General features: G+C 48.2%; 53 protein-coding genes (2 of these 53 only partly in view). 28 read left to right on the top strand and 25 right to left on the bottom strand.

The genetic code is table 11. From position 1 onward, the window contains the following. The 5 genes from atpG to glmS all read left to right on the top strand — a co-directional run. Window positions 1-626: the 3' portion of a F0F1 ATP synthase subunit gamma gene (atpG, locus tag AZF00_RS18625; RefSeq protein WP_062384759.1), read on the top strand. It extends 241 nt beyond the left edge of the window; the window shows 626 of its 867 coding nt (coding positions 242-867); the start codon falls outside the window, past its left edge; it ends in the stop codon at window positions 624-626. 57 nt (window positions 627-683) lie between these two features. Further along, complete coding sequence (gene atpD, locus AZF00_RS18620; protein WP_008253078.1) at window positions 684-2,081, top strand: F0F1 ATP synthase subunit beta; 1,398 nt, start codon at window positions 684-686, stop codon at window positions 2,079-2,081. A 38-nt stretch (window positions 2,082-2,119) separates the two neighbouring features. Then, entirely contained in the window at window positions 2,120-2,545 is a 426-nt protein-coding gene (locus AZF00_RS18615; RefSeq protein WP_008253077.1) for a F0F1 ATP synthase subunit epsilon, read from the top strand. A 123-nt stretch (window positions 2,546-2,668) separates the two neighbouring features. Continuing rightward, complete coding sequence (gene glmU, locus AZF00_RS18610) at window positions 2,669-4,051, top strand: bifunctional UDP-N-acetylglucosamine diphosphorylase/glucosamine-1-phosphate N-acetyltransferase GlmU (protein WP_062384755.1); 1,383 nt, start codon at window positions 2,669-2,671, stop codon at window positions 4,049-4,051. A 16-nt stretch (window positions 4,052-4,067) separates the two neighbouring features. Next, window positions 4,068-5,897, top strand: coding sequence for a glutamine--fructose-6-phosphate transaminase (isomerizing) (gene glmS / locus AZF00_RS18605; protein ID WP_062384750.1), 1,830 nt, complete (start codon window positions 4,068-4,070; stop codon window positions 5,895-5,897). Between the two features lie 91 nt (window positions 5,898-5,988). Here the strand turns inward: glmS and AZF00_RS18600 are convergent, their stop codons facing one another. After that, the gene (locus AZF00_RS18600) at window positions 5,989-6,567 is read right to left on the bottom strand and encodes a hypothetical protein (RefSeq protein ID WP_008253074.1); all 579 of its coding nucleotides are present in this window, start codon (window positions 6,565-6,567) and stop codon (window positions 5,989-5,991) included. 315 nt (window positions 6,568-6,882) lie between these two features. Here AZF00_RS18600 and AZF00_RS18595 point away from each other — a divergent pair, with 315 nt between their 5' ends. Continuing rightward, entirely contained in the window at window positions 6,883-8,547 is a 1,665-nt protein-coding gene (locus tag AZF00_RS18595) for an MFS transporter (protein ID WP_062384746.1), read from the top strand. 83 nt (window positions 8,548-8,630) lie between these two features. Here the strand turns inward: AZF00_RS18595 and AZF00_RS18590 are convergent, their stop codons facing one another. Beyond that, window positions 8,631-9,227 carry a hypothetical protein gene (locus AZF00_RS18590; protein ID WP_062384743.1) on the bottom strand — a complete coding sequence of 199 codons (597 nt, stop codon included), beginning with the start codon at window positions 9,225-9,227 and terminating at the stop codon, window positions 8,631-8,633. Between the two features lie 227 nt (window positions 9,228-9,454). On the opposite strand from AZF00_RS18590, the gene groES reads away from it, so the two are divergent. The 4 genes from groES (at window position 9,455) to AZF00_RS18570 (ending at window position 12,810) form a co-directional block, all read left to right on the top strand. Further along, window positions 9,455-9,769 (top strand): co-chaperone GroES, encoded by a 315-nt coding sequence (groES, locus tag AZF00_RS18585; RefSeq protein WP_008253064.1) that lies wholly within the window; start codon window positions 9,455-9,457, stop codon window positions 9,767-9,769. After that, a complete protein-coding gene (gene groL, locus AZF00_RS18580) occupies window positions 9,766-11,400 on the top strand; it encodes a chaperonin GroEL (RefSeq protein WP_062384740.1) in 1,635 nt (544 codons plus the stop codon). The genes groES and groL overlap by 4 nt, the downstream gene beginning before the upstream one ends. 152 nt (window positions 11,401-11,552) lie before the next feature. Continuing rightward, a complete protein-coding gene (locus AZF00_RS18575; protein ID WP_062384737.1) occupies window positions 11,553-12,455 on the top strand; it encodes a DMT family transporter in 903 nt (300 codons plus the stop codon). Window positions 12,456-12,555: 100 nt separating this feature from the next. Further along, window positions 12,556-12,810 carry a YkgJ family cysteine cluster protein gene (locus AZF00_RS18570; RefSeq protein ID WP_226968312.1) on the top strand — a complete coding sequence of 85 codons (255 nt, stop codon included), beginning with the start codon at window positions 12,556-12,558 and terminating at the stop codon, window positions 12,808-12,810. Between the two features lie 6 nt (window positions 12,811-12,816). Here AZF00_RS18570 and AZF00_RS18565 read toward each other — a convergent pair whose 3' ends face one another. The 4 genes from AZF00_RS18565 to AZF00_RS18550 all read right to left on the bottom strand — a co-directional run bounded on the left by AZF00_RS18565 (window position 12,817) and on the right by AZF00_RS18550 (window position 15,766). Then, a complete protein-coding gene (locus AZF00_RS18565; protein ID WP_062384732.1) occupies window positions 12,817-13,431 on the bottom strand; it encodes a TPM domain-containing protein in 615 nt (204 codons plus the stop codon). A gap of 55 nt (window positions 13,432-13,486) precedes the next feature. Further along, window positions 13,487-14,227 (bottom strand): TPM domain-containing protein, encoded by a 741-nt coding sequence (locus AZF00_RS18560; protein WP_062384728.1) that lies wholly within the window; start codon window positions 14,225-14,227, stop codon window positions 13,487-13,489. Continuing rightward, window positions 14,227-14,841 (bottom strand): LemA family protein, encoded by a 615-nt coding sequence (locus AZF00_RS18555; RefSeq protein ID WP_062384726.1) that lies wholly within the window; start codon window positions 14,839-14,841, stop codon window positions 14,227-14,229. The genes AZF00_RS18560 and AZF00_RS18555 overlap by 1 nt, the downstream gene beginning before the upstream one ends. 94 nt (window positions 14,842-14,935) lie before the next feature. After that, window positions 14,936-15,766, bottom strand: a complete 831-nt coding sequence (locus AZF00_RS18550; protein WP_062384724.1) for an ATP-grasp domain-containing protein — start codon at window positions 15,764-15,766, stop codon at window positions 14,936-14,938. Between the two features lie 784 nt (window positions 15,767-16,550). On the opposite strand from AZF00_RS18550, the gene AZF00_RS18545 reads away from it, so the two are divergent. The 5 genes from AZF00_RS18545 to AZF00_RS18520 all read left to right on the top strand — a co-directional run bounded on the left by AZF00_RS18545 (window position 16,551) and on the right by AZF00_RS18520 (window position 20,792). Beyond that, window positions 16,551-17,495: an SDH family Clp fold serine proteinase gene (locus AZF00_RS18545; protein ID WP_062384722.1), complete on the top strand. Its 945-nt coding sequence runs from the start codon at window positions 16,551-16,553 to the stop codon at window positions 17,493-17,495. Between the two features lie 87 nt (window positions 17,496-17,582). Beyond that, entirely contained in the window at window positions 17,583-18,296 is a 714-nt protein-coding gene (locus tag AZF00_RS18540) for a PDDEXK family nuclease (protein ID WP_156474881.1), read from the top strand. A 190-nt stretch (window positions 18,297-18,486) separates the two neighbouring features. After that, on the top strand, window positions 18,487-19,002 hold the full coding sequence (locus AZF00_RS18535) for a DUF6988 family protein (protein ID WP_197465695.1): 516 nt from the start codon (window positions 18,487-18,489) through the stop codon (window positions 19,000-19,002). Between the two features lie 301 nt (window positions 19,003-19,303). Further along, window positions 19,304-19,747, top strand: a complete 444-nt coding sequence (locus AZF00_RS18525) for a transposase (RefSeq protein ID WP_062384715.1) — start codon at window positions 19,304-19,306, stop codon at window positions 19,745-19,747. A 58-nt stretch (window positions 19,748-19,805) separates the two neighbouring features. After that, the gene (locus AZF00_RS18520) at window positions 19,806-20,792 is read left to right on the top strand and encodes a HupE/UreJ family protein (protein WP_062384712.1); all 987 of its coding nucleotides are present in this window, start codon (window positions 19,806-19,808) and stop codon (window positions 20,790-20,792) included. A 115-nt stretch (window positions 20,793-20,907) separates the two neighbouring features. Here AZF00_RS18520 and AZF00_RS18515 read toward each other — a convergent pair whose 3' ends face one another. The 6 genes from AZF00_RS18515 to AZF00_RS18490 all read right to left on the bottom strand — a co-directional run bounded on the left by AZF00_RS18515 (window position 20,908) and on the right by AZF00_RS18490 (window position 30,509). Then, the gene (locus tag AZF00_RS18515) at window positions 20,908-22,320 is read right to left on the bottom strand and encodes a DUF1254 domain-containing protein (RefSeq protein ID WP_082793699.1); all 1,413 of its coding nucleotides are present in this window, start codon (window positions 22,318-22,320) and stop codon (window positions 20,908-20,910) included. 60 nt (window positions 22,321-22,380) lie between these two features. After that, window positions 22,381-23,208: an SDR family NAD(P)-dependent oxidoreductase gene (locus tag AZF00_RS18510; protein ID WP_062384707.1), complete on the bottom strand. Its 828-nt coding sequence runs from the start codon at window positions 23,206-23,208 to the stop codon at window positions 22,381-22,383. Window positions 23,209-23,305: 97 nt separating this feature from the next. Then, window positions 23,306-24,766 carry a flavin-containing monooxygenase gene (locus AZF00_RS18505; protein ID WP_062384706.1) on the bottom strand — a complete coding sequence of 487 codons (1,461 nt, stop codon included), beginning with the start codon at window positions 24,764-24,766 and terminating at the stop codon, window positions 23,306-23,308. A 49-nt stretch (window positions 24,767-24,815) separates the two neighbouring features. After that, window positions 24,816-27,218, bottom strand: coding sequence for a TonB-dependent receptor (locus AZF00_RS18500; protein WP_197465694.1), 2,403 nt, complete (start codon window positions 27,216-27,218; stop codon window positions 24,816-24,818). A gap of 17 nt (window positions 27,219-27,235) precedes the next feature. Beyond that, window positions 27,236-28,387: an IS4 family transposase gene (locus AZF00_RS18495; RefSeq protein ID WP_062383042.1), complete on the bottom strand. Its 1,152-nt coding sequence runs from the start codon at window positions 28,385-28,387 to the stop codon at window positions 27,236-27,238. Window positions 28,388-28,472: 85 nt separating this feature from the next. Beyond that, window positions 28,473-30,509 (bottom strand): DUF3604 domain-containing protein, encoded by a 2,037-nt coding sequence (locus AZF00_RS18490; protein ID WP_062384700.1) that lies wholly within the window; start codon window positions 30,507-30,509, stop codon window positions 28,473-28,475. 196 nt (window positions 30,510-30,705) lie between these two features. On the opposite strand from AZF00_RS18490, the gene AZF00_RS18485 reads away from it, so the two are divergent. From AZF00_RS18485 to AZF00_RS18440, 9 genes are all read left to right on the top strand, one after another. Further along, complete coding sequence (locus AZF00_RS18485) at window positions 30,706-31,434, top strand: START domain-containing protein (RefSeq protein ID WP_062384697.1); 729 nt, start codon at window positions 30,706-30,708, stop codon at window positions 31,432-31,434. A 31-nt stretch (window positions 31,435-31,465) separates the two neighbouring features. Then, complete coding sequence (locus AZF00_RS18480) at window positions 31,466-32,974, top strand: MerR family transcriptional regulator (RefSeq protein ID WP_082793698.1); 1,509 nt, start codon at window positions 31,466-31,468, stop codon at window positions 32,972-32,974. Window positions 32,975-33,560: 586 nt separating this feature from the next. Next, the gene (locus tag AZF00_RS18475) at window positions 33,561-33,740 is read left to right on the top strand and encodes a sigma-70 family RNA polymerase sigma factor (protein WP_062384690.1); all 180 of its coding nucleotides are present in this window, start codon (window positions 33,561-33,563) and stop codon (window positions 33,738-33,740) included. 240 nt (window positions 33,741-33,980) lie between these two features. Beyond that, complete coding sequence (locus AZF00_RS18470; protein ID WP_062384687.1) at window positions 33,981-34,940, top strand: SMEK domain-containing protein; 960 nt, start codon at window positions 33,981-33,983, stop codon at window positions 34,938-34,940. Window positions 34,941-35,161: 221 nt separating this feature from the next. Beyond that, on the top strand, window positions 35,162-36,883 hold the full coding sequence (locus tag AZF00_RS18460; protein WP_062384681.1) for a DUF2326 domain-containing protein: 1,722 nt from the start codon (window positions 35,162-35,164) through the stop codon (window positions 36,881-36,883). A 118-nt stretch (window positions 36,884-37,001) separates the two neighbouring features. Then, the gene (locus AZF00_RS18455) at window positions 37,002-37,226 is read left to right on the top strand and encodes a hypothetical protein (protein ID WP_062384915.1); all 225 of its coding nucleotides are present in this window, start codon (window positions 37,002-37,004) and stop codon (window positions 37,224-37,226) included. A 34-nt stretch (window positions 37,227-37,260) separates the two neighbouring features. Beyond that, complete coding sequence (locus tag AZF00_RS18450; protein WP_062383594.1) at window positions 37,261-38,286, top strand: IS630 family transposase; 1,026 nt, start codon at window positions 37,261-37,263, stop codon at window positions 38,284-38,286. Window positions 38,287-38,356: 70 nt separating this feature from the next. Next, window positions 38,357-39,280, top strand: coding sequence for a glutathione S-transferase family protein (locus tag AZF00_RS18445; RefSeq protein WP_062384679.1), 924 nt, complete (start codon window positions 38,357-38,359; stop codon window positions 39,278-39,280). A gap of 23 nt (window positions 39,281-39,303) precedes the next feature. Beyond that, complete coding sequence (locus AZF00_RS18440; protein ID WP_062384676.1) at window positions 39,304-39,588, top strand: hypothetical protein; 285 nt, start codon at window positions 39,304-39,306, stop codon at window positions 39,586-39,588. Between the two features lie 55 nt (window positions 39,589-39,643). On the opposite strand, the gene dld is transcribed toward AZF00_RS18440, so the two are convergent. From dld to AZF00_RS18420, 4 genes are all read right to left on the bottom strand, one after another. Beyond that, entirely contained in the window at window positions 39,644-41,335 is a 1,692-nt protein-coding gene (gene dld / locus AZF00_RS18435) for a D-lactate dehydrogenase (protein ID WP_062384673.1), read from the bottom strand. A gap of 22 nt (window positions 41,336-41,357) precedes the next feature. Continuing rightward, window positions 41,358-41,756: a ribbon-helix-helix domain-containing protein gene (locus tag AZF00_RS18430; protein ID WP_008253021.1), complete on the bottom strand. Its 399-nt coding sequence runs from the start codon at window positions 41,754-41,756 to the stop codon at window positions 41,358-41,360. A gap of 27 nt (window positions 41,757-41,783) precedes the next feature. Further along, window positions 41,784-42,341, bottom strand: coding sequence for a DJ-1/PfpI family protein (locus AZF00_RS18425; protein ID WP_062384670.1), 558 nt, complete (start codon window positions 42,339-42,341; stop codon window positions 41,784-41,786). 231 nt (window positions 42,342-42,572) lie between these two features. Beyond that, on the bottom strand, window positions 42,573-45,029 hold the full coding sequence (locus AZF00_RS18420; RefSeq protein ID WP_062384667.1) for a TonB-dependent receptor: 2,457 nt from the start codon (window positions 45,027-45,029) through the stop codon (window positions 42,573-42,575). A 280-nt stretch (window positions 45,030-45,309) separates the two neighbouring features. Here AZF00_RS18420 and AZF00_RS18415 point away from each other — a divergent pair, with 280 nt between their 5' ends. Further along, window positions 45,310-46,344: an AraC family transcriptional regulator gene (locus AZF00_RS18415; protein WP_082793697.1), complete on the top strand. Its 1,035-nt coding sequence runs from the start codon at window positions 45,310-45,312 to the stop codon at window positions 46,342-46,344. Between the two features lie 8 nt (window positions 46,345-46,352). Here the strand turns inward: AZF00_RS18415 and AZF00_RS18410 are convergent, their stop codons facing one another. Both AZF00_RS18410 and AZF00_RS18405 read right to left on the bottom strand, forming a co-directional pair. Further along, window positions 46,353-47,996 carry a cholesterol oxidase gene (locus AZF00_RS18410; protein WP_062384659.1) on the bottom strand — a complete coding sequence of 548 codons (1,644 nt, stop codon included), beginning with the start codon at window positions 47,994-47,996 and terminating at the stop codon, window positions 46,353-46,355. Further along, the gene (locus AZF00_RS18405; RefSeq protein ID WP_062384656.1) at window positions 47,993-49,498 is read right to left on the bottom strand and encodes a flavin-containing monooxygenase; all 1,506 of its coding nucleotides are present in this window, start codon (window positions 49,496-49,498) and stop codon (window positions 47,993-47,995) included. The genes AZF00_RS18410 and AZF00_RS18405 overlap by 4 nt, the downstream gene beginning before the upstream one ends. A 163-nt stretch (window positions 49,499-49,661) precedes the next feature. Between AZF00_RS18405 and AZF00_RS19400 the strand changes: the two genes are divergently transcribed. Both AZF00_RS19400 and AZF00_RS19395 read left to right on the top strand, forming a co-directional pair. Further along, the gene (locus AZF00_RS19400) at window positions 49,662-49,820 is read left to right on the top strand and encodes a hypothetical protein (RefSeq protein ID WP_156474880.1); all 159 of its coding nucleotides are present in this window, start codon (window positions 49,662-49,664) and stop codon (window positions 49,818-49,820) included. Further along, window positions 49,817-50,014 (top strand): hypothetical protein, encoded by a 198-nt coding sequence (locus tag AZF00_RS19395; RefSeq protein WP_156474879.1) that lies wholly within the window; start codon window positions 49,817-49,819, stop codon window positions 50,012-50,014. Before AZF00_RS19400 ends, AZF00_RS19395 begins: the two co-directional genes overlap by 4 nt. Window positions 50,015-50,275: 261 nt before the next feature. Here AZF00_RS19395 and AZF00_RS18400 read toward each other — a convergent pair whose 3' ends face one another. The 3 genes from AZF00_RS18400 to AZF00_RS18390 form a co-directional block, all read right to left on the bottom strand. Beyond that, window positions 50,276-51,043: a DUF2959 domain-containing protein gene (locus tag AZF00_RS18400; RefSeq protein WP_231856171.1), complete on the bottom strand. Its 768-nt coding sequence runs from the start codon at window positions 51,041-51,043 to the stop codon at window positions 50,276-50,278. Beyond that, complete coding sequence (locus tag AZF00_RS18395) at window positions 51,000-52,136, bottom strand: CNNM domain-containing protein (protein WP_082793696.1); 1,137 nt, start codon at window positions 52,134-52,136, stop codon at window positions 51,000-51,002. The genes AZF00_RS18400 and AZF00_RS18395 overlap by 44 nt, the downstream gene beginning before the upstream one ends. A 95-nt stretch (window positions 52,137-52,231) precedes the next feature. Continuing rightward, a complete protein-coding gene (locus AZF00_RS18390) occupies window positions 52,232-53,074 on the bottom strand; it encodes a DMT family transporter (protein ID WP_062384653.1) in 843 nt (280 codons plus the stop codon). 253 nt (window positions 53,075-53,327) lie between these two features. Between AZF00_RS18390 and AZF00_RS18385 the strand changes: the two genes are divergently transcribed. After that, the gene (locus tag AZF00_RS18385; RefSeq protein WP_062384651.1) at window positions 53,328-54,164 is read left to right on the top strand and encodes a peroxiredoxin family protein; all 837 of its coding nucleotides are present in this window, start codon (window positions 53,328-53,330) and stop codon (window positions 54,162-54,164) included. A 25-nt stretch (window positions 54,165-54,189) separates the two neighbouring features. Here AZF00_RS18385 and mtgA read toward each other — a convergent pair whose 3' ends face one another. From mtgA to AZF00_RS18365, 4 genes are all read right to left on the bottom strand, one after another. Then, a complete protein-coding gene (gene mtgA, locus AZF00_RS18380; protein ID WP_062384648.1) occupies window positions 54,190-54,885 on the bottom strand; it encodes a monofunctional biosynthetic peptidoglycan transglycosylase in 696 nt (231 codons plus the stop codon). A gap of 613 nt (window positions 54,886-55,498) precedes the next feature. After that, window positions 55,499-56,224: a spermidine synthase family protein gene (locus tag AZF00_RS18375; RefSeq protein ID WP_062384645.1), complete on the bottom strand. Its 726-nt coding sequence runs from the start codon at window positions 56,222-56,224 to the stop codon at window positions 55,499-55,501. A gap of 100 nt (window positions 56,225-56,324) precedes the next feature. After that, window positions 56,325-56,870: a DUF2179 domain-containing protein gene (locus AZF00_RS18370; protein ID WP_062384642.1), complete on the bottom strand. Its 546-nt coding sequence runs from the start codon at window positions 56,868-56,870 to the stop codon at window positions 56,325-56,327. 169 nt (window positions 56,871-57,039) lie between these two features. Continuing rightward, window positions 57,040-57,671: the final stretch of a putative bifunctional diguanylate cyclase/phosphodiesterase gene (locus AZF00_RS18365; protein WP_062384639.1), read on the bottom strand. Its footprint extends 1,414 nt past the window's final position; only the last 632 of its 2,046 coding nucleotides appear in the window; the start codon falls outside the window, past its right edge — the gene reads right to left on this strand; the stop codon is at window positions 57,040-57,042.

The following is a 57,671-nucleotide window of genomic DNA, read 5'->3' as shown; positions in this document are numbered from 1 at the left end:
TTTCTACAGACCGTGGCCTGTGTGGCGGCTTGAACACCAATGTGTTCAAGAAAGCGATCAAGGCAATGAAAGGCTGGTCTGACAAGAACGTAGAAATTGATTTGTGCTTAATCGGCAGCAAGGCTGGAGCATTTTTCAAGAGCTACGGTGGCAATGTTGTTGCCGCTGCAAAAGACATGGGCGAAGCGCCCAGCGTTGCTGATTTGATTGGCAGTGTAAAAGTTATGCTCGACGCTTACGGCGAAGGCAATATCGACCGCCTGTATCTGGTCGGCAATGAGTTCGTGAACACCATGACTCAGAGCCCATTTGTAAGCCAGTTACTGCCTTTGGAAGCAGAGCAAGACGACAGTTTAAAGCATCACTGGGATTATATTTACGAGCCCAGCCCTGAAGAATTACTGGAAGGCTTATTGACTCGCTATGTTGAGTCACAGGTTTACCAGACAGTGATTGAGAACGGTGCCTGTGAGCAAGCTGCAAGAATGATCGCGATGAAGAACGCGACTGACAATGCCGGCGATATTATCGACGGTCTGCAGCTGGTTTATAACAAAGCACGTCAGGCAGCGATTACCCAGGAACTGTCAGAAATCGTGAGTGGTGCAGCGGCGGTATCGTCGTAAGTATTTTCACCACTGAAACAGAATTTGATTATTTAAGGTTTTGAAGAGGAACCGGACATGAGTAGCGGACGTATCGTACAAGTTATCGGCGCCGTTATCGACGTGGAATTTCCACGCGATGCGGTACCACAGGTCTATGATGCACTGTTGGTTACTGACAGCGGTCTAACCCTGGAAGTACAACAGCAATTAGGAGACGGCGTAGTTCGCACCATCGCCCTCGGTTCTTCTGAAGGATTGCGTCGTGGTCTAGACGTTAGCAACACTAACGACAAGATTCGTGTACCCGTGGGCATTGAAACCCTGGGCCGGATCATGGACGTTCTTGGTAACCCCATTGACGAATGTGGCCCTATCGGTGAAAAAGAGCGTATGCCTATTCACCGTAAGGCACCTGCCTACGAAGAATTAGCGTCTTCTAACGACCTGCTCGAAACCGGTATCAAGGTTATCGACTTGGTTTGCCCTTTCGCACGGGGTGGTAAAGTTGGTCTGTTCGGTGGTGCCGGTGTTGGTAAAACCGTAAACATGATGGAATTGATCAACAACATCGCAACCGAGCACAGCGGTTTGTCTGTATTCGCCGGTGTTGGTGAGCGTACTCGTGAAGGTAACGACTTCTATCACGAGATGCAGGAAGCGGGCGTTGTAAACGTCGAAGACTTCAGCAAATCTAAAGTAGCAATGGTTTACGGCCAGATGAACGAGCCACCGGGTAACCGTTTGCGCGTTGCACTGACTGGTTTGACCATGGCTGAAAAATTCCGTGACGAAGGCCGTGACGTACTGTTGTTCGTTGACAACATCTACCGTTACACCTTGGCCGGTACCGAAGTATCTGCACTGTTGGGCCGTATGCCTTCAGCGGTAGGTTACCAGCCAACACTGGCAGAAGAGATGGGTGTTCTTCAGGAACGTATCACCTCAACTAAGACTGGCTCTATCACTTCTATCCAGGCGGTATACGTACCGGCGGATGACTTGACCGACCCATCGCCAGCAACCACCTTTGCTCACTTAGACTCAACTGTTGTACTGAGCCGTGACATCGCTGCCAAGGGTATTTACCCAGCGGTAGATCCACTGGACTCTACTTCACGTCAGTTGGATCCGCTGATCATTGGTGCTGAGCACTACGAAGTAGCTCGCGGCGTACAGAACGTATTGCAGCGCTACAAAGAACTGAAAGATATTATCGCCATTCTCGGTATGGACGAATTGTCTGAAGAAGACAAAACGACTGTTGAGCGTGCTCGTAAGATCGAACGTTTCTTGTCACAGCCTTTCCACGTTGCTGAAATCTTCACCGGTAGCCCAGGTAAGTACGTGTCTCTGAAAGACACTATTGCTGGCTTTAGCGGTATTCTGAACGGTGACTACGATCACCTGCCAGAGCAAGCTTTCTACATGGTTGGTACCATCGAAGAAGCAATCGAGAAAGCGGCTAAACTGTAAGCTCGCGCAAGCGAGCTTTACGCCTGAGAGGCTAAAATATGGCTATGACTATTCATTGTGACATCGTTAGTGCAGAAGCAGAGTTGTTTTCTGGTCGCGCTAAGCTGATCGTTGCAAACGGTACCCAAGGTGACTTGGGTGTGACTTATGGTCACGCGCCGTTGCTGACATCGCTTGAGCCCGGCCCAGTACGTATTGTGCAGGACAACGGTGAAGAGCTGATCTTTTACGTTTCTGGTGGTTTTCTAGAAGTACAGCCCAATGTGGTAAGTATTCTGGCTGACACTGCGATCCGCGCTGGCGACCTCGACGAGGCTTCTGCGTTGGAAGCACAGAAACACGCACAGCAAGCGATGCTGAATCAGAGTGGCGATATCGACTACTCAAGAGCAGCAGCGCAACTAGCGGCGGCAAGCGCTCAGCTTCGGACATTGCAACAAATCCGGAAATCACTGAGCAAATAAACAATTTTGCTGTCATAAAAAAGGGCGACTCCGGTCGCCCTTTTTCGTATCCGCTATTATTTCCCGTTACAATCCAGCAGGTACTGATTTGTAAATTAAATCCCGATAAGAAAAGGGCATAACATGATATTAGAAGTGATTATATTAGCTGCCGGACAAGGCAGTCGGATGCGATCAACTCTCCCGAAAGTATTGCATCCTGTCGCGGGTAAAAGCATGCTTTCCCATGTTATCGACCTAGCCACCGCGGTCGCAAGTGATAAAACCCATGTGGTGATAGGCCACGGGGCTGATCAGGTAAAAAGCAGTATTCCCAATTCAACTGTACAGTGGGCACTGCAAAGTGAGCAAAAAGGCACCGGCCATGCAGTCGCGCAAGCCCTACCCGCAGTAAGTGACGACGCCCAAGTCTTAATTCTTTACGGCGACGTACCGCTAACAACGCCAGAAACCATCCAAAAATTAGTTAGCACCAGCGCCAACAAAGCCAATACAGAGCAAGTTACCCTGCTTACCGTTGAATTAGACGACCCCAATGGCTACGGCCGTATCATTCGCAATAATAGCGACCAAGTGACGGCGATTGTTGAGCAGAAAGACGCGAGCGCCGCGCAATTACGCATAAGCGAAGTTAACACCGGTATTATGTGTGTTTCAGCGAGCGCGCTAAAGCGCTGGCTGCCTAAGCTCAGCGACAACAATGCCCAAGGCGAATACTATCTAACCGATATTATCGCCATGGCAGTCTCTGATGGCGTGGCAATACATGTTTGCCAAGCAACCGAGCCCATGGAAGTTCAGGGCGCGAATAACCGGATTCAACTCGAAGAGTTAGAGCGTTTTTACCAGCGCCGCTATGCCGATAAACTCATGCTTGCCGGTGCCAGCCTAGCCGATGCTAGTCGCATCGACGTGCGCGGCAGCTTAACAACGGGCAATGACGTCTACATTGATATTAATTGCGTCTTCGAAGGCGAAGTAACCCTGGGTGATGGCGTCCGTATTGGACCTAACTGCCATATTAGCGATACCAAAATAGCCAGCAATGCAGAGATCAAAGCAAACTCCGTACTCGAGGGCGCCGTTGTAGGTGCAGATTGTAGCGTCGGTCCCTTTGCTCGCCTGCGGCCGGGTACGATATTGGCGGCAGAGGTGAAAATCGGTAATTTTGTGGAAACCAAAAAGGCCAATATTGGCATTGGCAGTAAAGTGAGCCATCTTAGTTATATTGGCGACGCCGAGATTGGGCGCGATGTTAATGTGGGTGCCGGCACCATCACCTGTAATTACGACGGTGTAAACAAATATAAGACCACCTTGGCTGACGAGGTTTTTGTCGGCTCTAATACCGCGCTGGTTGCCCCCGTTAGCGTTGGCAAAGCCGCAACGATTGGCGCGGGCTCGGTTATCACTGGCAATATTGCCGACGGCGAATTGGCCGTAGCGCGTAGTAAACAACGTAATATAAGCGGTTGGCAGCGGCCGAAGAAATTAGCCCGCGATTAAATAAGGAAACCAATGTATGTGTGGCATAGTCGGCGCGGTCGCGCAACGTGAGGTTCCTGGAATCTTGCTCGAGGGCCTAAGGCGTCTTGAATACCGAGGTTACGACTCAGCGGGTATGGCCGTCATTACCGGCGCAGCAGAACTAGATATCCGTAAAGAAGTGGGTAAAGTTCAAACCTTGGCAGACGCACTCGATAGCGCCCCGTTGCTAGGCCACCTTGGTATTGCTCATACTCGCTGGGCCACGCATGGCCAACCATCAGAAGTAAATGCTCATCCCCACTGCTCCGGTGACATCGCTTTAGTCCATAACGGCATTATTGAAAATCACGCTGAACTGCGCGAGCGCTTAGCCAAACTCGGCTATGTATTTGTCTCACAAACCGACACCGAAACCGTCGTGCATTTAATGCATTACCACTACCAACAAAGTGGTGATCTATTAACAGCACTGCGCGATACTATTCCAGAGCTAGACGGAGCCTACGGTTTGGCCGTCATTCACGCCAAGGAACCTCATCGCCTTCTCTGTGCCCGCAAGGGCAGTCCCTTAGTTATTGGTATGGGTATCGGTGAAAACTTTATCGCCTCAGATCAGCTTGCACTACGTCAGGTTACAGATCGTTTCGTGTACCTAGAAGAAGGCGATATTGCTGAAATATACACGGATAATTATATTATTCGCGACAGCGATTTTAACTTAGTATCCCGCGACATTACCCAAATCGATACCGCCGCAGAAACGACCGACAAGGGCCTTTACCGCCATTACATGCTCAAAGAAATCTACGAGCAACCGGCAGTAATTCGACGTTCGTTACTGGGCAGATTAGGCGCCAAAAGAATACTGGCCGAGGCCATGGGCGCGCGCGCGGAAGAAATACTCAAAACCGTTTCATCAATTCAAATTGTTGCCTGCGGCACCAGTTACCACGCGGGTATGGTGGCTAAATACTGGATCGAAGGTCTGGCTGGCGTGCCTTGCCGAGTTGAGGTTGCCAGCGAATTTCGCTACCGGAAATTTAAAGTACAAGAAAATACCTTATTGGTTACCATCTCTCAGTCTGGCGAAACCGCAGATACCTTAGCGGCGTTGCGATTAGCCAAAACCCTCGGCTACTCAGCGTCACTAACGGTGTGCAATGTGGCACAGAGTTCACTCGTTAGAGAGTCCGATTTGTATCTTATGACCGAGGCTGGTCCAGAGATTGGCGTTGCCTCGACCAAAGCGTTTACCACGCAATTAGTGGCACTGCTGTTTCTAACGGTTGCACTCGGACGTCATCACGATATGACCGAGAAGGAAGAAAATGAAATCGTAAGCGCGCTGCATCAATTGCCGGATTTACTTACAGAAACCCTCGCCTTAAATTTAAAAATCCAGCAAATGTCCAACGCCTTTGCCGACAAACACCACGCCCTGTTCTTGGGTCGTGGTGCCCAGTGGCCGGTGGCGATGGAAGGCGCGTTAAAGTTAAAAGAAATTTCCTATATTCACGCCGAAAGTTATCCTGCCGGTGAGTTAAAACACGGCCCACTGGCCCTAGTCGACGCCGATATGCCGGTCATTGCCGTTGCGCCCAACGACGTGCTACTAGAAAAACTAAAATCGAATATTGAAGAGGTTCAGGCGCGAGGCGGCCAGCTATTTGTATTCTGTGATAAAGCAGCGGGATTCACCGCCGCCAAGGGCATGGACATCATCGAACTGCCCCACGTTAATGACGTAATAGCCCCCATCCTTTACACAATTCCCCTACAACTGCTTTCATACCACGTTGCTATTTTAAAAGGCACAGATGTAGATCAACCCCGCAATTTGGCTAAATCGGTGACTGTAGAATAAGCGTTAGAATCGATTGAGTGCTGCAAAGAAAAAAGAGCCGCAAAGCGGCTCAAAGCATAGAATTAAAACAAAAAAATAATTTAAGCTCGGTTTAAAGCGTTGGGATAAAAACGGTAAATTGTGATCCGAGGCCGAGTACTTGATCTATCGCGCTACTGGGGCTGATTAGCCCAAGTGGCAAAATATTAGCGGGCAAGGCACCGCTAATATCTGGCAGTCCAAGACCCGATATATCTAAAGGTTGAGAAATAATAGGCAGCGGCGGTACTGCACTGACGCCGGACGATACGATAATCCCGCCATTGAGTATGTAGTTTAAAATCCCAGCGGGATTGTGGTAGAGCACCTCCGACGAGGGTACAAACCCAAACAGAATATCGGGGCCACCAAGTGAGCCTGGCACCAGCTTAGCTGGGTTGGTAAGCGTCGGGTGAAGATTATTGAGGGCAAATAGCGGGCCGTCCAGCGCTATTAAATCTTGCGACCCAAGTATATTTAATGCGTCGAATCCCGGTAATCCCCCGCCTAAACTTGGCACGCCAAGCTCCCCAAGGTCAAGGCCTGCGCCCGGTGTTAGCATGCCTAGCGTTGGTACTTGCGCTTGCACGGTAGCGATACTTAAAAGCATGCTTGCGCCCAATGTCAGGGAAGACAGTAATCGTTTAGTCATTATATATTCCTTGGATTAGCTAAACACGGTTAGCGGTTTTTATGGTCATTTATACTTCATTAGCATGCTCTCTATAGACCCGTGTTGGCACCAAACCAAAGGTTGGTTGTAATGAAAGCTGTGTCACAGCCCTAGGACTTATCAGTGTTTTATTAATACATGGTAAATTTCTGCATTGTCGTGCGAGAACCTTGTATTTAATTCGTGTTTACCGACGCTTTTTGGCATAGCTTTGGCGTATGATATTGAATTGCCAAATTACGGTTTATAAGGCACTACGCTAGAAAAAATTAAAGGTAGCGGATGGGGGCGGCAATGGCTGAGGCATCAGACAACAATAAGAATCACGGCATTGGTACATTTTCGCCCCTTAAGCATGCGTCTTTTCGTAATATGTGGGTCAGTAATACCGTAACCAACGCCGGTGGCCTTATTCAAAGTGTTGCCGCCGCTTGGATTATGACCAGTATTTCAACCGCAGATCATGTAGCCTTGGTGCAGTCGGCGACCTTTTTACCTATGGCGTTGTTTGCGTTACCGGCGGGCGCTATTGCCGATATTTACGATCGACGCAAGGTTCAAATGTTATTCTTTTTTCTGTCCTTGCTCGCGGCAGTTATTATGACACTTGTGTCTTTATTTGGATTAATCACCCCGTGGGTTTTGTTGGGTTTGTGCTTTTTGGTGGGCACAGGCACAGCCTTGGCAGCACCCGCGCGCGGGGCGTCAATTGCCGAGCAAGTGCCTAAAGTACTTCTTTCACAAGCCGTTGCATTAAACAATATTAGTTTTAATATCGCTCGTAGTGTCGGTCCCGCCATTGGTGGTCTAATCGTTGTCGCCTTTGGTGTCACGGCGGCATTTGCTATTAATGCAATCTCGTTTTTGCCGATGCTTGAATCGCTACGGCGTTGGAAACGAGTACCCGAAACTTCGCGCTTGCCCCCCGAAAAATTGTTGCGATCAATTAACTCCGGGGTGCGTTATGTATTAAACATGCAGCCAGTACGTCGCGCTGTTGGTCGTGCATTTATTCTTTGTTTGCTTGGCGCGGCACTTCCAGCATTAATGCCGCTTATTGCCCGCGATCTATTGGTAGGTAACGCAAGTACTTTTGGCTTATTGCTGGGTGCTTTCGGTATTGGTGCCGTGTGTGGAATTTTTGTATTGCACCCTATGCGGACTAAAATTGGGAATGAGAACACCTTGCGTGTGTGTTGTTTGGCCATTGCAGCAAGTCTTGTTGCGTTGGCTTATAGCCGAAGTTTGGTGCTCGACTTAATGATTTTACTATTCGCCGGTATGGCCTGGATGATGGTTACAACAACCATTAGCGTTTTAGTTCAACTGTTTGTACCGCGCTGGGTTATGGGGCGTGCTATTGCGACTTGTAATGCATCATTAACGTTAGGGGTAGTTATTGGATCCTGGTTGTGGGGTATTGTCGCCAGAGATTATGGTCTGGTGTTGGCCTTTGAGGCGGCAGCAGTAGGCTTAACCTTGTCTTTAATACTAGGTTATTTTTTACCGGTTGCCGACCGCTCAGAATCGACTGAGCTGGATGAACAGCTACACGAAGACCCCGATGTAAAGTTAGGAATTAGTGGCCGCAGTGGGCCGGTAAGTATCGAACTTCATTACCGGATTCCAGAAGATAAAGCGCGTGATTTTTATCACTTAATGCGTCAGCAGCAAAAAGTACGAACCCGCAATGGTGCCTACGCTTGGTCAATATCTCGCGATATTGCAGACCCGGAACATTGGTCGGAACGTTTTAGTTGCCCGACCTGGCACGATTACTTGCGGCTGCGTATCCGTCGTACAATCGAAGATAGCGAACTCCACCGGCAGGCGACTACAATGCATATGGGTATTGAGCCAATCAAAGTGTTGCGGTGGTTAGACCGCCCTGCGGGCTCCGTTCGCTGGCGTGATGATGCGCCAGATCGTGGTGATGAAGGTTTACATATACAGGGATAGCGAGGCAGCCGGTTAATACCGGTAATTTAAAGTGCTCAGGCCTGCCACTAGATTGGATGCTATTTCCTCAAAAACATATGCTGCTAATGTAAAGCTTGGGTATCTGATATCGTGATCCCCAGCGCTCGCAACTGCGCCGCAATTCTGGGCTCCCGATGTTTTTGCCAGCGCTGATACAGCGTTAACACATCGCCGTCATCAAAGGCGGTTTGCTTTTCACAGGCTTGTGCAATCAACTCAAGTATTCGCGTAAAGCGTGTTGCTAGCTCCGCGAAGATGTGGCGATGTTGTAATTCTGTTTCAGAAAGATAGCTATACGCGCCGCCACCCATGCCCACAAAATAGTCTTTCTTTAGCCCTCGGCGCTGGTAGTTTTCCGGAAACAAGGCGCCGATAAACAGCGCCATATCGCCGAGCTGTCTAAGGATTAAACCGCGCTCGCGGACATTATTAGTCTCGTGGGCATCTTTATAAAGTAAGGCCAGGGGGCGTATATCAATGCGGCCGTCTTCGTAGCTAAACAACTGATCGCTGTCACCAAAGCGCGCCAACATATCGCCTATATACCAGAGCGTGTCATCTTGTGGGGGCGTCGACTGCCGTCGGCCAAGCTCCTGTAGCCTAAGATGAAAATAATCTGCCAGTTTGTGATTTAGGGATACGCTTGGGCCGTTTGCCATGCTTTTCTCCACATCTGCGACACTTGTCTCAAGCTATATAAGCAAAAAAACAAATTATAAAAAACCACTTAATTTAGAAAAAAAAGATATAAAAAAACGTACTTGAAAAATGCCGTTGGGATCCCATTTTGAAAATCAGAAGGAGTGGCCAATCAACAGCCCCTTCCTTCATTCCCTATTGGGAAATGGAAAATACGCTTGTCATTTTTTTGTTGGAGGACTAACTCATGAGTATCAAGCCTCTTTATGATCGGGTACTCGTAAAACGGCTCGCCGCAGAAACCAAGAGCAAAGGCGGTATCGTTATTCCAGATAAGTCAGCAGAAAAACCCACCCAGGGCGAAGTGGTTGCGGTAGGGGCCGGCGCTTTATTGGAGAATGGCCAGCAGCGGCCGTTGGCGGTCAAGGTTGGCGACCGGATACTGTTTGGCCAGTACGCCGGAAGCGAGGTAAAAATCGACGGAGAGACCTATCTGATCATCAAAGAAAATGAAATCTTTGCCGTTGTTGAACAAGCAGAAATACAGGAGAAAGCAGCATGAGTGCGAAAGTCGTTAAATTCTCAGACGATGCCCGTGAGCGCATGTTGAATGGCGTGAATATTCTCGCCGATGCGGTAAAAGTCACCCTCGGCCCCAAAGGCCGCAACGTTGTACTCGACAAGAGTTTTGGCGCACCGCGCATCACCAAAGACGGCGTTTCGGTCGCCAAAGAAATTGAGCTGCAAGACAAGTTCGAAAACATGGGCGCGCAAATGGTGAAGGAAGTCGCGTCGAAAACCGCCGATGTTGCCGGTGACGGTACAACGACGGCCACCGTACTTGCGCAAGCGATCCTGCGGGAAGGCCACAAAGCCATTGCCGCCGGTATGAATCCTATGGATTTAAAACGCGGCATTGACGCGGCCGTGGCCGACGCCACTAGCGAGCTTAGCAAAATGTCTAAGCCCTGTAATGACAACAAAGCCATTGGCCAAGTTGCCACCGTGTCGGCTAACTGGAATACCGACATTGGTGAAATTCTCGCCCAGGCCATGGACAAAGTTGGTCGCGACGGGGTGGTAACTGTTGAGGAAGGCAAATCACTCCAAAACGAACTGGAAGTGGTTGAGGGTATGCAGTTTGACCGTGGCTACCTGTCGCCTTATTTCATCACCAACCAAGAGAAAATGCAGGTCGAACTCGACAACCCCTATCTGTTGTTGGTGGACAAAAAAATCAGCAATATCCGCGAGCTGCTGCCAACCCTCGAAGCCGTGGCAAAGGCGGGCCGTCCGCTCCTGCTGATCGCCGAGGATATCGAGGGCGAGGCACTGGCGACACTGGTGGTAAACAACTTGCGGGGTATTCTCAAAGTGGCGGCCGTTAAGGCGCCGGGCTTTGGTGACCGTCGCAAAGCGATGCTGCAAGATATCGCCATTTTAACGGGCGCAACCGTGATCGCAGAGGAAGTAGGCCTCGACCTTGAACACGTTAGCCTAGAGCAATTGGGCAGCGCTAAGCGGGTGGTGATTGATAAAGACAATACCACCGTGGTCGACGGTTACGGCAAGCGCGGCGATATCGACGCGCGGGTCGCGCAAATCCGCGCTGAAATCGAAAATTCCAGCTCCGATTACGACCGCGAGAAACTCCAAGAGCGCGTCGCAAAATTGGCTGGCGGTGTTGCGGTAATCAAGGTTGGCGCGGCGACCGAAGTTGAAATGAAGGAGAAGAAGGACCTTGTCGATGACGCCTTTCACGCCACTCGCGCGGCGGTGGAAGAGGGCATTGTGCCCGGTGGCGGTGTTAGTCTGGTAAGAGTCGCTGACGTCTTGCGCAAGGCGGGCGTGAAGGCCGCCAACGTAGATCAGCAGGTGGGCGTGAAAATCGCCTTACGGGCGATGGAAGAACCCTTCCGGCAGATCGTCAACAACGCCGGTGTCGAGGCCAGTGTGGTGTTAGACAAGATCCGCGCCCACGACAGCGCCGCTTTCGGCTATAACGCCCAAAACGGGGATTACGGCGATATGTTGGAGTTCGGCATTATTGACCCCACCAAGGTCACCCGCACGGCATTGCAAAACGCGGCGTCGATTGCGGGCTTAATGCTCACTACCGATGCCATGATTGCAGACAAGCCCGCCGACAAAAAAGACGGCGCTGCGCATCCGCAAATGCCTGACTTCGGCTAAGCCGCTGCACAGGGGGCGAAAGCCCCCTGTGTTCTCACCTATTTCAGTACCACCATATTGCCCGAGCTGAACATTGCAATAAGCTCCGTAAAGTAATTGCACGGTCTTGCTGTTAAACTGGCTCGCCTTAATCAAGGCAAGTTTGGCAGGCAATGAAAACGCTGTTCCGCAATCCCTTCATTCTTTTAATCGTGGTTGCCCTGCTTTGGGGTGGCAATGCCGTTGCCGGTAAATTGGCGGTTGGCCATGTGTCGCCAATGTTACTCACGTCGTTGCGCTGGCTTTTTGCCTGTGTATTTATTGTACCTTTTGCATGGCAAGACGCGGTGCGAGAGTGGTCGCTGATTCGCCAACATTGGCTCACTTTATTTTTGTACGGCGTCTTGGGGTTTACCACATTCAATGCGCTGTTTTATTGGGCATTAAACTACACCAGTGCCATCAATGTGACCATTGAACAGTCGGCCATGCCGCTGATTGTGTTTTTGGGCAATTTCCTCCTGTTTGGTTTGCGGCCGGTAAAACTGCAAATGCTGGGCTTTAGCTTGACCCTGTTGGGCGTATTAATCACCGTCGCCCACGGCGATTTAGGCAGCTTATTAAGTTTGGATTTGAATCGCGGTGACGCCTTAATGCTACTAGCAACCTTATTATATGGCGGCTATACCGTTGCCCTCCGATTTAGACCGCCACTGCATTGGCGCAGCATGATTATGGTGTTAGCATTTTTTGCATTTATCTCGTCACTGCCGTTTAGCGGCTACGAATATTGGGCTGGTTACGCGGTAATGCCTGACGCTCGCGGCTTTGGCGTGGTCTTATATATTGCGATATTCCCTTCGCTTATTGCCCAGTCTTTGTATATGCGCGGAGTAGACTTAATCGGTGGCAATCGCGCCAATTTATTTATCAATTTGGTACCGGTGTTTGGTTCGATAATGGCCGTTGTCATACTGGCCGAAGAGTTTAAAACCTATCATTTTCTTGCTTTATGTATGGTGGTGGGTGGTATTTTACTTGCTGAGCAGGGCGTTAAAAAATCCATTGCGAGCTAATAAATTTTTAACCTAGCCTAAGAGGCCATGTATCAAAGAGCGTACCGAATATTTTTCCGCAGAACAGCCTATTGCCACTGACGCAGGTGCAGAGCAGGCGGTGAGCTGTTCGACCTGCAAAGCCTCGTGCTGCCGTTTAGAAGTGATGCTCATAACCGAAACCGGTGTGCCGGAGCGCTATATTCAGCGCGACGAATGGGGCGGGGAAGTGATGGCGCGCTTGAGTGATGGCTGGTGTGCAGCATTGGATCGTCACACCATGCGGTGCACTATCTATGAAAACCGGCCCTTTATCTGTCGGGAATTTGCGACCGGTTCCTATGAGTGTTTAAACGAGCGCGAAGTGATTAATTAACAGGTGTTATAGAATTACCAAATGGTTAGGCAGTTCATTTTTCGCAGTGGTGGCGGGAAGTTGGCGCTGCAATTCCACACCGCAGGCGTCAATACATTCCACAAAACCCTTAGCGACATTGCCCCGCCGAACTTGCTCGGTAAATTGCGCAACAATACCCTGCCAATAGGCATCGGGTATTCTTGCCGATATACCGCGATCTACTAAAATCTCAACGTAACGCTCAGCTTCAGAAACAAAAATTAACATGCCGGTTTCACCTGTGGTGTGGTGAAGGTTTTGTTCCAGAAATTGCCGCCGTGCCAAATTACTTGCCCGCCAGTGACGAACTTGGCGAGGCACAAGGCGGCTTTGCAGGGCCGGTATTTGAAACAATAGTGCAAGGCCGATAAATAAAGCCCACTGGCTTAGTATGAGTTGGTGGGGATTAAGCCACTCGGGGTAATAGTTCACCGCGCCCGGCAGCAGCAAAGCCAATAGGCTAGCCCACAGCAGGGGTATATAGCGGTAATCGTCTGCTTGCCGAGCCAAAACGGTGACGAGTTCGGCATCTGTTTTGTTTTCGACACGTTGTATTGCGTCAATCAGTAACTGCTGTTCTTGGGTATTTATCAGCGACATAAAGTATTCCGTATTAAGGTATCGAGGTTTAGTGCATTACATTGATTAGGGATTGCTACCAGCCTCCCGATGCACCGCCGCCGCCAAAACCGCCGCCACCTCCGCCGAAGCCGCCACCACCAAAACCACCGCCGCCAAAGCCACCACCGTGGCGACTACCTAATGCGGCACCGAGCAAGGCGCCACCCAAGAATCCGCGCCCACCTCGGCCACCGCTCATCATCAAAAATATAATAATCAGCAGTAATAGCCCACCGAGTTTTGGTGGCGACTTTTTATTGGCTTGTTGGGTTTTAGGAATCGCGGCGGGCTTGCCGTCGATGATCAGCACCATGGCCTCAACGGCGGCCTTTACGCCGCCGTCAAAATCGCTAGATTTAAAGGCGGGGGTTAAAATTTGCTGAATAATTTGCGCGCTGCGGGCGTCGGTCAACAAGCCTTCTAAGCCATAACCAACTTCAATCCGCATCTTGCGTTCTTTCATCGCAATAATCAGCAGCGCGCCATTATTGGCATCTTTTTGACCAATGCCCCAATGCCGACCCAACTGAAAGCCGTAGTCGCTAATTTCATAACCCTGTAAGTCGGGCAGGGTTACCACCACTATTTGATTGTCGGTGCGTTGCTCCTGCGCCGCCAACTGTCGATTCAGATCTTGCTCGGTGGCGGCAGACAGCAGCTTGGCATTGTCGACCACCCTGCCGCTAAGCTTGGGAAATTCCGGCTCGGCGGCGAGGGCAGACAGGCTGAACAGCAGGCTGCATACGATTAATAAAGGCGTTAGGAATAAGCGCATTAAAAGTTAACCTGGGGCGCTTCTTCCGCCTTTGGTGCAGTGGCTTTAAAGGTTTCGCGCTCTTTTAGCTCGCTATACATCATGCTGTGCCAGATCTTGCCAGGAAAGGTGCGAATCTCGGTGTTATAACGACCTACCGCCAGAATAAAGTCGCGGCGGGCAACGCTAATGCGATTCTCGGTGCCTTCCAGCTGAGATTGCAGCGCCAAAAAGTTCTGGTTGGATTTTAAATCTGGGTAGCGCTCCTGAACCATCATCAAGCGGCTTAGCGCGCCGCTGAGTTTGGCCTGGGCCGCCTCAAACTGCTGCAGTTTCTCGGGGTTATCTAAAATGCTGGCATCAACCTGCATCGAGGTTGCTTTTGCTCTGGCCTCAACCACCGCAGTTAGGGTTTCTTGCTCCTGCGCGGCAAAGCCCTTCACGGTGGCCACTAAATTGGGGATAAGATCGGCGCGGCGCTGATACTGGTTTTCTACCTGCGCCCAAGCGGCTTTGGCTTCTTCGTCCAAACGGGGAATATTGTTAATACCACAGCCGCTCAGCAGTAGGCTGGCCAAAAGCAAAATAAACAGGGTATGACTGCGACGGACAAAGGACGATGTAGCTGCTTGCATGATTCAGGCCTCAAGGAACGAACAAGCCCTCATGGTAACACTGTCGACGCACACCTGCAGAGAGGCGCATTTGCTCAGTTCTGCAGCGAGTGTATTACGCCACGCTGCGCAAACGCTTTCGGCCGCTGGCTGGCGCTTTGGGGAAGTTCGGCCCCGTTGGCTCCTGCTTGCGCAGTAAATAATCGATGATCGCTTCCCGAATCTTTTGCTCGCCACCCTCAATGCCCTGATTGCCAAACAGGCGATTAAACTCAAACACATAGGGGTGGTCGCCGACCATGGCAATATCAAAACCGGCGTGGTCAATGTCCAGCGTTTGCGCTAAGTGCAGCGCCAAATTCACCGCCTGCGCGGGCACTGCGCTTTGTTCAATCACTCCGCCTTTGGCGACATTATTGTAAAACCCTTGGTCAGATTGCAGTCGCCAGTAAGCGCTCACTACCGTATCGCCAATAATTACCACGCGAATGTCACGGTTAATGGGCAAGTATTCCTGCACATACAAAACATCGGTTTTTTCCAAATACGCGCGCCAGTCGGCCCGGTCTTTTATCAACCAAACGCCACTGCCCTGAGACGCTTTGGGAAGCTTGGCAACAAAGGGGTGCAGCATAAGCTCCCACAATTCCTCCGCGTTACTGGGGGTGTTGGCCCGAATCTCGGTGTGGGGGGTATTCGCTGGCGCGACCATCTCAAAGGCGCGAGTCATCTCAATTTTATTGTGGCCTAGCAGGTAGCTGGCTTGGCTGGGGAACACCCGCGCTTTAAGGCCATAGATCAAGGCATTGAGCTGCCAATACTCAGGGTATAAAACCCAATCGGCGGAACTGATCTCGTCGCGGTGCTTAAAAATTTGCTCGGGTTTTAACTGCTTAGTGTCGCTAAAGCCAAGGGTGCGGAAAATATCGAATGAAATCCAAGCCATGATTGACTACAGAAAATTGAGGAGCGCCTTTATACGGTCTAAATGGAAATTCGACAATATGCACAGAGTGGCATTTATTGGCTTTGGCGCAGACGGTGGCCCAAAAACCATTGTGCGAGTCACACATCGCCAGCCAGCGATGTAAGTGCCGTAAATCTGAGCGTCACCTACCGTCACTCTGAACGTCGCACATCGTCTTCTGAATCCCACCTACCGTCATTCTGAACTTGATTCAGAATCCACATACCACCGAGGTAATTCATATCCCCCTCACTAGATGCCGGATCAAGTTCGGTAAGACGGCTTTACCTATTTTGGCGTTACCCCACTCGCTCGGTAAATCTCCGCACCCCGTCGCTCTCTCCGCCCCGTCTTTCTGAAACCCACGCACCGTCATTCTGAATTCCTCGTCCCGTCATTCTGAACTTGATTCAGAATCCACATACCACCGAAGTAATTCATATCCCCCCAACCAGGCACTGGATCAAGCCCGCTATTAGCGACTCGCCAGATTGCCGATCCCTCGCAGGCACTCGCTGTACCCACGCATTAACGCATTGAAATTTATAAAAAACGGGATATGATCAGTGGGAAGGAATGTTTGGCAGAGATACAGGGAAGCAATCTTTGTTTGTCGGCACTCGTTAATAGCGAGGTCGCCACCTTATTGAATTTCCTAGAATCTTTTAATCAAAGTTAAAGCCCGCTCCTTGATAAGGGGACCAAGGTGATATTTAGCCTGAGTCGTTATTAAGCGGTTAAATTAAAATTACACGGAGATAATATGGCAGACGAAGAAAATAACGAAGTGGAGCAAGACGAAAAAAAAATCGAAGAAAAGTCTTATGATCTTAGTCTTGTCGCAGATCAGGTCGCAATGTTTCGTGATAAGTTAGAAGAAGATGATATTAAAGACAAAATCACTTCCCATATTAAAAAAATTGTCGAAGACTACGACCTTGATAAATATTGCGTTATTTTACTTTTCGATGAATATAAATCTATAGCCGGCTACCATTCAGACCGTATATATCGCGCAATATCTGATTTAGATAAGAAAAAAGACATTCTGATGTTCGTCGAAAGTGGCGGAGGTCAAATTGAACCTGCTTACCTAATTAGTAAAACGTGTAAACGTTTATCTAAAAAGAAATTTTCTGTTGCTATCGCTCGGCGAGCAAAGTCAGCAGCAACTCTGGTTTCGTTGGGTGCCAGTGAAATACATATGGGGCTTCTAAGTGAATTAGGACCTATTGATCCACAATTTGGAGGATTTCCTGCTCTAGGTTTGGCAAATGCTGTAGAAAAGATTGCTCAAATGACCGAGCGATTTCCATCAGCATCTGACATGTTTTCGAAATATCTAACTGACAATGTAAACATTCGAGATCTTGGTTATTTTGAGCGCATCAATGAGTCTGCAACGCAATACGCCATTCGCTTGCTCAATGGCAAGCAGTTACCTGAGGGAAAAACTTGCGAAGGTTTAGCTGATCACTTTACCAATCACTATAAAGACCACAGCTTTGTAATAGATTCTGACGAAGCTACTGAGCTACTCGGTAGTAAGATTATTAAAGTAGGTACTAGCGAGTATCAAGCGGCTAATGAAATATATGAATTCTTAAACTTCGTTGACTTTCTGTTTGGTATTTTTAAACAGAAGAACATCCGATATGTTGGTTCTGTAGATACGGGTTTCGATGCTTTTGAGAAAGACAAAAAATAACCATTTAAAAGGTCAATCAACACGGATAGCTACTGCGTAGCCGCCGACTATCGATGCGCTATGCTTTAAAAGTAATTTCGGATGCCTATGAGTCCGATTGAAACAGTGTACAGAGGTTGTAAGTTTAGGTCGCGCCTAGAAGCTAGATGGGCTGTTTTCTTTGAGAGTCTCAAGCTCAAATGGGATTATGAGCCCGAAGGGTTCACATTAAGTTCCGGCGTCAAATATCTACCTGACTTTTGGCTTCCTCAATTGGACTGTTGGTTTGAAGTGAAAGGCCCAGAACCAACTGATCTCGACCGAAAAAAAGCTTACCAATTAAGCGTCGATTCAAAAAAAATTGTTGTGCTTGCTAGTGGGCAGATTAAGACCACGAAAATGGCTTTTAAAAATTATGAGTGGGAATGGCCTTCGGATGGGTTTCGAATGGAGCTGTTTGCTGGGCAAGCGTGGGAAGTATGGAATGCAAAATCTTTTGATCATGCTTTTTGGAGTTGGACTCTAGAGACTGATTTGCCTCCATTCATATCGGATCAGTTCCCGGATCGAGAAATACCTCAAATAGACAGTGAAGCTCAAAGAAAATTACTGATTGAGCTAGACGAAATATATTATCAAAAAAAATATTCCAAACAGCATCCTCGTTATAGATGGGGCCGGTATCAAGATAACGTCAATTGGGTTATTACTACTAATGATGATGTAAAGTTTGCATCCGAACCAAATGATTCGTTAACTATTATCGCTGATGCCTACAGCGCCGCAAAGAAAGCAAGATTTGAACATGGTGAGTGCGGATGATTAGCATAGCAACCGGTTTAATCCGACATCAACGGGGTTGCTTAACCGGCCGCTATAAAACTAAAAGGGATTCATTATAGACAAGTTACTTGTAAGATCCTCAGAGTTTGAAGACTATGTGTTGCATATTCTCAAGCAGCCTTTTTACGACAATTCTGACAGAATCAGAGTGAGTAAGGTGATGTGCAGTGTGTCTTTAGAGCATGCAGAGAGCTTTAAGATTTTATTGTCATTAAGGAATTTCACTTCAGCTATAGGTTTACTTCGCCTTCAATTTGAGTGTTTGGTACGTGGCATATGGGTTCTTTATGCAGCTTCTGAAACAGAATTGACCAAGCTAACGGCTGAACTAAACGAAGAGAACCAAAAAATAGCCAACAAGCTCCCCATGCTGAGTGAAATGATTAGCCAGCTTGAAAAGAAAGCTCCAAAAAATGCTATTGATCCAATCCTAGAGTTTAAACAATATTCTTGGAAGCCATTAAGTTCCTATGTGCATGGCGGTCTACACGCGATTGACCGCCATAGCAAAGGCTATCCCATCCAAATACTAGAACATGCTCTTAAAGCATCAAATGGTGTAAATGGATTAACTGCTGTGTTTGCATCAATACTAACCGGTCAACCTCAGTTAACCAAAGATGTTTACGAATCATTTGATAAATTTGCAGACTGCTTCCAAGCTAAGAACGAGATCGCTCTATAACAAGGGTAGTCATTGCGACAACTTTTTTCGTTGTGGCTTCACCTCCACTACAAGGCCGCGCATACTAGCGGTGTTCTGAATACAAACAATTAAATACTGAGTATTATAATGACCGAAAAACTAAGCCCCTCTGCTTTAAACGCATTAAAAATTGCGTTTACCTATATGCCAAAAGCCATCGAAGTCACTAATTAAAGGGGTCAAATTAAAGGGGTCAGAGCCCTTTTTTGATCGGCTGGGGTGACTGCGCATTGACGCTTTGCTAGTCTGACTTTGTCGAAGTTGTTTCAGGGAAGAAACGATGCCTAGAAAGCCACGCTATTATTTACCGGACGTACCTGTTCATATAGTTCAGCGAGGTCATTCGCGAGAACCAATATTTTTTGAAGCGCAGGACTATGCGACGTATGCGTATTGGTTAGGTGAAGGGGCTCAAAAGTATGATGTCGCCATACATGCCTTCGTATTTATGACTAACCATATCCATCTGCTCGTTACACCTGAGGATGGAATTCAGATAAGCCGGTTGATGCAATTTATCGGAAGACGTTACGTACCGTATCTCAATCACAAATATGGCCGGAGCGGCTCGGCGTGGGAAGGGCGATACAAAGCTAGTCTAGTTCAGGACGAGGCGTATCTTTTTACGGTGATGCGGTACATAGAGTTAAACCCCGACGATTCGAAGACGTCCGCGAGCAAGTTTCACAAACACTGCGAGAGCAACGTGAAAACGACGCCCTAGAAAAATACATAGCGACATTACGCAAGTACTACGTGATAGCTGGAGACGGCAAATAGTAATGAAATATGTACTGAGTTTATTCTTAATCCTAGTTTGCATGCCGGCCCACTCGCACACTTTGGCGCCATCACTACTAGAAATAAAAGAGCTGACTAATAATATATTTGATGTTCTATGGCGCACGCCATCGAGCAGAGAGTTTCAACGCCCGCAGCCAACACTTCCTCAAAGCTGCGGCACTATTAGCCCACTGAACGATAGGATAACTGGAAGTGCTTTCGAAATAACTTGGCAGATAAGCTGCCCTCAGGGCTTAGACAATCAAGATATTAGCATTGTAGGTTTAACATCGAGTAGGACGGCGGCGCTAATCAAAATCGAGCTTGCCGACAAACGCTCTTACAATCAACTAATACGGCACGATGATCAAACCTTCACCGTTCCCGCCACTGCGAGTACGCTAAAGTCTGTCGTTCAATATTTCCTCCTAGGCATTGAGCATATTCTTATTGGTTTAGACCACCTGCTTTTTGTAACCGGACTGCTATTACTTGCAACGTCATGGCAACAACTTTTGCTAACGGTTAGTGCGTTCACGATAGGTCATAGTGTTACATTAGTATTTGTGAGTCTCGGCATCATCCCCAATATCGCGGTATGGGTCGAACTCGCCATAGCGGCAACCATTCTTTACTTGGCCATTTACCTTAGTTATGGCAAGCGCCATGGCGTTCATACACGTTGGCCACTCATTGTTATCTTCGGCCTAATTCACGGCTTAGGTTTTGCCACCGTATTAAAGGAATTAGGACTTCCACAAACCGATGTCGTTGCAAGCTTAGTGGCATTCAACATTGGCATTGAGGCGGGCCAATTATTATTTGTCGTCGGGCTAGGCGCACTGCTAAAAATCATAAGTATGGCATCCGGTCGAACAGAATGGCTAATGCGCAAAGTCGCAGTCTACACAATGGGAGGAATGGCCGTATTCTGGTGCCTAGATAGAGGCTATGGATTGTGGGTAGGCAGCCAGTATTACTGGTAACTAAATTGCATTGCAAAAGGCTTAGTTAAGCGACAACAGCAGAATATAGCCATTCAAATTCCACCTAAACAGGGGCAGCTTATCGCCCAACCTATAATATTAACTTATTTAGTATTTACTGCTGTTTCTTGACTAAGGGCAGCCTCCACTGGCCCGACAAGGCCGCTGGTTTTGCCCAATACAAACGCGCTGTTAGCGAAAATATTGGAGCATCACCGGAAGGCAGCCAATTTCTTGCCCTCTCTCCGGCAGGCTCATGTCGCTGGATATACAAATCAAGCGAGCCATCGGCATTAAAATAAAGGTCATCGCGATCACCAAGCGCATAACGATTTATTTTATTGTCGACTAAATAGCCCTCTTCGTCATACAGGGTAATTGACCAAAATGCGTTGACTGGTGGTGTTTCGCCAAAATCAAAATGTATAACGTAATCTTCCGATGAGCTCAATTTCTCGCCGTCCGCGTCAGTACGTGCGGTGGGGTACATCGCATCTTCCGGCCGGTTAGCACCCAAACCTACCATCCCGATAAAAGCGCGCAATGCGTAGTCATTGCCGTAGTTACCCAGTTCCATCGGCGGATTTTGCCAGCCAGCCCTCTCAAATACATCTTGACGGGCCTCTTTGAGCTTGTATTTTGCTAACCAAACTCCGGTCGATATGGCCCACTGGTCTAACAATCCCCACGAGTTTGGACTAACTATTTCTCGCTCTAATGTTTTCACCATGACAGTATCTTCCTCAAAGGGAGGATTTTTGTCCATTAATGATATCAAATGCCCCATAAATGCCTTTGCTGACATTTTCTCCAATTGATAAATCGGCTCTTCAGGCATATCTTCCTGATCCCAATTCTTAACTGGTAGCGGTTTTTTACCTGCGCGCCAATCGGCTAAAGACACCAATGACATCGACCTTTGCTGCGTATTAACAATGGGATAATCTTTCTCGCCATTTGTTTGTATTCGGGCGAGAATCCAAGACATATTAGTCGGCAATCTAACTAGCTCTAAGCCATCTGGTGTATCGCCCCGCCACTGCGGTCCAACCAAAAGATAACTTGAGCCATCTTGCGTTCCCTGTCGCGTACCAAAGGTAGCCGGTACATTTGTCCACGCATCTAAAATAGTTAAAAGATAGTAGCGCTTTGATTCCGCTGGTAGACTTAGCACCATTTCCGTATCATTTAAATTTAACCACGCTAAGGAATACAAGGTGTCCAAATTCGGCCTTACGACTCCTCTAAAATCTACCGGCGGAAAACGCTCAATATGAAAAAGTTGGTTTTCCGGCCCCATCTTCTCCACGAAGGCCTGCTTGGTAATATCCATTATTACCAGCGGGTAGCCGAAAACATAGGCGTGCGCTGCAGCTTTAATTTGCTCGCGCTTAATATATGCAATGCTCGCTAGCGAAATAACGGCGGCGATTAAAAGCGCAATAAACAGGGGCACAGAGACCCTAGACTTAGAAATGTGTGATTTCATATTATTTCCATATGTATATATCGTCATACCCATTCTCATACGTTTTCCGCAAACAGAAATTAGAGCTACTTTTGCCGCACTAAAAACCAAAAGCCAGTATTAGCATCTTACTATGCTTGGATCTAAGGTCTTAGCCATTAAACGGCTTAGTATTGCTGAAGAAAAACGTGGGGAAAGGCGCTTTAAAGCATAGGCTATATGGGTCTCCGGACAGACGGGAACGACACCGTGATTTTTTTCAATAGCGCGGACGATGCGAGCCGCAATTTTATCTGGGGTATAATTTCGACGCTGATACATCGCCGAGGTGGTCGCCCTTACCGCAGCCTGCTCCCCGGACGCTACTCTCATATTTTTTGTAATGGCCGTATTCACGATACCGGGGCAAATAACGGTAACGCCAACTCCCGATGTCGAAAACTCAGACCTCAAGGACTCACTCAGCCCTACCACCGCATATTTACTTGCACAATAAGCCGACATTTTGGGGGCGGCGAACAAACCAAGACCAGACGAAATATTGACGATTTGGCCCGAACCACGCTCTAGCATCGCCGGTGCAAAAAAATGACAGCCGTGAATAACGCCCTTCAAATTAATACCAATGATCCACTGCCAATTCAGTAGAGAGCAGTCATTAAAAAAACCTGTTAATCCGACTCCTGCGTTATTAACAACGATATCGGGCACGCCGATATCGCCAATGAGTTTATCTGCACACTGGCGATAAGCGGATTCATCCGCCACATCTAATCTATGGATAAACACGACTGACTCACCAATAAGTGACGCGGTTTCTCCCAGTGAGTCCTCACAGATATCCGTTATCGCCAATCGACATCCGCTCTTTGCCAACACAAGCGCGGTTTCCCTACCAATCCCACTTCCTGCACCGCTAACATATGCAAGTTTGTTGTTCAAATTCATTACCGAACACTCCTTTTGAAATAAGCATCAACTTGGTTCTGCGCAAAAAATAAAAAATTAAATCAATACCTCCACCAACATATTAATTCTATATTTTTTAATTCTTCCGAAAGAACTTTAAATCATTATTGTTAATCGACTTTAACCGCAGCTCGATGTAGTCACGAAAGTAATTCTGACTGGTTCGCCACGGGCTCTTTGGCCCAGCTTTCGGTATGCTGTCTATTGCGCGAACAATGTATCCCGACGAAAGACTCATCAATGGATTCTGATTCATACTGTTATTCGGCAAAACTGGGGTGCAATAATCAAAGCGCTCTTTTCTCATGTAATTGATTAGCCGGCACGCGAACCTGCCTAATAGATCAGTCTTAAGTGTCCACGACGCGTTGGGATAACCAATATAGAATATGGCGTTTGGAACGGAGTCCAACATCCCCCCTCTGTAAAGAAAATGTTTACCGATCTCGACCTTCTTACCGTCGACCGCTAAATCCATACCACTCAGCATTTCCATTTTTAGCCCTGTCGCTGTCACGATGACATCTGCGACTATAATTTTTCCAGATTTAAGCCTTATACCACCGCTTTCAAAGCCCGCAATGTGATCGGTAACCATCGTTACCTCGCCTGCCTTAATGGCGCTAAACAGATCTCCGTTTGGCACTACGCAGACCCGCTGATCCCATGGTTCATAAGAAGGGGTAAAGTGTTTTTCGACCGGATAATCTTTACCCAGCCTCCTGCGTATATCATGCAGTAACACTGACTTAACAAGTTTTGGGAACCGTTTTGCCACTAGGTAAAACGAGGTTTGCTTTAATATTCCCACCATACGCATTAAGGCATGAACACCGTTGTCAGGTAACAGCAATGTTAGTATTTTTGGCAAGAATGACTGCTCTGGCTGCGAAACAATATAGGTCGGTGACCGCTGTAGTACGGTTACTTTTGCCGATTGCCTTGCCATTGCTGGCGCCAAAGTAATTGCAGTTGCACCGCTGCCAATAACAACGACTTTCTTACCAGCAAGAGAATAATCAGCGGGCCAAAATTGGGGGTGCAAAATGTCGCCAGAAAACATGTCTTGGTTTGGGAATACCGGTGTGTATCCCTCTTTGTAAGAGTAGTATCCGTTGCAGGCAAAAAGGAAGCGCGCCGCCAGCCTTTCAGTATCACCCGATTTAACACACTGAATTACAATATCCCAGCGCGCCCTAGTGGAACACCAGCTCGCCGAAATAACTCGCCGCTGAAAACGTATATGCTTGTCGATATCGTGACTACGTGCGGCGGATCTCAGATAATTTAGAATATCCGAACCGCTGCCAATTGCTTTTGTAGATGTCCACGGTTTAAAGCGATAGCCGAGGGAATACATATCAGTATCAGATCTTATTCCAGGATACTTAAATAGATCCCACGTTCCCCCAAGCGATTCGCGGGATTCAATAATGGTGTAGCGACATTGCGGGCATTTAGTTTGCAGATCGTAAGCTGCATTAACACCTGATATTCCCGCCCCAATTATAACGGCATCTAACTGATCGATAGTCACAATAAAATCCTATTACCCTTCGCGCTATAAAATGTGTAGTGACAAGTAATCACCATTCATATTTAAGTTCGGCAAATACTCGACGCGGCTCAGAAATCACGCCAGAGTGCGATCCAGGCTGAAGCGGGACATCATTGGAACCGGCTAAGATTATTTTATTGGATATATTTTTAACCGAAACAGTAAAGTCCCAATGCTCTGCCTCGTCGGTAAAGCTCAACGCCGCACTAAGCTCGGTATGACCACCCATAGCGTCGGCAGGATCAAGATCCGTCGTCAAATACTGTTGCGCTCTATAGGTAGCGAATAAACCGATTCCAATATCAATGGGAAGCGCGTCATCAAGCCATGAACTCATGCGAGTAAAACTGATTAAGTTCGATACGCTGACCTCCCATTTTGGCGCTCGCGGAAGCTCGCGGCCGGTAAGATCACAGGTACTGTCCGACGTAGCGCTAGTGCCACCATTTGCCGGACACTGACCGTCTTTATACTCTGAGTAAGTCGCATCCAAGTAGGCGAGTGAGCCGGTAAAAGCAAACCAATCTGTGGGTAAAAGTTGACCATCAATTTCGACACCTTGGGAGATAGCCGAGGCCGCATTACCAACCGAGAAATTTAATCCGTCAAATAAACTCACCTGCAAATCACTAAATTCCGTATAAAAAAGGCCGACATTAAGTGTCGCCGCGCCATTGTAAAACCGAGTTTTAACACCGGCCTCATAGGTCTTCGCATTTTCAGGTTCGAATTCTAGGTTTGTATCGTCCACGGCCTGCTCATTAAACCCTCCCGCCTTAAATGCGGTAGCGTAGGTAGCGTACAAACTTATTTCGTCATTCAAGTCATATCGCACACTGAACTTGGGCGAAAAATCATTCTCCTGCCTAACGCCTGTGGTGTCATACGCAGACTCTCCAAGAAATACATTAAAAAGCGCCTGCGACGCGACATCATTATAAGCCAGTATCTGCTTCGCTCGTTTTTCCTCTTCGGAATAACGCAAACCCAAAATTAATGCGAGAGAATCAGTTACATTCCACGTACTTTGAGAGAAGACAGCATAGGACTCTGTCTCTTGATCAAATAGGCGAATATTATTGCGCTTTTGATTTCCAATAGAATCTAATAAGCCGCTCAGTATTGGCATATTTAACGGTAATAGATTTGTCGCTCCCGAAGTTTGGGCCGCACCTATCATCTCAATAACACGGTTGGGGTTAATAATAATTCTGCCATCTCCGACAATTTGATTCTCAAAGTAAAATAAGCCTGCGACATACTCAAATGGACCCTCAGGAGAAACCAAACGTAATTCTGCGCTGCGTTGTTCATAGTGATCATCATCTGCCAAAACGATGGCATCAATAGGGCCGAAATCCGCATCAAAAATAGAACCCTTATCGAATTCCGAGGTGCCTAGTATTGCCGATATTTGGTACTCACCCACGTAGTAATCAAATTGGGCCGTATATGTTTCTCCCTCTCTTAGAGAAGTCTCGCGTTCGTTTATTGAACCTCTAAAATCACTCGGATCATCTTCAACCTGAGGGTCATATTTGCGGTACAAATCCAGCGTATAATCTTCTGCTTGTGTTAGCTGAAGTCCGATGGAGTTGCCGTAAATCCGCGTTTTCGTTGCGGAAAGATTTAAATCCAAACCTTCAACTATGTTCGGGAAACTCAATTTAAATCGGCCAATGCCGAAATCTTGACTACGCAACTCTGGGTCTATATCGCCACGATGGGGATTTTGTGCAGGATCAAGATCGAAGGTTGTATTTTTGATTGACCCGTCCATGGTATCGCCGTCCCATGAAATACGCGCATTCACAACATCCTCAATTACTGGACCCGCGACAGCCACTCTTACTCGCTGTCGATCATAATCCCCTCCCTGCACGGCAATACGCCCTGTGAAGTCAGGACTTGGCTGACCGGTGGTAATATTTAATGCTCCGGCAATCGCGTTTTTGCCGAACAAAGTACCCTGCGGCCCTCGCAACACCTCAACTTGCTTAGTGTCAGCTAGCGTCTCGAAAAGATATTCCTGACGACCGTAGTAAATACCGTCAATCTGCATAGCAACCGAACGCTCGAAGCCCTTATTACTACCAGAACCCAAGCCGCGCATAGACACAAATCCACGGGTTGTCGTCATGGTAATAACCAAATTTGGCACCACTTGGCTGAGTTCACCAACATCTGAGATACCGACTTTGTCGATCATTTCTTCACTGACTACCGCAATGGAGATAGGCACATCCCTGACATCTTGCGCACGTTTTTGCGAAGTGACTACAACCTCTTCAATCTGCCTCGAACTCGTTTGTGCCTGCAGAGAACTTGTCAGTAAAAACTGAATCGTAACTACGGTGAAAATGCGTTTAGCACGGATCATAATCTTAAATCCCTTTTTTATTTTGCCAATGGTTTTAATGGTTGCGTTCATTGCTGTCCCATAAATATTCACATCAAGCATAGTTGCGGATGAATGTTGTTGTCGATTGGCTCCGGTGGATCACCTCTTAGCAAAGGCAGCAACTCTCTGCGCTCAAATAAATTGAGCTGCAAAAGGCGAATCATTTGCTGCAGGCTGCGATCAATTTGGCTACTGAACTTAATCCAAGCCAGCAGTAGATAGGCGCACATAGCAATCCAAATCTGGGTCATGACCGCGTTCTTGGACGTGCCGACAAAGGATTTGATTTTCAGGTTTTGCTTGATGCATTTGAAGAACAATTCAATTTTCCAGCGGGATTTGTAGATATCAGCAATGGTCTTGGCGGCAAGATGGAAGTTGTTGGTCAGAAACACATAGTGCTTGCCGGTTTCAGCATCACGGAAGCCGATCCGGCGCAAAGGAATTGGGCAAGTCTTTGCCTTTGCCCCGGTGATCAGTATGGTCTGATCACATGTCAGGCCTTTGGATTTAATGACCTCGCGGCGTTCGATAATACGGTACGTGGCATTACGTTTTTGTCGAGTAACGAAAAATATTCCTTTGTCATTCAGGGCCTTAAACCATGTGTAATCGGTATAGGCACGATCCATTACCACAATGCTATCAGCAGGGAATTCAAGGACGCGACCGACAGTGACATCGTGCTTTTTGCCATCGCTAATGCTGACAAAGCTGGGAAGTAGTCCGTCATGATCTAGGCCAATATGCACTTTTACTGCTCCTTTGGCACGACGGAATTTTGCCCAAGGGAACACGGAAAGACACAGGTCAATAGTTGTGGAATCGAGAGAATACAGTTTGTTCCCAAAGCGAAATCCATGTTTGGGCGCGACGCCTTGGCAGCGAGAAAGCAGTTTATGAAACAGCGCTTCGTAAAGCGTATAGGGCTGACTTTCATTCACGCGGGAAAGAGTGCTTCTCGACACATTACCGGTACCGAGGTGGTAAAGCCTGGCCGCTTGGGCAGACAGATTGCTGACGATATCGCGTAAGCTGGATCGGCCAGAAAATTGCGCCAAACTCAGCGCGACGAACTGAGACCAGCGCGACATTTTGCGCAGTTTTTGACCCTCGTGATGCTGTTTGGCGAGATTCTCAAATTCATGTCTCGATACGAGTTTTAACAATTGAGAAAATACCGTGTTATGATGTGCCAAGGCTTGAATCTCCCTGTTTTTACAGTGTTTGGTCGCACATCCATTGTAACAACTTGTTGGGATTCAAGCCCTTTTTATGTCAGATTTATGGGACAGCAATGGGTTGCGTTGAGACGTGAATAGCTGAACTCCAAGCTCTTTCCTGAATTATCGTTTGAAGGTCTGAGCGGGGCTCAACACCTGCACGAATAGCATCCCAGGTAGACCAACGACATGTTGGGTTCTCGAGCACCCGCGCGTAATAAATGGCTTTAGTTCCCGCCTGATAGGTAGGATCAAGCCAAATCGTCTTTATCTCAGACGCTCCTGTACCATCAGATATTGAACAATCCTCTAGATTGACCTCTGCATGGTTATTCGGGCATCGATGGCTTACTGGATCAACGGCCACACCTCCGGCGCAAGCTGCGTCATAAACGGCCTCATGTTGACTCGCATCCTCTCCAAGCCAGACCTTAACGACCTGAACTCGCTGCAAAGGCGCGCTATTCGGATCAAATGCTGCCCAAATAAAGAACCTTGGCTTCTCGTCCTCAGACAGGCTGAGCCTGCCCCCCATCGGCACACCGCCCTTATAGGCACGCGCAATAGCGTCGACATTAACAAGGAGTGAGTCGTCATAATCTTTACCGGCAAAGAATCGAATCGATATTCGAGGACCCGATGTACCAAAGGTCTCCTTGCGCTGAAAGGCCGAGTAAATAGCCTCTCTAGTATTAGATTCCGCCCATACCCCGGCTAAACCCGACGCACCAAAGCTAGGCACAGCACCTGAGATATAGGTTCTACCATCCACTTTCTCACTGAATTCTTTACCAAATGTTCCCACCGCCGTGGCTTCTAGCATTGTAAAAGGGACCGATCCCCGCCGCTTTGCGTCAGAGGAAAGTAATCCGATCTTAGATACAAAATCCTCTTCATCAACGCCACTCGCTGCATTGTGGGTGTCGGATGATCCAATAACACCGAAATCGTAGGGATTTCCTAACTCTTGCCGATCTAACTCCAAACCCCGCTGATAGGCTTGCCGCACATAGCTACCGTTAGGTTCGCTCTTTGCGTTGGATGCAACACGATAATCATCTATCTCAAAATTCGCCCACTCGTCATCGGGCGATAGTGAAGGATGCGTCTCTGACGTCCCTTTTATCTGAGTAATTTCTACAAGCGGTTCATTTCGACGTCGCTTCTGGACATAATCTATGTCCATCTTGGAGCCATCCCACTTCGTCATCTCAAACATATGACCATTTGAACCGTTTGAGTTGTGTGGTATCGCTAGGCTATCCACCCCCTTAGATCTAAGAATATCCATCCAATCCCAAAGGTGTTCCGGGTTTTCCGAATGCATGGTTGAGAAAGGCTCAGCCGGAAGATGCTCCGCATCCTTAAAAATAACATTTCGATGTAAATTGCCAGCATCTGAAGCCATAGAGGTATACTCATAGCCAACAAATGTTGTGAACTCACCTGGCTTATAAAAATCACGAGCGGCCTCTATCGTCGCCAACCAAGCTCGACTGGCGACTGATTTAACAACCTCTTTTGGCAGCTCCCCGCTGTTAATAGCACCCACATTCTTAGGGAGGAAATCACCGAACGCCTTCGCTCGACGCGCCACATTAAGGAGGGTGTTTTTTTGTTTTTCGAAATTATTAAGACCTTGGAAATCCGTCGCCACATCAGTCTTTGAATAGTCAGAACCTGCCGAATCAGCATCCATCGCCAAGCCAAGGAACATGGCGTGATCAGTGACCGCATAAAAATCGAGCGACTGTTTGAGCTTCATATCAAAACCAGCGGGATGGCTCAGCGGTTCACCCGTCGCATATCGATACGCATCTCGCGGCGTCGCGACCGTTCCCATTGAATAGCCATCAAATGAAAATGCCGTATGAACATGCATATCGCCGTAAAATGCCCGTTTATCTGGATATACCGCAACGCTGCCTGTAATTTTCTCTGCTGGTAGCGCCAACACCTCATAGTTCGGCGTGAACAAACGACTGCCAAATATCTCCGCCAAATCGCGTGCTTCAACAGCGCTGCCGCCATGCCCACAGCCTGTTAAACACAAGACGGCAGCAAATATCGACGACTCTATTATTTTTTTGCTATTCATAAACGAAGCCTTCCCAACAGCGAAGAGACTTAAACACTCGCTAAACTATTACCAAAATATCAATATGCTTGAATTAATGGATAATACAGTTATCCAATAATTAATGTCAACAACGACAACATTATTGGGTATTTAAATTATCCATTGTATAATTTGCGGCAGCCACACAGAAAAACTAAGCATAGAAAGGCGAAAAATGAATATAATCTATTGTTTTAAAAGAGATTTAGCTAAAGCCCTAACAATTTTCATCCTAGGTATTGCAAGCAATTATCCCACCACGGCGCTTGCCGACTCCAGCAACCAGGTCTGCAGTCTTCAGCTCCCAACACCTGAGGCCAGCAATAGTACTCACGACTCATGGGAGTTAAGTGAAACTAAAAAAGACCTTGAGATCTTCGTCAAAACAGTCAGCGGGAGCGATTACAAGGCGGTGCGCGCCGTGATGAAGATTGACGCGACTGCGCCATCGGTTTTTTCTGCGTTCGGCAGCGATTTCACAAAGCCAAACGGCTGCTCCGAATGGCGCTCGCAATGCAAGAAATCAAAGGTAATTGAGACAATTTCAGAACAGAGTAACGTTATATATTTGGTGCTTGACCTGCCATGGCCGATTGCGGATCGAGACCTTGTGTTAAAGTACCGCGTGGACGAATTTCAAAACACAGGAATGAGGCGCCTCTATGGCGAGACCGTCGATAATAGCTACCCTCAGCAAGGCTTGATTAGAGCGCAATCAACTCTTCTGTATTGTATTAAGCCAAACGGCGACAACGGTACCGATGTGATTTATGAAATGCATACATTATTGAACGGCGATGTTCCTACATCGCTATTCAATTCTCAGCTTGTTGAATCGACCGTTAAGGAAATGCTGGCCTTGAAAGCAAGCGCGCTTAAAGCAGAAATGAAGAAAGCAAATTGAAACCAGCCCGTATTAATCGGCATTCGAGTATATGACAACAGACACAACACCAACTATGGATGACTCAGGCACCTTCCCTATTGCGGAACTGATAGATAAATCTGGCGTGTCTCGCGAAATGATCAAATACTATCTACGCGATGGCCTCTTACCCCACCCAGAAAAGCCAAGACGCAACCTGTCGCTATACAGCGCACAACATATAAAGCTAATTCGACTGATTCGACTGTTCCAAAAAGATACAAAATTATCATTGCCGGAAATCAGCAAGATATTTAACGAACTCAATCACGACCCCCATAAAATTGAACTTCAATTGCTATCGGGAAATTATCTAAAAGATGTCGAAAGCCCCCTGTCTCACAGAATTGAAGCCGAAATAGCCACTAATGTATTAGACGGCTCAACACCAGAACTCACGGAAAGCATAGCCTTAGAATTCGATCAAGGCTTTATCGCGACGCTGAAACAACATAATCTGATATCTGCCGGATCACAACTTTCTGCGCACGACCAAAACATTGCAGGATTAATTTGGAGTGCAATGGAGCTCGGGGTATCGCTAAACTATTTCATCGGCACCCGAACAAAAATACACGATTTAGTCTCAGCGCAAATAGAGGTATTGAAAGGCGCCGTACATCCTGACCTCGGTTTCGCCGACAGCTTATCTGTTCACTATAGTGCCGACAGAATCATCAACCGCTGGCTGATAGCAGAAAAAACAAACATATTGCGCAAAATATATCTAGAAATTATAGATAGTGTGGATGTCGGCTTAGATGCCATATCAGACTCCATCTACATTCCGAGTAAGGCGTATAACAAAAGATATAAAATTAAGGAAAGTATTGAACAATTAGCGCTTGGCCCCAAACCCAACAATAGACAGACATATACCGCTTACGCCGGCGCCTGCGTCTTCGTTGCCGACTACACCTCCGCACATAACTTTATAAAACAAGGCCTAAAGGCATATCCAGGCGACGCACAACTGACGGCGATAGAATGCCTTGCCTATTGCCTAGAACAAAAGCCAGAGGATGCGGCAATACCGTATCAAGCATTGCGTGACATTCCGACCGAGAGTATTTGGACACTCGAGGCAAAAATATATTTTTTACTTATTCAAGCCTCAAAAGTCGGCGGAATCTCCGATGCATCAGTCCAGCTCAGGCAGGCCTATGAACTATTCATACAGGTTGCTGCCACACCTGCTATCGAACCTATGGAAAAGCTTGAAGCACTGCTAATAGGTGGCCGAGCACGTTCAATGTTTCCTCAATGGGTATCACACAATCCCGTTATTATAGAACGCCTTACCTCCCTACTCGCCTCACTAGAATCCTCGACCGTCAAGGAGTTGGGCTTGCCAATACAGGCAAGTCACGCTGCATATAAAACCTACGCACACTTTTACCTCGCTAGAGCCTACGACCTAGAAAATGCGCACGAAAAGGCCCAACCACACTATGAAGAGGTAATTAAGTTAGATCCGGCGTCCAACTTTAGCGCCTTCGCTTATTCGCGCTTGGATTAGCCTGACAATTATCTGCAACAAATAAAAAAGGCCACTCAATTGAGTGGCCTTTTTTATTAAACTGGTCGGAACGGCAGGATTCGAACCTGCGACCCCCACACCCCCAGAGTGACTTTGACAAAGCCACAAGATACTGATATTAATGACAAAAAGTAGCAATCTCACCTAAACTAAACTACATACTCGTGATTCAGCTAACCAAAATAGGGCCGTTCTTTACATTTCAGTTGCTACCGTAAAAGTTAACCTTTAACCCTACCGCACACTCCCACCCTATCAACACCTATGAACATAAATACCTAGCATCTCCTTTATTAAATTTTATATACTCCTAGCGCTGCGTATTCCGACCCAACCTGATCACCGCCTGCGACGCAACGTGATCACCTGTTGCGAACGAACGTGATCACTCATTGCGATGTAAAGTGATCACTTTACGGGACTTATCGCAACGGGTGATCAGGTTGCCGCAATGACTGATCACCATCAATCTCCACACCACCTCATGCATTGAAACTCATCCTGTACTGCACGTTATCCTTGCCGCTTTTGCGCCGGGATGACGATGCCAAACACGAGATTAGCAATGCGACATATCAAAGAAATTCTCCGCCTTAAACTTGAGGCAAAGCTAAGTCACAGACAGATAGCGCGCAGCCTAGGCATCGGCGTGGGCACTGTATCAACCTACGGCAAACGCGCCTCTGTGCTGGGGCTTTGCTGGCCCTTGCCCGCCGAGCTGTCAGATAACGATCGTGAGTGTTGATTTGCATTTAATTTTGAACCAATTATCGTAAAAATTTGCAGGATGATCTGACCCACTTTAACGCACAAAAGACGCAGTTCTTCAATGGCTTAAGCTGATTATAGCGGGTTACCTTTTTGTGCAACTAGAGGGTCAATATGAGATGCAAATCTACAGCGTTATGCGTATGATTTCGAGCTTAACCAGCCTTTATATAAGACTGTATAGTGTGATGAACGTACCTAAAATAATGAAAGCAAGATGAATCGCCAAGACTATCAAAAATCAGTTATCAACTCGCTTACTTGGCTTTCTACTCAGGTAACAGTACACAATAGACTGAATCTTACGGACATAAACGTTCACTCCGAAAACTTCTATCGCGATCTGTTGAATCTGGCTTTTGGTTACAGTTTAGTCAATATAAACATCATTGACGCCAACGCTGCCGCTATAGACCTTGGGGACGAAGGTAACAAGTTTGCTATTCAGGTGACATCTACTTCAGCACTTGCCAAAACAAGGCACACCGTTACTAAGTTTATTGAAAAAGGCTTGTACGAAAAGTACGATCATCTAGTAATTCTAAACATCACAGCGAAGACCGCACACACTGCCGAAACTGTTGGCGACAGCACTTACAGCCTGAACACCAAAGATGATATATGGGACATAGGCGACTTGGCTGTGATGATCAATGACTTAGAGCTGTCGAAAATTAAGGAGATCAGTAACTTTCTGAATAAGCAGCTTTACGTGAAGCCCATTGAAAGCCTTCCGCGTAATGTAGAAACCATTTTACGGCTAATTGAACTAATCAGTGACGAAGAACACCCCGCCGCTGGTGAAGGGTTTCTTGATGAGCCATTTCCAGAAGAAAAAATTAATAAACGTTTTGCAGATCATTCAGATTTCCTTAAACAGGAATTTCTAACACTTTATCAGGATTACGGTGCTGTTCTTGATTCGGTAGAACAAGAATCAGATATTGGTCAGGTTAAAATTCGTCGTGTTTCGCAACATTTACGAGTTTACAGTGATAAGGTCTTAACTGAATGTGGTGGTGACTCGAAAAATGCACTTGAAAAGCTAATTGACAACTTCATTGGAATGTTGGCTGAAAACGGTTTTGAAGCTGATACTGGTGCTGCACAGTTCTATATCGTTAAGCATCTAATTAGGTGCAACGTATTCCCAAACAAGGAAGTAGAAAATGGCTAACTTGTTCACAAAAGATGAAGACTTAATGAAGTCAGCACCATTTATTGGGTCAGAAATATTAAAGCAGATACAGAGTAGTGATGATGGTCGAATTAGCATTTTCGATCTGGCAAAGAATTTAAGAAAGACCAATAAAATTACGGCACGAAGCATCTACTATGGAATGCTTTTCTTGTATTGTTTAGACATAGTTGAATTCGACGAACCATATTTGATTAAAAATGTTAAAAATTAAAAAACTTTACAGCGAACCTGAAATTTTTGAGCCCATTATTTTTGAAGATGGGTTCAACCTTATATTAGGTGAAACCACTGAAGGGAATGTTAAAACTAACGGTGTGGGAAAATCCATGGCTGTCGAGTTCATCAACTACGCCTTGTTGAAACGTCACCACGATAGCCGAGTATCACTAATACCTGAAGAAAATTTATCACGTGATACAGTCGTATGTTTAGACTTTGAATTAAATGGTCACGCCATCACTTCTAGGCGAGTTATAAATGATCAAGAGTGTCCGACTCTAATCATAGACGGCGAAAGAAAATCTTACTCGAGGCTTTCTGATGCTAACGATCACCTAAGCACCTTGTTATTTGCAGGCGTAGCCTATGAAAATCCACCTTCCTTTAGAATGATGATGGGTCCATTGATGCGTGATGAAGGTTCTGAATTTAAGTCCATTATTAGCTGTTTCGACACAAACAAAAGAATACCGCCTGATTACACTCCTCATCTTTTTTTGCTGCACGTTGATCCAAATCCATACAGCGAAGCCAAACGGCTATATTCTGAAATGGAAAACGTTTCAAAAGCTAGAAAAAAGATGGAAGAAAACATAACTACGCTTACAAGCAAAAACATATCAGAATCCAAGGCAGACTTAAACGAATTAGAAAATCAAGTGCGTAGAATTCAGGGTGACATTGATAGGCTTGAGAACATTGAAGGCTTTGATGTCGTAAAAGATGAAATCATTGGTATTGAAAATCAGCTTGATCAAGAACGCTCAAGGCAAGGTGTTTTGAAATCAGAGCTATCAAAAATAAAGCTTTTTCGCGGGGATAACTATATTGACGGCCAGGAAGTTGCAGACCTTTATAATCAGTTCAAAGAAGGATTGGGCGACTTAATTAAGCGTGAATTGGATGAGGTCACTGCTTTCAAACAAAAGATTGACAACTTTCAGCGAAGCATAATGGATGATAGAAAATCTTCGATTGAACAAGAAATAAAGGCATTTGAAGACAGTATATCTTCACTCAACAAGCTGTACAGAGAAAAAATATCATTACTTGACCAAGAAGGTCTGCTTGTCAGTTTAAAGCAAACAATCGCAATACACGAAAAAAAGATTGCGGAGTTTTCCGCCTTATCCTCATTTATCCAAAAACACGCTGATTATGACAGCGAATATAAAGCAAAAAAACGTGATCGAGAAAGTGAAGTTTATCTTTTAGAAAGCTATGTGAATAACTCACAAGAAGTAATTGATTCTTTTGAAAGAACAATTCTTGATATGCACGATTATGTTTTTGGAAACAGAAGAAGCTCATTTGGAATTGAAGTTTCAAAACGAAAGGAAGTTTTGAAATTTGAACTTCGCACTGACTCAGATGGAAGTCACAGTATCAACAGAGAAAAAGTATTTCTATATGACTTTGCTTTGCTGATAAACCCAGAAACATCGAAGCATCACCCCGGCTTCTTAGTGCATGACAATATTTTTGATGTTGACCAAGATACTTTAATTCAAAGTATTAATTACATTGGCGAAAATATTGATTTGCTCAGTGGCAGGCAATATATACTTACTATTAATAGCGATAAATTTAGTGGTTCAGATTTAGAATTACTAAACATAAACCTTAATGAATACTCCCGAGCGGCATTTACAAAAGAGAATAGATTTTTGAAGATGCAATACCAAGAATTGGCTCCCTAGCCGCCATGGGAAAGCTCATAACAAAGCGCTGCTGCGGGACAAATTTTTGCGCTACGCCCCCCAATTTTCCGCAGAGCAAGACGCTATGAATACCAAAAATTAGATGTTGAGCATTATAATGACTGAAAAACTAAGCCCCTCTGCTTTAAACGCATTAAAAATCGCGTTTACCTATATGCCAAAAGCCATTGAAGTCACTAAATATGAGTATAGTGATGGCTTCCAAAAGGTATTAGATCATGTTGAAACAGTGAGAGAAATTTTACTGATTAATGATGTAGACCCTGATGAGGTTTATGGCGAAATAAACCCTGAGAATACGCCTAACTCTACTTACTATTAACCCGGCGATCAAAAGTATCTGATATAATGCGCGAATGGACGAAAAAATTGATGCAAGAAAATTATCCTTAGAAGTTCTTGAAGAAAAACGTCGACAGGCGCATCGACTTCGGAAACGCGGAATGACGAGAGCCGAGATTGGCGAAATAGTGGGCATTCACGCGGATACGATTGGTCGTTGGTTAAAGCGCGACAAGAATCAACTAGGATACGATAAGCCGGGGCGAAAAGCCGGTAGTGGGCGGCGGTTAACGGCTGAACAGGAACAGCATATTGAATCGGTGCTGATCGACAAAACGCCGGATCAATTAAAAATGCCCTATGCGTTGTGGACGCGGGAATCGGTTCGCGAACTGATCCTTAATTGCTATGGGCTGGCGCTACCCGTACGCACCGTTGGCGATTACCTAAAGCGCTGGGGCATGACACCGCAGAAGCCACAAAAGCGTGCGTATGAACAACGCGCGCCGGAAGTGAAAGCATGGCTAGAGGAAGAATATCCGGCGATAAAAGTGCAAGCGAAGCAGCAAAATGCCGAGATTTACTGGGGCGATGAGACTGGTCTGCGTAACGACTGCCAGCATGAGCGGGGCTATGCGCCCAAAGGAAAGACCCCAGTGATTCGTCTAAATGCCAAGCGTGAATCGTGCAACATGATTTCAGCAGTGACCAATCAGGGCAAAGTAAGATACCAGATATTTGAAGGCAACATGAATGCGGATAGACTGATTGATTTCATGATGCGATTGCTCAAAGATGCGAAGCGCAAAGTGTTTTTGATTCTGGATAATCTGCGGGTGCATCATGCCAAGCCGGTAAAAGAATGGTTAGAGGCGCACAAAAAAATGATTCAGGTATTTTATCTGCCAGCTTATTCGCCAGAACTAAATCCTGACGAGTATTTGAATTGTGACCTCAAGGGTGGTGTGCATAGTGGGCAGCCCGCACGCAATAAAGAGCAACTCAAACAGAAGGTATCGAAGCACATGCGTATGCTGCAACGGAAGCCACATCGTGTCCGCAAATATTTTAAGCACGAGAAAATTCGTTATGCCGCATAACAGATACCAAAATCCGCCGGGTTAATAACTCGCGAGTAGCTGTTTTTTCATTAAGCAATTGAGCGAAACAATGAACGATTCAATTATTCTGCATCACTATGAGAACTCGCCTTACGCGGAAAAAATTCGGCTGATGTTCGGTTTTACTAATACGCGCTGGCATTCCCTGCTGTCACCGGTTTATCCGCCCCGGCCGAATGTCGATCCTTTAACGGGTGGCTACCGCCGAATTCCGGTAGCCCAGATTGGCGCCGACATTTTCTGTGACACCGCACTGATTGCTCAGGAAGTGGCGACTGTAACGGGCTGCGCAGCGCTTGATCCCGCAACAGTCGAAGGCGATGCCTTGGCCTTGATGAAACAGGCGGAAGAGAAGGCTTTTTTTGCGGCGGTCGCTGCGGTGCCGCAGCTGCGCCTGCTGGGCACTATGCTCAGAAGCTTCGGCCCCATCGGCACCTACCGTTTTGCCAAGGACCGGTCTAGCTTGTTACGCGGTGGCACAAGCCGGCCGCCAGCGGCGGCCAAGGCGGCGGGTGTTCTGCAGTCTTTTCTCGATGCCTTGGAGGCTAGGCTAGCGGAATATCCCTGGGTCGGCGGTGATGCGCCATCGGTCGCCGATTTTGCATGCTTTCACCCGCTTTGGCTTCATGTGAGTTGTAATCGCAAGCCCTTGGCAGCGGGTGCAAACGTTCTGCGCTGGTATAAGGCGATCGAAGAGTTTGGGCACGGCCAACGCAAGGAGATAACACAGGCGGAGGCCTTTGAGGCGGCGAGATCAGCGGAACCTCGGGCACTGCCGACCAGTACTGAGCATGGTTCGCTGCAAATTGGCCAAGTGGTTCAGGTTGCGCCACTGGACTACGGCGTGGTGCCCGTCAGCGGAACGCTAGCGGCGGTAACTGAGAATCGAATTATTGTCGCTCGGGAGAGTAAGCAATTTGGAACACTGCATGTTCACTTTCCCCGCGCCGGTTATTCCCTCGCGGCGGGATGATTAACAGCGGCTCATAACAAGCAATGAATACATGGCTAAAAGTAAACTTAGGTGATGCCATGCTCGCAACGGGCATGCTCGCTGATCTTGAGTCTCGTCTTGCCCGGGTTTATGAGGAAGAAGGTAGGCCGTCCACTATGTTGGCGGTTTATCGTCATGAATCGAGTGAATTGCATTGTAGTGTGATGGTGTATTTAACCGCCGATTTTCAGCGTGCAAGTTTGCTAGAAAACGCAATTCATTGTGCAATGCCCGCTATGTCTGATTCTGGATTTTTGGCGGGTAATAAAGCGAGTATGAAGCAATAGGACCACAGTGTGGTTTTGTGAGTGTTCGTCATCAAAGGCTTTCGTCATCTAAGATCTAAGACTCGTCATAGTTTAATTTTTTAGACATGCCGCCAATCCCGGCGTTCAGGGTGTTTGTTGGGTCTAAGGTTTTATAGTTATTCGCCAATGCAGGCTTGGCGTGATAGTGATGCCCAACATTGTGCTCGGCGGGGTATTCGGCCCCGCGTTTCTCCAGCAGCGCTAGCAAGGCTTCTTTTACAGCTTGTACGTCTTCACCTTTGCGCACCAAATAGTCTTGATGAAAGACGTGGCATAGAAAGTGGCCGTAATAAAATTTATTCAGCAGCTTGCGGTTAAGCTCGTCGGGTAGGGTTTCGAACCAGTCTGTGTCGTTGCGCTTTAAGGCAATATCTAGGGCGACGATGGGTTCTACGCGGTTATGGTGTATGGCGGCATATTGCACAGCAGCCCCTGCGGCGGCAAAGCGCAATAAGTAAGCCGATTTTGCCTCGGCCTCACTGCAAAGAAAATAATCCACATCGTGTTGTTGTTTCATATTTTCTAATAATAATTCTGTCTCTGCTTTTTCGGCATCTTTTACGCTAAGAATTAATTGATGTTCGTACCTATTATTCCACTGGTGCAATACTTTAGGTGTTTGGCTCGGGAATAGCTTGGCCAGCCGGTAAACCATTTTGTCGATAAAACCCGGGCTTAAAAAAGGTATGCTTCTGCAAACGGAATCTAGCTGGCGCTTAATATTTAAGAATTTAGGCAGCCAGTTTGTGCCTAGGTATTTAATTAATAGCACAGTGTCTCGGCCGTAGTCATCGGCGAGGGTAAAGATATCTCGGTGCAAGTACTCCGCATAAATCGGTAGGCTGGCGGTTTTTTCAAGCAAGTCTTTTCGTAGGAGCTGCAGGGCTTGGGTGGAGTTGCTGCCTAAATAAAAGGTGTGTTCTTTTTCATTTTTTACAAAGGTATCTACCCGCACCGCGAAAACAGCCAGCTTGCCAGCGCAGCCACTGGCTTTGTGTAAGCGTCTGGGGTCGGCATTAAACCGCGCGGGGGTGTCGCGTGTTGTCTCACGCACCCAATTCGCATAATCACGGTCAGAGGCCAGCTTATTGGTGGTTTTGATATCCTCTAATGAATAATTTTTGTTCTGTAAGTTTGTCAGGATTTCTTCGGGTGTATTGCCCAGTTCAATATCGAGTTCATTAATTAAGCTGAGGGTGCCATCGTCGTTGACCTGCGCATAGAGCGCGAGCTCGGTGTAAGCGGGGCCGCGTTCGACCAGTGCGCCGCCAGAGTTATTGCAAATGCCGCCAACGATTGACGCGCCAATACACGAGGAGCCAATTACGGAATGGGGTACGCGACCATAGGGTGCTAGGGTCTTTTCTAATGAAAATAAACTGGCGCCAGGAAAGGCCAGAATCTGCTGCTGTTGATCTAAAACATGTATGTCATTAATGCGCGAGGTGTTGATGATTACCGTGTCGCGGTCGCAACCTTGGCTTGGCGTTGAGCCGCCGGTTAAGCCGGTATTGGCGGCTTGCATGATAACAATGACATTGGCTTTTACGCAGGCGTCGAGTATCTGCCATTGCTGCCACAGCGTCGCCGGTTTGACAACGGCAAGGGCGGGGCCTTGCCCCTCACGAAAGCCAGTGCGAAAAGGGGCGGTGGCACGTTCGCTGGTCAGTACATGGCGTGAGCCAACAATTTTTTTAAAGCACGTAATGAGCGGCGAACGTGACATTATTTATCAAACCTAATTTTGACTAATTAATGGAAGGCTTATAATTAGGTGAACTGAACAGCGCTTTACGCTGACGGCTGCGCAATTGCTCTTGCTCTAATATATTTTGCGCATTCACCTCGCCGAGGGGCAGCTCGTCTTCTCTGGTGAGCTTGCCATCGGCGATCAGTGATAAGTAGCGCGAACAGCACACTCGTAAAAACGAGGTGAAGTTACTAATATCGTGATCAGCATCGAGGGACTCTAGGTAGAGCTTGGTGATCATTTGGTTAACCGTCATTTGGTCGCGAAATGATATTTCTTCTAGGGTGTCCCAAAAGAACTCTTCTAAGCGAATAGAGGTAACCACACCATCAATACGCAGCGACTTGGTGCGATAGCTCCATAGTTTGCTATCGGCATTGATAAATAGCTGACACATAAATAGGCCCTCGATGCTAATTAAGTTTTATAACAATGCCACAAATTGTTTCAACATGGCAGGATGCGCAGGCCAAGCTGGCGCAGTGACTAGGTTGCCGTCGGTGATGGCGCCATCCATGGGTAGTTCCACCCACAGCGCACCCGCCATGAGCATTTCGGGTTGGCAGGCTGGGTAGGCTGATATTTTTTTACCTTCAATTACACCTGCGGCGCTGAGTAACTGTGGGCCATGGCAAACAGAGGCAATCGGCTTATTGTTTGCAGCAAAGTGACGAATGATCTCAATCACTTTTGCATTTAGGCGCAAGTATTCTGGCGCGCGGCCACCAGGCAGATACAAGCCCTGGTAATCTTCGGGGTTGATGTCGTCAAAAGACGCGTTAAGCACAAAGTTATGGCCGCGTTTTTCGGTATAGGTTTGATCGCCTTCAAAGTCATGAATAGACGTTGCAATACTGTCGCCCACTTTTTTATCAGGGCAAACCGCATCCACTTCGTGGCCCATGGCTATTAGCGCCTGAAAGGGAACCATGTTCTCGTAGTCTTCAACAAAATCACCGGTAATGATTAAAACTTTAGCCATGTGTAAACCCTCTTAGTGTTGGAATTAGCCTCATTGCTGAATGAGGCTGGCTCAATCAGTAAAGCATTTTGAAAATTCATTGGATCACAGCGGCCAATTGCGGGGGTAATAAGGAAATACTACATGAGGGAATTGTTTGATATTGGGATGGGGGTGAAGCGTATTTTTGGCTGGGGAATCTCGCGCCCGCTAATAAAGCCGTGGGGCCTTATTAGCGGGCGCTTGGCAGGGCTAGAATTTAACTTGCACTTCCATGCCGTAGGTTCGCGGTTGGCCTGCGAGGTACTGGTCGAAACCAAAGCCCGCTTGCAGGTTTATTGCGTAGCTGTCGTACTCTTCTTCTAGCAGGTTTTTACCCCACACCGACACGCTGTAGCTGCCATCGTTGGCATACCAGCTCAGGCGGCCGTTATACAGCCAGTAGGCGTCTTGGCGAATATTGTCGTAGCCGTACTGATCGTTATAGGCGCTATACCATTGATCGTCTTGAAAATTGGCATTGCCATTCACGCTTAAATAGCCGTATTCCGTAATCAGCAAGTCGTAATCAATGGAAACGCTGAAGTTAAGTTTTGGCGCCGAGATTAATTCATTGCCAGACAGATCCACCCGGTCTTCTTGGTCGGCAATGGTTTCGGTATTGGCGAGGGTAAGCTCGGTGTACTCGGTGTCGAGCAAACCAATGGCCGATTGCACGGTGAGGCGTTCAGTAATGCGCGCCCACAATTCCGCCTCTAGCCCCATAATCTGCGAGCCACCGGCGTTTTCCAAAAAGTTGGAAATACCCACCACGTTAATGAACTGCTGATTGGTGTAGTCGTACAAGAAGGCGGCCGCGTTCAAGCGCATACTGCCTTCGGCCATATCGGCTTTAAAGCCGACTTCATATGCGTCGATATATTCTGGCGAGGCGTAGGCGGTTTCTAATGGTCGCGGTTGGTAGTAAACGCCGCCATTGTAACTGCCGGCGCGATAACCGCGACTGGCGCTACCGTAAACCATGAAGTCGTCGTTGAAGCGGTAATCTAAACCAATTTTGCCGGTAAACTCTTTTTCTGGGGCGTTCAATTCTGGGGCAGAATCGAGGGTGTAAGCGCCGTGGGTGTAGCCGGTGTTTTGATAGGTGGCTAAATCACCGGGGTTGGCCAGCAGGTTTTGAATATCAGATACCGTGATGGGCAGGGTGATCCACGCGTTGTCGACGCCGGTGGTATTGCCAGGAGTGTAGCTGCCGCGGGGGGTGCCATCATTGGCCAGTCGAGAAATATTCAAATAGCTCAATTTACTTTCGTCGCGGGTGTAGCGCAGGCCAATGTCCATGCCGAAATTGGCGCTAAAATCAAAGCGCATTTGGGTGTACGCGGCCGCGCTGGTTTTTTCGGTGGCAAGGCGTTGATCGATCATGCCAAAGTCGATTAAGTAAGGAAAAATCGGAATGGTGTCGGGCTTGGCGTAGCCAACGCGCAAATCGGGCGCTTGGTCAAAAATATCGTAAATATTCTGCATGTATAAATCTTCACTGCCGTAATACACGCCAGCAATGATGTTGAACATACCGTCGAAGTTTGAGGTGAAGCGCAGGTCTTGGCTAAAGCTTAAGGAGTCGGATGACCACTTTATTTCTAGCAAGCCGTTGGGGCTGCCGTCGGTGTCAGCCATTTGATAGTAGTCGGCGTCGAGATAGGAGCTGACCGAGGTAATGGTATAGCTGTCGTTACTGTAATTCATGGTCAGCACGGCGAGGTCGCTCGTGGTGACGAGTGCGCCTATCGCGTTAGATTCCGTCTCGTGAAAATCCAGATTGCGACTGCCACGGGAGTAGCCGATATAGTCGATAAAACCATTCGAGTCGCCCTCCAAACCGCTGCCGCGTAAATCAGTGCGGGCTTCATTGCGGGGTGGGGTGCTCAGTGCGTCGTTCTTAGATTGAGTAATTTTTAGTACGGCGTCGATTTTATCGCTAATAAGCCAATTTATTCCTAGCCGCAGGCCTTTAAAGTCGGTTTGCGCGGCATTGGTGTCTTGGCCGACAACGTTCACATAGCCGTCGTCGCGCTTCATGCTACCGGCGATACGCGCCGCCAGTACATCGGGAATCAGCTCGCGCTCGGTGCCGCCCTCGATAGACGTGGCGCCGTAGCTGCCCGCGCCCGCTTTAATGAAGCTATTGGCTTCGCCGCCAAAATCGGGGGTGCGGGTAATAATATTAATGGCGCCACCCGTGGTGTTTTTACCGTAGAGGGTGCCCTGGGGGCCGCGCAAAACCTCGAGCCGCTCAATATCGAAGAAGCTGGCGCCGTGGCTGTAAACCGGCGCCAAATAGGCTTCGTCTACGTAAACGCCTATGGGGCTGGCTTGGTTGGAGCTGTAGTCCGACATGCTGACGCCGCGAATCGAAAATATCGGCTGCACATCGCCATAGGGGCCGCTGACCTGCATATTGGGAACCTGCGCAGACACGTCGTTGGCATTTTCAAAACCGAGTTTGTCGAGCATGTCGGCAGTCACACCGGTGACCGCAATGGGAATGTCTTGGGCGCTTTCACTGCGTTTTTGGGCCGTGACCAATACCTCTTCGAGCGCCGGTGCGGCGACGGTTTGGCTGGCGGCGAGCAGGGCAATACTGCTAATTCCGGTGCTGATCAAGAGTCGGGTATAGAAAGGACGGGCGGGATTGGATCGGACCACAGATTTCTCCTCGGAATAACGATGTACATTGCGCAAGTACAAAACAATGGTTTAGAACGGCGCGGTACAAGGAATTTTATTTATTATTTATTTAACTTACGGCGCAAGCCTTAGCGCGCCGCTTTTTTGTATGCGAAGCACAGTCTAATTGATAAGCTATGTTGAATTTCGGACATTATTAGCGCCTTGCGGACATTGTCACGGTTTGGCATTGGCCCTGTCTGTGTTAATTCCCTTATCAGCAGATCCTACGCCAATTTAGGGTGTATGGATCCTCTGGATGAGCATCACTATGAAAAGTTGGGATTTTTGTCGGAGTATCACCAGTGTTCAAATTCTGGTGTCGCTGGGCCTAGAACACGGCGCGGCGCTAGATCGACTATTGCTAAATACCGCGCTGGATCAGGCGAGTTTAGATAACCCCGAGACGGTGGTAGAGGCCAGTGCCGAAATGGCGGTGGTGCGCAATTTACTCCGCGAGCTGCCCCATGTGGCTAACTTGGGGCTTCTGGCGGGGGAGCGCTACCATCTCTCTGCCTATGGTATTTGGGGTTTTGCGCTGGCGAGCAGCCCCACGGCGCGTAAAGCTGTGGAATTATCGCAAACCTACCAAGAGCTGACCTTTGTGTTCTCGGGCTTTACGGTAGAAGAGCACGATGACTATGCGATTCTAGTGTTTGATAACACGGATGTTCCCGATGATGTGCGACTGTTCTCTATTGAACGCGAAATTCACGCCGCCATGATTATTATCCGCGAAATGATCGGCAATAATATGGGCGAGGAGTGGGTGCGGTTCCAGCACCCGCGCCCAGAGAATGCCGAGCTGTATGAACAGTGTTTTCGAGGCCGAGTAGATTTTGCTGCCGAGCGCAATGAACTGCTATTTCCGCGCAGTGCATTAGATAAACCCCGCGCGGTGGGCAATCTCGCCACCGCGAGCTTGTTAGACAAACAGTGCTCAGAGCTGATCGCCAAGCGCAGCGCGCGGCGCGGCTTGTCGGGCAAGGTGCGAGATATTCTGCTGTGTCAGCGGCCTATGTCGATGGACATGGAGTTAGTGGCCGACGCCTTGTGCATGACCTCGCGTACCATGCGCCGTAAATTGGCCGCCGAAAACACCTCATTCCGCCAGTTAGTCGATGAAATTCGCCTGAGTCTTGCAGAAGAAATGCTGACCGGCACCCGACTCAGTGTTGAACAAATTGCCGAGCGCTTAAATTACGCCGACGCCTCGAGTTTCTCCCAGGCTTTTAAGCGCATGAGTGGCCTAACACCGGGTATGTTGCGCAAGCAAGATTCGCGAGTGGCATGAAGCTTTCCCTACTTTGCCTCAGCGTCGCTAGCAGTTGGAATCGCGTCTTTCGCAGGAATAAAACTCATCGCTCTTTCGGTTAAGGCGGTAATCGTCAGGCTTGGGTTTACTCCAAGATTAGCCCCTAACATTGACCCGTCACAGACGTAGGCATTGTCATAGCCAAACAAACGGTTTTGGCTGTCGATCACGCCGGTCTGCGCAGAACTGCCCATGCCGCAACCGCCCATGCAATGCGCGGTGGTGGGAATATTAAAAAACAATTCAGACACCATGCTCGCTCCGATACCATCGAGCTGCTTGGCGCTGTCGGCAACAAATTTATTGGCGGCGGGAATAAACGAGGGAATGGGCTGACCCTCGGTTTGTAACACCTTCGTAAACGGCCAATACCACGGCCGCCGGTAGCGCATATTCAAATGGCCGTCGATGGTCTGCATGCACAAAAAGATTATGGTTTGCTTGGCAAAGCCAAAGGGGTTGCAGCCGCGCAGGGTTTTTATCGGATGGCGCAGCAATGAAGCAAGTAGGGTGAAAAACCACAAAAAAGTCCGGCCTATACCCGGCGTGCCGCCGGTCAGCGGGGTAAACAATAAGCTGAGCAAATCGTGACCTTTGCCGTAGCGAGTGGCTTCTATATGGGTGTATTCATCGAGATAAAACCCAGAGCCGATGGCCACGCCTTTCGACATGTCTTCGCCGCCGGGAAAGCGCAGCGCCAGTAAGGATTCAGCGTTGGTGCGCACCCGATTGCCCAGTTCATCGGAGATCTTCGGCATGGCGCCAGATTGTTTGAGTTTAAATAAGAGTTCTTGAGTGCCTAGCGAGCTTGCCGCGAAAATAATTTTTTTGGCGGTGAAGCGCTTCCGATTTTTAGAAAATAAGGCGGTACCGTGCTGAGTGAAAACCTCATAGCCGTCTTTGCCATCGCTATTGTTTAAAGGCCGTACATCGCTTACGCGAGTTTCTTCATGAACTTTGGCGCCTTTGGCTTCGGCAAGGTAAAGATAATTTTTATCCAGGGAGTTTTTAGCATTGTGCACGCAGCCCGTCATGCAGCTGCCACAGCCAATGCAGCTGTGGCGCTCTGGACCTTCGCCGTTAAAGTAGGGGTCGGGGTAGCGTTTGCCGCCGCTGGTATCGTCGGCATCGCCAAAGAATACGCCAACATCGGTGGTGTAAAACGTATCGCCACGGCCCTGATGTTCGGCCATTTTTTTAAGCGCGTGATCGGCCGCCGCGAGGCGTTTATTTTTGTTTACGCCAAGCATTTTTTTCGCGGTGGCGTAGTGCGCGGGCATCACCGCCTGCCAGTCGTCTAGGCCGCGCCAGCTGCCGTCGGTCCACACTGATTCTGGTGGCACGAGCAGGGTGTTGGCATAGGTTACCGAGCCACCGCCCACGGCATTGCCGTGCAAGACCATAACATGGCGGAAAAAGCGTAGGCTAAAAAAGCCTTTTAAGCCCAGCATTGGTCGCCACAGAAAATTCCATATCTTCCAATTGGTCGACGGCATATTTTCTGGGCGCCAGCGTCGGCCCATTTCCATTACCCCAACGCGATAGCCTTTTTCCGTTAAGCGCAGGGCAGAGACGCTGCCACCAAATCCCGAGCCGATAATAATCACATCGTAATCGTAGTGCTGACTCATGGTGTGACCTCTGTGCTTGGCGTAGCGAAAACATAATCTGACTGCTTAAAGTCGCGATTGCGGCGTCTGAAACTAAAGGTAAATCCTGGCCAAAGCTGGGTGATTTTACCTGAGCGGTGCTTATACCAGCTGTCGCAACCGTTGGCCCACACTGAACCGCCAAGCCGGGTTTGTAGTTCGCGATTATAGGTATCTTGAACTTCTTCGCGCACTTCCACGGTAGTTGATGATAGCTCGTTTGCGGCCTCAAGTACCCGGCTGATGGCCGCGATCTGGGTTTCGATCATGTATACCATAGAGCTGTGCCCTAAGGTGACATTGGGGCCAACAATAAAGAAGAAATTCGGAAAGCCGTGCACACTTGAGCCCAAATAAGCCTCTTCGCCATCGGCCCACACATCGGCTAATACGCGCCCGTCTCGGCCATGGATCATGGTGGCAATGGGATTCTCGGTGGCGTAAAAACCGGTGCCAAAAATAATGCAATCGACCTCGCGCTCACTACCATCTTTACTAATAATACTAGTACTCGTAATTTCTTGAATGCCGCTGGTTTCCACTTCAACATTGGGCTTTTGTAGCGCGGGATACCAATCATTTGAAATCAAGATTCGCTTGCAGCCGATCGGAAATGTCGGTGTCAGCTTGTTGCGTAAATCTGGGTCGGCAACTTGGCGGCGAATATTCCACGTGGCGGTGATGCGGAATAGTTTCATTAGCGCGGGGTGCAAAACCATGCCGAGCACCCGCATTTCGTTCTGGCAATAAATTTTGGCGCGCAGCAATTTACGGGTGATCGGCAGGCGCTTGAAAAGCCATTTCTCAAAGCGGTGGTAGGCGCGATCATGGCGCGGAAGAATCCAGTTTGGGGTGCGCTGGAAAACCGAAAGTTTTGCGGGTTTATCGGCTATTTGCGGCACAAATTGAATGGCAGAGGCGCCCGTGCCTATAACGGCGACCCGTTTACCTTCGAGGGAATAATTGTGATCCCAAGTGGCGGAATGAAAATGATGACCGCCAAAGTTTTCTACGCCAGGAATATCTGGCAACTTGGGCTCCGCTAAACCGCCATTGCCGCAAACCACAAATCGGGCACGAAAATCGCCGCCGCTGGTTTTGACCAACCAGTGGCCACTGTCTTGCTGATAATGCGCCGCCGTGAGGGTATGAGAAAAGCGGATGTGGGGTCGCAGGTCCCACTTGTCGGTCACGTTCTGTAAATAAGCTTCTAACTCCGGCTGTGTTGGGTAAACCCGCGACCACTCCGTGTTTGGTTCAAAGGAGAAGGAGTAAAGATGCGAGGGCACGTCGCAGGCGGCGCCGGGATAGCGGTTGTCCCGCCACGTGCCGCCAACATCGCTGGCGCGCTCAATAATAATAAAATCATCAATGCCCATTTCTTTTAAACGAATAGCCATGCCCAGACCGGCAAAACCAGTGCCGACAATCACAAGATGAGTGTCAGTAACGTTGTTGGCATTATGTTGTGGTCGTTGGCTCATATCGGCGGCCTGTTATTGTTTTGGTAAAGGGTGAATTTGCAGCCTCTATCCTAAAGCTGAGTAGGAAAACCGCCATGCGCCTAACGGACATAACTGTAGAATTTCGGACATAGTGGGTTGCGTCATCTATGCTGTGGCGATGACCTAGTTCAGTGGTATATGGATGCCGGATCAAGTCCAGCATGACGGGGTGCGGGGTCATACCGGACTTCGTGCTGGTAGCCACTACCTCACTCGTCATACCGGCCCCCGAGCCGGTATCCATAGCTGTCGCAGTGACGTGGCTCAGTGGTCTATGGATGCCGGATCAAGTCCGGCATGACGGAGTGTGGGGTCGTACCAGCCTCCGAGCCGGTATCCATGGTTGTGGTCGTGACGTGGTTCAGTGGTATGTGGATGCCGGATCAAGTCCGGCATGACGGGGTGTGGGGTCATACCAGCCTCCGAGCCGGTATCCATGGTTGTGGCCGTGACGTGGTTCAGTGGTTTATGGATGCCGGATCAAGTCCGGCATGACGAGGTGTGGGGTCATACCGGCCTCCGAGCCGGTATCCATGGTTGTGGCAGTGACGTAGTTCCGTGGTATATGGATGCCGGATCAAGTCCGGCATGACGGGGTGTGATGTCATACCAGCCTCCGAGCCGGTATCCATGGTGGTGGCAGTGGCGTAGTTCAGTGGCCTATGGATGCCGGATCTGTCCGGCATGACATGGTGTGGGCTTATCTGTCACTCGCGTGTTTAAGCGTTTACCGTCTCCCGTCCAGCATCTCCCGGCTTACTTAAGCTGCTTAATGAAGGCATCCGATTCCCGAATGGCTTTTTCCATCGCGCCAATCAACTGCTGAACATCGCGGTCGATTCCCGCCAGTTCACCTTTAAGTGCGCCAATCGCCGAGGCGTTTAAATTGTGTTTGAGGTACAGCACATTATCGCGCAGGGCATTGAGTACAGGGTCTATGCTCTTTTCGGCGCGGCGCATGGATTTAATTAGCGCGGTGTATTGGCGCTTGGTGGCTTGCAGTTTATTGGCGCTGTCGCTGCGGAGGCGGGCGTTTGTGTAAAGTTTGAGCTCATCTTGCCATTCATCGAATAGGGCCTCGGCAACGGACTCTACCTTGTTAATTCGATCCGTCACTTCTTTGCCGGCGGCCTCGCTATCTTCAAACTCGTTGTTCAGACGGTTGTAGTGGGTTTCTAAATTGCCACCGTCAAAACTCACTACCGACCTAAATTCCGTTAGTGCATCTTTGAATTGGTCTTGGGCTTCTTCTTGGGCCTCTTTGGCTTCGCCAACGCGATCAACCAAAATATCGCGTTTGTGAACGCCCACTTTCTCCATGGCATTGTAATAAGTAGATTCACAGCCGCTGATTGAGATCATGGCAGTGGTCATGAGTAGCAGAATTAAAAAGCGCATGGTGTGTCCTAAAGCATTATTGGTATAGGGCTTAATGGTAGCCTGCATGCTTAGGTGCGGCAAATTCAGGCAGCGATAATTTTCATGGTGGCGATGATCCCGCCGCGGCACTGATTTTTTCGTCATCGAGGAATCCCAAACGTCGTGCGCGCTTGGCCCATAGTTCCCGGGCTAAGGTTTGCATATTTTCGTTGGTATCGGTCTCATCGACAATTTGCATACCCAGCATGGTTTCAATTAAATCCTCTACGGTCACTAGGCCCATTACGCTGCCGTATTCGTTGACTACTAGCGCCATTTGCGCGCGCATTTCGATCATATTTTGTAGCAGCTCCGAGGTGGGCAAGGAGTCGGGTACTACAAATAACTCGCGCTTTAAGGTACTTAACAGCGCGTCTGGCTCGCGGCTGAGAGCGAGCATTAGTTCATCTTTACGGATATAGCCAGTGATGTTGTCAGCGTCGCCGGCATAGATCGGGATTCGGGAAAACAATATGGCCTTATTATTCTCAACTACCGATTTCACGTTGGCGTCTTCCGCCAAACTAAAAATGACCAGTCGCGGGGTCATCACGTCTCGGGCCTGAAGCGAGCGAAAGCGAATTAAACTAGTGACTGCATCTGCTTCTTCTTGATCTAAAATGCCTTCGCTAACGGCGACCTCGGCGAGCGCAACGAACTCTTCACGGCTAATGGAATGGGCGCTATCACCATGGGATAACAATTTGGTGATTCCCTGTGCCATAAGCACCAAGGGGTACATAGACCACATCACACCGCGCAGAATAATCGCGCACAACGGCGCGAGTTTACGCCAATACAAGGCGCCTAATGTTTTAGGAATAATTTCAGAAACAATTAAAATAAGCAGGGTTAACACTGCAGAAATAACACCAAAATAAACCTCACCAAATAAGGCTGTTGCCTGGGCGCCAGCGCCAGCTGCGCCGACGGTATGGGCGATGGTGTTCAAACTCAGAATCGCGGCAAGGGGACGGTCGATATCGGTTTTGTATTCACGCCACAAAACCCCATTTTTATGTCCACGACGTTCTTCGGCGGCGATATACGAGGGGGTGACACTTAGTAATACCGCCTCTAATACCGAGCATAAAAAAGATACGCTCAAGGCAATACCAATATAAACCAGTAATAAAATCATGCTAATACCAGAGTGCTGAAAGAACTTGATTGCCGCATTGCTGGCGAGCAAAGTCAAGGCTTAGTGCTAGGGCCAACATTAAGCCTTACAGGTCTAGAGGAAGTCATTTGAGGCAGTGCTACTCATGGATTTAGTAACGCTATTTGAGCGTCTCAGGCGCGCGGTTTGCTCATAATAAAAAGCGCTATGCCACCCAGTACCGCAATTGAGGCCAAGCTAAAACGTAGCGTTATCGCCTCGCCCAAGAATAGCACCCCGCCCAGTGCGGCAAGTATTGGTACGCTTAGTTGAATTGTCGCGGCGCGACTGGCGGGCAGAGCGGGTAGTACCGCATACCATAAGGCGTAACCCAGCCCAGAGGCCAAGGCGCCAGATGCGGCGGCATAGGCTAAGCCAAGGTTAGTCACCGGCTGTGAATCACGCATAAGTAAAAAAAGAATGACGGCAAAGGGAGTAGCGCGCAAGAAATTACCGGCAGTCGCGACGCTTGGCTCACGAGCATTGCGTCCGAGCAGGGAATACACCCCCCAGCAAACCCCGGCGGTGATCATAATAAGCGCGCCGAGCACGGGTGGCGCTTCGACACCCGGCAGCATTAGCCAAATAAGCCCAGTGCTGGCGGCAATAGCGCCACTAATTTGCAGGTGACTAAGGCGTTCACCGCGCCACAAGCCATAGCCGATCATCGTTGTTTGCACCGCGCCAAACAATAACAGTGCACCGGTTCCTGCGCTTAAGCTCACATAGGCAAAAGAAAATGCCGCGGCATAGCCAAACAATGCAGCTGCCGCTAACCAACTGCCGCCAAGGGTGTAGCGGCGAAATTGGATGAGCAACAGCATGCTGAGTACCAGTGCACCTGAAACAATGCGCACTAAGGTAAAACTAGACGCGTCTATATGGCCTGCAGCCAATGCCTCGCGGCACAGCAGTGAATTAGCCGCAAACGCCAGCATGGTAATTAGAGTAAGGAACGCTAAACGCAGGCGCGACATTATTGTATTCCATTGCATGAGAGTAAACGGCGTCGTTCGCGCCAGACCAACAGTTTACTGAATTAGTCGCGGGAGATACTTAAACTTTTAGCTTAATTTGAGATGGGCACGCTGAACAGTTGCAAAATAAAGCGGCGTTATAGGTGGTGATTACGTAATACTGACGTGATTTGCGTTACAGTATTCACCCAGTGCTTAATCGCTTCTATGCCGACCGACGGCGCCAATCAATAATAATCTCAAGGACGTGCGTATGGACCGTTTAAAATCGCTATTTATTTCAGCGTGGATGAGCTTGCTCATGGTAGGCGCAGCGCGCAGTGCTTGGGCAATTTACCAAGACCCTAATACAGTAGCGTGGTATTGGGCTTTGCTATGCATGCTAACGCCCTTATCCTTTTTTGCATGGGTATTTATCGCTAATGTCGCTCGCACGCAAACCGCTAGCAAAGCGGTTTTAGGAGTGACCCTGCTTACTTTGCTCGGCGCGGTATTGTCGCCAGTGATTCTTGAGGCCCTTGCGTGGATACTCGGTGCTGGGGTGATCGGAACCGCTTTGTACGAGTGGTGGTACTCCAGCTTTGGCGGCAGGCACAGTGACATACTGAGTGTTGGCCAAACACTGCCAAACTTAGAATTTATTAATGACGCTGGCACGCAGCTTAAACCCCATGACTTGAATAAGCCCTTGCTCATGATTTTTTATCGCGGCAATTGGTGTCCGCTGTGTATGGCGCAAATAAAAGAAATTGCCGGGCAGTACCGCGCTCTGGCGGAAAAAGGCGTGGAGATTCTGCTCATTAGCCCTCAGTCTCAGGGCCATACCGCGGACCTAGCCCAGCGTTTTGACGCGCCAATGCGCTTTTTGGTAGATACCGATAACGCGATGGCGAAACGCCTTGGTATTGCCGCCCCCAATGGCTTACCCATGGGCATGGAGGTGCTGGGCTATGATAGTGACACCGTGATGCCCACCGTCATCATGACTGACGCCACGGGTAAAATTTTGTTTGCCGATCTTACCGATAATTATCGGCTAAGACCTGAGCCGGAAACATTTCTTAAGGTGTTCTCTCAGGCGGGAATCTGAGAATGCAGAATTACATGGCTAAAGACTATTCCAAAGAGGCGAGCCAAGATCGGCCCCCCAGTTTGCGTTGCTGACCAAGATTCCAATTTGCGCGCGCAATCAAATGTGGCGCTGGCGCCGCAGGGTTGTACTTGAGCGGGCTGGGCAAGCTGGAGGCTAGTAGTGCCGATTGCCAGTGGGTTAGCTGTGAAGCGTTAATGCCAAAGTGATGCCGACTGGCGGCGCCAATACCAAACACCCCGTCGCCCCATTCGGCGATATTTAAATAAATTTCTAAAATGCGTTGCTTGGGCCAGCATAATTCGACGAGTCCTGTGAACCAAACCTCCAAGCCTTTGCGCAGCCAGCTGCGACCCGTCCACAGGTACATATTGCGGGCGACCTGCTGGCTGATGGTACTGGCGCCGCGCAAACTGCCACGCCGCTCCCGCTCGGCAAAAGCCTTTTGAATCGCCTTTATATCAAAACCATAATGATTGGGAAAATTCTGGTCCTCAGACACAACAGCGGCTAGCGCGGCATGGCGGGGTATTTCATTCCAGCTGAGCCACCGCTTGTCGAGTTGGTAGTTGTTACCGCGCTGCTGCCAGCTGCGCTCCAGCATCACCATGCTGATTGGCGGGTCAATCCACCGAAAGGGTAATACTAAGGCAACACTGAACACCACCAATATCAGCAAGCTGCGCCAAAGCAGTCGCGCAAATCCGCTCTTTTTTGCCATTACTTATTCCATAAAGAATTCTGCTTGCCCCATTTATACAGTGAAAGATCGGGGATAATCTAGCGAATGCTCAGACGAATGTTTTGGGTATTGGTTTCACCGTCCGTTTCCTTTCAGTGTTAAGTGGGCTTTCGAACGTCAACTTGGCCATACCGATGCTTGAGGCAGCTGCCGCGAGCTGTCTCGTCATACCGGCCCTCGAGCCGGTATCCGCTGCGCCCCTCCCGTCATACCGGCCCCCGAGCCGGTATCCATGATGGTGGCAGTGGCATGGTTCAGTGGTATATGGATGCCGGATCAAGTCCGGCATGACAGAGTGTGGGGTCATACCGGCCCCCGAGCCGGTATCCATGGGTGTGGCAGTGGCGTGGTTCCGTGGTTTATGGATGCCGGATCAAGTCCGGCATGACGGGGTGTGAAGTCATACCGGCCTCCGAGCCGGTATCCATGGTTGTGGCAGTGGCGTGGTTACGTGGTCTATGGATGCCGGATCAAGTCCGGCATGACGTAGTGTGGGGTCATACCCGCCCCCGAGCCGGTATCCATGGTTGTGGCAGTGGTGTGGTTCAATGGCGAATGGCTGCGGTATTACGTCCGGCCGGGCAAGAAAACGTTATTCGCCCTTCACACAAACATACACGGAGTTTGTCGATTCGTTATTCTGAAACGGATTATAAAAGGAAACCACGTGGGAAGTGACGGTAGCAAATACTGTTTTCAATAAGGCCTCAAAGCTTTCTTCCGGGAGGTTTTGCGACCACATCGCAAATACGCCATTGGGCTTGAGTTGATTAGCCATGAGCGAGAGATTTTCGGTGGAATAAAAGCTGGCGTTGGCGGCGTTCAGGAATTCAGTGGGGGAGTGGTCGATGTCTAGGAGAATGGCGTCGAACTTCTTTCCGGCATGCTGGGGATCAAAGCCTGCGCTAGGATTTGTGGCGAGGTCGAAGAAGCTGCCGAGTACATAGCGATTTCGTATGTCGGCATTGAGTATTTTACCCAGCGGCACCAGCTCGTCTTTATGCCAGCCTATAACGGTTGCTAGTGCGTCGACCACCAGTAGTTCGCTAATACGCTGGTCTTTGAGTGCCTCAACTGCGGTGTAGCCTAGCCCTAGCCCGCCTACAACCACGTTTAAATTATCGCCTTGAACAGCGGCTAAGCCAAGGTGAGATAAAGCCTCTTCAGCGTCGACAAACATGCTCGACATAAGAAACTCATCGCCAAGCTTAACCTCGTAAATGTCTCTGTCGCCAAACACCGGAATACGCCGTTTTCGTAAGGAGATTTCACCGAGGGGTGAGGCTTGGCTATCAATTTCTTCAAATAATAAAGGCATGCTGCTCTGTTCCTAATGATATTTTCGGCTTAGCACTTCTGTCTGTAATTCACCAAACTAACATAATTCAAATATACGTCTTGCCTAATTTATAAAAATACTAGGACAAAATCCGACGACGAGGCAAAAGACCAGGCCCGTCATACACGCTTTTAATATCCGATACGGAATAAACGGCACTGGGGTCTAGGGTTTTAATTAGTTGAATAAGGGGAGGGATGTTGCGTCGTTTTTCTATAATAAACAGCACTTCAACGGGCTTGGCATCGCCCATATCGCCGTCGACTGAAACAAGCTTAAAGCCCGCGTCGCGTAATTTATCGGCCAACACATCTCGGTTAAAGGAAATACAGCGAATAAGCTCATTGCCAATGGCAAAGTGACTTTCAATGCTAATGCCAACATAATTACCTACTGCAAAACCACCGGCGTAGGCGACCGCTAAATACCAGTGATCAAGGTTTGTTAAAACTTGTCCGGCCGCAACAAGCCAAATCATTATTTCGAAAAAACCGATAATAGACGCTAAAAGCTTGTTACCACGAAAAACAACAATAGTGCGAAATGTACCAAGGGATACGTCAGCAACCCGAGCAAAAAAGATCAACGGTACTAACAAAAATGGATATTGAACTAATAGTTCCATGCTTAAGCCTCTTATTGGCGGCCAGTGAAACATAAAGGCGCGGACAAGGGCAGCAAAATGCGCAAAATGAGGCCTGCCTCGTCATCTCAAAATCGCAAAGAGCTCGGTGTTTGTACAGGGATAAACAGGAAAATAAAAAATGAGAAAATTCGCCGAGTATTAAATCGAGCTATTTGCAGACACCTCTTTGTATTAAGGCCTCAAATTCCTCAATTGCTACGGGTTTGCTGAATAAATACCCTTGGAAGGCGGTACATCCGTCAGCGATAAGTAATTGGCGTTGTTCTTCCGTTTCCACGCCTTCGGCAATGACTTCTATGTTAAGGCCACGTGCCATGGAAATGATCGTCTTTACTATCGCTTTGTCGCTCTTATTTGTGGTGATATCGCGCACGAAGGACTGATCGATCTTGAATTGATCGAGGGGTAATTGTTTGAGGTACTGTAGCGATGAAAATCCGGTGCCAAAGTCGTCCAAAGAGAATTGAACGCCAATTTCTTTTAATGCTTTCATGGTATCAATGGTAATGTCGATGTATTCCTGCAACAGGCTTTCTGTTAATTCGAGTTTGAGTAAGTTGGCGGGGATGGCATATTGTTTAACGGCCGCTTTTACGTGAGTAACAAAATCGGCCTGCCGAAATTGCAGAGCGCTGACGTTTACTGCCAATGTAAAGCTGCAGGTTTCCGGGCTTTTCTGCCATTCACCTAGCTGTGCGCAAGCTGATTCTACAACCCATTTGCCAATGGGTATAATTAATCCGGTGACTTCTGCCAAGGGAATAAATGTCGCAGGGGGTA

This window comes from Zhongshania aliphaticivorans, assembly GCF_001586255.1.
Lineage (GTDB): Bacteria > Pseudomonadota > Gammaproteobacteria > Pseudomonadales > Spongiibacteraceae > Spongiibacter > Spongiibacter aliphaticivorans.
The sequence above is the reverse complement of the archived record's forward strand: the minus strand, read 5'-3'. Positions and strand labels throughout refer to the sequence as shown.

Coding starts and splice junctions, on each gene's coding strand:
- AZF00_RS18525 (WP_062384715.1), top strand. CDS start 19,304: ATGCCTAGAAAGCCACGCTATTATTTACCGGACGTACCTGTTCATATA.
- AZF00_RS18510 (WP_062384707.1), bottom strand. CDS start 23,208: ATGAATTTGAACAACAAACTTGCATATGTTAGCGGTGCAGGAAGTGGG.
- AZF00_RS18615 (WP_008253077.1), top strand. CDS start 2,120: ATGGCTATGACTATTCATTGTGACATCGTTAGTGCAGAAGCAGAGTTG.
- AZF00_RS19395 (WP_156474879.1), top strand. CDS start 49,817: ATGACGGAGTGTGGGGTCGTACCAGCCTCCGAGCCGGTATCCATGGTT.
- AZF00_RS18455 (WP_062384915.1), top strand. CDS start 37,002: ATGACTGAAAAACTAAGCCCCTCTGCTTTAAACGCATTAAAAATCGCG.
- AZF00_RS18545 (WP_062384722.1), top strand. CDS start 16,551: ATGGCAGACGAAGAAAATAACGAAGTGGAGCAAGACGAAAAAAAAATC.
- AZF00_RS18415 (WP_082793697.1), top strand. CDS start 45,310: ATGAGCATCACTATGAAAAGTTGGGATTTTTGTCGGAGTATCACCAGT.
- AZF00_RS18550 (WP_062384724.1), bottom strand. CDS start 15,766: ATGGCTTGGATTTCATTCGATATTTTCCGCACCCTTGGCTTTAGCGAC.
- groES (WP_008253064.1), top strand. CDS start 9,455: ATGAGTATCAAGCCTCTTTATGATCGGGTACTCGTAAAACGGCTCGCC.
- AZF00_RS18555 (WP_062384726.1), bottom strand. CDS start 14,841: ATGCAAGCAGCTACATCGTCCTTTGTCCGTCGCAGTCATACCCTGTTT.
- AZF00_RS18400 (WP_231856171.1), bottom strand. CDS start 51,043: ATGACGAAAAAATCAGTGCCGCGGCGGGATCATCGCCACCATGAAAAT.
- groL (WP_062384740.1), top strand. CDS start 9,766: ATGAGTGCGAAAGTCGTTAAATTCTCAGACGATGCCCGTGAGCGCATG.
- dld (WP_062384673.1), bottom strand. CDS start 41,335: ATGTCACGTTCGCCGCTCATTACGTGCTTTAAAAAAATTGTTGGCTCA.
- AZF00_RS18390 (WP_062384653.1), bottom strand. CDS start 53,074: ATGTCGCGCCTGCGTTTAGCGTTCCTTACTCTAATTACCATGCTGGCG.
- AZF00_RS18520 (WP_062384712.1), top strand. CDS start 19,806: ATGAAATATGTACTGAGTTTATTCTTAATCCTAGTTTGCATGCCGGCC.
- AZF00_RS18410 (WP_062384659.1), bottom strand. CDS start 47,996: ATGAGTCAGCACTACGATTACGATGTGATTATTATCGGCTCGGGATTT.
- AZF00_RS18430 (WP_008253021.1), bottom strand. CDS start 41,756: ATGTGTCAGCTATTTATCAATGCCGATAGCAAACTATGGAGCTATCGC.
- AZF00_RS18460 (WP_062384681.1), top strand. CDS start 35,162: ATGTTAAAAATTAAAAAACTTTACAGCGAACCTGAAATTTTTGAGCCC.
- glmU (WP_062384755.1), top strand. CDS start 2,669: ATGATATTAGAAGTGATTATATTAGCTGCCGGACAAGGCAGTCGGATG.
- atpD (WP_008253078.1), top strand. CDS start 684: ATGAGTAGCGGACGTATCGTACAAGTTATCGGCGCCGTTATCGACGTG.
- AZF00_RS18500 (WP_197465694.1), bottom strand. CDS start 27,218: ATGAACGCAACCATTAAAACCATTGGCAAAATAAAAAAGGGATTTAAG.
- AZF00_RS18515 (WP_082793699.1), bottom strand. CDS start 22,320: ATGAGAATGGGTATGACGATATATACATATGGAAATAATATGAAATCA.
- AZF00_RS18575 (WP_062384737.1), top strand. CDS start 11,553: ATGAAAACGCTGTTCCGCAATCCCTTCATTCTTTTAATCGTGGTTGCC.
- AZF00_RS18425 (WP_062384670.1), bottom strand. CDS start 42,341: ATGGCTAAAGTTTTAATCATTACCGGTGATTTTGTTGAAGACTACGAG.
- AZF00_RS18445 (WP_062384679.1), top strand. CDS start 38,357: ATGAACGATTCAATTATTCTGCATCACTATGAGAACTCGCCTTACGCG.
- glmS (WP_062384750.1), top strand. CDS start 4,068: ATGTGTGGCATAGTCGGCGCGGTCGCGCAACGTGAGGTTCCTGGAATC.
- AZF00_RS18470 (WP_062384687.1), top strand. CDS start 33,981: ATGAATCGCCAAGACTATCAAAAATCAGTTATCAACTCGCTTACTTGG.
- AZF00_RS18595 (WP_062384746.1), top strand. CDS start 6,883: ATGGCTGAGGCATCAGACAACAATAAGAATCACGGCATTGGTACATTT.
- AZF00_RS18565 (WP_062384732.1), bottom strand. CDS start 13,431: ATGTCGCTGATAAATACCCAAGAACAGCAGTTACTGATTGACGCAATA.
- mtgA (WP_062384648.1), bottom strand. CDS start 54,885: ATGGCAAAAAAGAGCGGATTTGCGCGACTGCTTTGGCGCAGCTTGCTG.
- AZF00_RS18600 (WP_008253074.1), bottom strand. CDS start 6,567: ATGACTAAACGATTACTGTCTTCCCTGACATTGGGCGCAAGCATGCTT.
- AZF00_RS18540 (WP_156474881.1), top strand. CDS start 17,583: ATGAGTCCGATTGAAACAGTGTACAGAGGTTGTAAGTTTAGGTCGCGC.
- AZF00_RS18480 (WP_082793698.1), top strand. CDS start 31,466: ATGACAACAGACACAACACCAACTATGGATGACTCAGGCACCTTCCCT.
- AZF00_RS18385 (WP_062384651.1), top strand. CDS start 53,328: ATGGACCGTTTAAAATCGCTATTTATTTCAGCGTGGATGAGCTTGCTC.
- AZF00_RS18490 (WP_062384700.1), bottom strand. CDS start 30,509: ATGAATAGCAAAAAAATAATAGAGTCGTCGATATTTGCTGCCGTCTTG.
- AZF00_RS18370 (WP_062384642.1), bottom strand. CDS start 56,870: ATGGAACTATTAGTTCAATATCCATTTTTGTTAGTACCGTTGATCTTT.
- AZF00_RS18450 (WP_062383594.1), top strand. CDS start 37,261: ATGGACGAAAAAATTGATGCAAGAAAATTATCCTTAGAAGTTCTTGAA.
- AZF00_RS18440 (WP_062384676.1), top strand. CDS start 39,304: ATGAATACATGGCTAAAAGTAAACTTAGGTGATGCCATGCTCGCAACG.
- AZF00_RS18485 (WP_062384697.1), top strand. CDS start 30,706: ATGAATATAATCTATTGTTTTAAAAGAGATTTAGCTAAAGCCCTAACA.
- AZF00_RS18375 (WP_062384645.1), bottom strand. CDS start 56,224: ATGCCTTTATTATTTGAAGAAATTGATAGCCAAGCCTCACCCCTCGGT.
- AZF00_RS18405 (WP_062384656.1), bottom strand. CDS start 49,498: ATGAGCCAACGACCACAACATAATGCCAACAACGTTACTGACACTCAT.
- AZF00_RS18475 (WP_062384690.1), top strand. CDS start 33,561: ATGCGACATATCAAAGAAATTCTCCGCCTTAAACTTGAGGCAAAGCTA.
- AZF00_RS19400 (WP_156474880.1), top strand. CDS start 49,662: ATGCCGGATCAAGTCCAGCATGACGGGGTGCGGGGTCATACCGGACTT.
- AZF00_RS18590 (WP_062384743.1), bottom strand. CDS start 9,227: ATGGCAAACGGCCCAAGCGTATCCCTAAATCACAAACTGGCAGATTAT.
- AZF00_RS18560 (WP_062384728.1), bottom strand. CDS start 14,227: ATGCGCTTATTCCTAACGCCTTTATTAATCGTATGCAGCCTGCTGTTC.